Source organism: Tropicimonas sediminicola (assembly GCF_900188335.1).
In the GTDB taxonomy this organism is placed as follows: Bacteria; Pseudomonadota; Alphaproteobacteria; order Rhodobacterales; family Rhodobacteraceae; genus Tropicimonas; species Tropicimonas sediminicola.
On record NZ_FZOY01000011.1, the window covers coordinates 55,933 to 111,299 of the forward strand.

Genomic DNA, 55,367 nt, shown 5'->3' on the forward strand with positions numbered 1-55,367 from the left:
GCTGCTGCTGGTCTACGTCGCCGAGCAGTTGCTGGCGGCGATGGCGCTCGGGCCGCTGCGCAATCCGGAGGCCTCGGGCTTCCCCGGCTCCCGCAACCTCCAGCAATACCCCTCCGCCGCCAACACCGAGATCATTCCGGGCACCGGCATGCACTGGGGCGTCGCCGCGGCGCTGATCGCTGTGGTCTTCGCCTATGTCCTGCTGTCGCGGCACCTGACCGGGTTTCACATCCGGCTCGCCGGACAGAGCCCGCGCGCGGCCCGTTTCGGCGGCGTCAATCCGACCGCGCTGGTGGTGTTCTGCATGGGCGTGTCGGGCGCGCTGGCCGGCATGGCCGGCATGTTCGAGGTCTCCGGTCCGGCCGGCCAGATCTCGATCGACTTCAACTCCGGCTACGGCTTCACGGCGATCATCGTGGCGTTCCTCGGCCGCCTGCACCCGATCGGCATCCTGATGGCCGGCCTGCTGATGGCGCTGACCTATATCGGCGGCGAGGCCGCACAGGCGACGATGCAGATCCCGGCCGCCGCGATCCAGGCCTTCCAGGGAATGCTGCTGTTCTTTCTTCTGGGGCTCGACGTGCTCTCCAACTATCGTTTCCGACTGCCCCGGGAGGGCGTGGCCTGATGGACCTGTCTTCGATCAACTGGGTGCTGCTGCTGGCCTCGCTCATGGTGGCGGCGACGCCGATCCTGCTGGCGGGCATCGGCGAGCTGGTGGTGGAGCGCGCGGGCGTGCTGAACCTCGGCGTCGAGGGGATGATGATCACCGGCGCAATCAGCGGTTTCGCCATCGCGATCAACACCGGCAGCGTGACGCTGGGTTTCATCGCCGCCGCCGCGGCCGGCGCCCTGCTGTCCCTGCTCTTCGGCTTCCTGACCCAGTACCTGCTGTCGAACCAGGTCGCCACGGGCCTCGCGCTGACGCTCTTCGGGCTGGGGCTGTCGTCGCTGATGGGCCAGGGCTATGTCGGCATCAAGGGGCTGAGCGTGCCCGACATCCACCTGCCGATCCTCTCCGATATCCCGGTGCTGGGCCCGATCCTGTTCCGCCACGACGCCATGGTCTATGTCTCGATCCTGATCGTGGCAGGTGTCTGGGCCTTCCTGAAATTCACCCGCGGCGGGCTGATCCTGCGCGCGGTGGGCGAAAGCCACGACGCCGCCCATGCGCTCGGCTACAAGGTCGTGCGGATCCGGCTCATGGCCATCGCCTTCGGCGGCGCCTGCGCCGGTCTCGGCGGCGCCTACCTGAGCCTCGTGCGCGTCCCGCAGTGGACCGAGGGCATGACCGCCGGTGCCGGCTGGATCGCCCTCGCGCTGGTCGTCTTCGCCTCGTGGAAGCCCTGGCGCGTGCTGATCGGCGCCTACCTCTTCGGCGGGCTGACGGTGCTGCAGCTCAACCTGCAGGCCGCGGGCATGAAGATCCCGGTCGAGTACCTCGCCATGTCGCCCTACATTATCACCATCCTCGTTCTGGTCGTCATGTCCTCCCGTGGCGGGCGCGCCGCGCTCAACGCCCCGGCGGAGCTCGGCCGGTCCTTCCACGCCTCGTCGTGACCCTGCCGATGACCGCCGATGCGCCGCGAAGAATACATACAGATCCTCGACGGAACACACCCCGACCACGGTCGGGGGGTGGCGCTGGTGCACCAGGGGCTGATCGTGCTGTCGGGGCTGGCGATCTCGCTGGAGACGATACCCGACCTGCCCGGCTGGGCACACACGGCGCTCTTCGCCTTCGAAGCCTTCGTGGTCGCCACCTTCGTCGTCGAATACCTCGCCCGGATCATCTGCGCCAAGCGCCCGTTCCGCTATATCTTCAGCTTCTGGGGCATCATCGACCTGCTGGCCTGCCTCCCGGCCCTCCTGATCGTGCAGCAGCAATGGGCCGCCATCCGGTCGCTGCGGCTGCTGCGCCTGATCCGGCTGCTCAAGCTGCTGCACGCCAACCGCGCGCTCATCCGGCTGGAGCAGGCCCTGGCGAAGAGCCGCGGGGAGTTGCTGGTGTTCAGCTTCCTTGCCGCGATCATCCTTTACATCGCCGGCGTGGGTATCTTCATCTTCGAGAACGAGGCCCAGCCGGAGGTGTTCTCGTCGATCCCAAAGGGCCTCTGGTGGGCCATTGTCAGCTTCACCACGGTCGGCTACGGCGACATGTATCCGATCACGCCGGAGGGGAGATTCTTCACCACGGTGATCCTGTTCCTCGGCCTCGGCGTGATCGCCGTGCCGACAGCGATCATCACCACCGCCCTGATCAACACCGACCTCAAGGAGACCATCGAGAGAGAGGTCGAGGAAGAGGTCGGTGAAATCGAACGCGAGGTCCGCAAGGACCTGGCACCTTTCAAGCGAAAACCAACAAGGAGATCCTGAACATGAACATAAAGGCATTGCTCGCCGGCACCGCGCTGGCGCTCGGCCTCGCCGGGGCGGCCGTTGCCCAGGACAAGACGAAGGTGGGCTTCATCTTCGTCGGCCCGATCGGTGACGGCGGCTGGACCTACGAGCACAACGAGGGCCGCCTGGCTGTGGAGGAGCACTTCGGCGATGCGGTCGAGACCGTCTACCAGGAGAGCGTGCCCGAGGGCGCCGATGCCGAACGCGCGATGACCCAGATGGCGCTCGGCGGGGCCGACATCATCTTCACCACCTCCTTTGGCTACATGGACCCGACGATCAACGTCGCCGCCAAGTTCCCGGACGTGAAGTTCGAGCACGCCACCGGCTTCAAGCGCGCCGACAACGTCTCCACCTACTCGGCCCGCTTCTACGAAGGCCGCGCGGTGCAGGGCCACATCGCCGGCAAGATGACCAAGACCAACAAGATCGGCTACATCGGCTCCTACCCGATCCCCGAGGTCATCCGCGGCATCAACTCCGCCTATATCCACGCCAAGAAGGTGAACCCCGATGTCGAGTTCTCGGTGATCTGGGCCTACACCTGGTTCGATCCGGCTAAGGAAGCCGACGCTGCCAAGGCGCTGATCGAACAGGGCGCCGACGTGATCCTGCAGCACACCGACTCCACCGCGCCGCAGGCCGCCGCGCAGGAAGCCGGTGACGTGATCACCTTCGGCCAGGCCTCCGATATGGCCGAATACGCACCGATGCCGCGCGTCTCCTCGATCATCGACAACTGGGCGCCTTACTACATCGACCGCGTGCAGGCAGTGATCGACGGCACCTGGGAGAGCATGGACACCTGGGACGGTATCGGCCCGGGCATGGTCGAGATCGGCGAGATCACCGACGCCGTTCCCGCCGAGGTGAAGGCCGAGGCCGAGGCGCTGCGCGACGCCATCGCCGCTGGCGAGTACCACCCCTTCACCGGCCCGCTGAACAAGCAAGACGGCTCCGCCTGGCTGGCCGAGGGCGAAGTGGCCGACGACGGCACGCTCGCGGGCATGAACTTCTACGTCGAGGGCCTGACGGGCGAGATCCCGCAATAAGCCTCCGGCAGAACGATCCGAGAAAGGCCCGCCCCCGGCGGGCCTTTTTTTTGCCCCCAAGAGGGCGGAATCGCCAGAACGGGCGGTTTCTGCTATTCTACCTGCGGTTGATCATTGCTTCAGATCATTTTCCGATTTCGCACGAGTTACTTGGGAGGGGAAATCATGGCGATTGCGAGATACTACGGAAGCAAGAATACCCTGACGCGCCTGCAGGTCACCGACGGCGAGCCGACGGTCCAGACGGCCAAGCGCTTCGTCCTCGAGGACGGCAACGTCACCGCCACGTTTCTCGGGCAGTTCACCTACGGTATCTTCGGCAGCCCGTTCGGCACGCTCGACACCTATACCTACAAGGTCGGCGGAAACCTTCGGCTCAAGATCACCGATATCGGCGCCGACATGTACCAGGTCTTCACCCGTCTGGATTTCCTCAGCAGCGCGCGGGAGGCGGAGAAGATCATCTTCGCGCTGAACGACAAGATCTACGGCAATGACGGGCGCAACCTGATCGAGGGTTACGACGGCAACGACCGAATCTTCGGCAAGGACGGCAGCGACCAGCTCTACGGCGGCCTGGGCAAGGACGTGCTGAACGGCGGCCTCGGGGCCGACGAGATCTATGGCAACGACCAGTCCGACAGGCTGCTCGGCGGCAAGGGCGACGACCGGCTGTTCGGAGGCACCGGCAGCGATGTGCTGAAGGGCGGCGACGGCAACGACACGCTCTCCGGCTGGGAAGGCAAGGACACGCTCGACGGTGGCAAGGGCGACGATGCGCTGCGCGGCGAAGACGGCCGTGACGTCTTCCTGTTCCGGAAGCGCTACGGCGAGGACGTGATCGAGGATTTCGAGGACGACCTCGACACGATCAAGCTCGACGACGCGCTCTGGGACGGCGACCTCGTCCGCAAGCAGGTGGTGAACCGCTTCGCCGAGGTGGTGAACGGCGACGTCGTGTTCGACTTCGGCAAGGACAGGCTCGTCATCGAGAACTTCACCGACCTCGGCGAGTTGGCCGACGACCTGGCAATCGTCTGAAGGGATAACCTGCCGCGGGTCGCCGCCGTCGAGATTGTAGACACAATGCGCGCGCCCATGTTCCAATCCCGGCCATTCCACGAGCCGAGTCTGGAGCACACCATGCGGACCTATCTCACGACGCTTGCACTGCCCTGCGTGCTGCTGGCCTGTCCTGCCATGACAGCCGCGCAGGAGATTGCCGACACGATCTACGAAGGCGGCCCGATCCTGACGATGGACGACGCGGCCCCCCGCGCCGAGGCGCTCGCCGTGAAGGACGGGCGCATCCTGGCGGTCGGCCCGTTGCTTGAGGTGATGAAACACCAGGGCGAGGCGACGGTGCTGCGCGATCTCGACGGCAAGGCGCTGCTGCCGGGCTTCGTCGACGCCCATGGCCACGTGATGATGATCGGCCTCCAGGCGCTCGCGGCCAACCTGCTGCCTGCCCCCGACGGCGAGGGCAATTCCGTGGCCGCGCTGCAGGGCATCCTGAGCGACTACATGGCAGCCAATCCCGAGCGCATCGAGGCGGTCGATGCAATCATCGGCTTCGGCTACGACGATTCCCAACTCGCCGAGCTGCGCCATCCGACCCGGGAGGAACTGGATGCGATCTCGACCGACGTGCCCGTCTACATCGTCCACCAATCCGGCCATATCGGCGTCGCCAACTCCAAGGCGCTGGAACTCGCCGGTTTCGACGAGAGCAGCCCCGAGGTCCAAGGCGGGGTGATCCGGCGCGAGCCCGGCGGCACCCGCCCCAACGGCGTGCTTGAAGAGACGCCGCATTTCATGGCGATGATGGCCGTGCTCCGGCATCTCGATGCCGAGGGCGCGATGACGATGTTCAGCGCCGGCACCGAACTCATCGCCTCCTACGGCTACACCACCGCGCAGGAAGGGCGCGCCACCACCGGTCAGGCGCAGCTCATGGCAGCCGTGGCCGAGCACGATGGGCTCGACATCGACGTGGTGGCCTATCCCGACGTGCTCGTCGACCGCGACTACATCGCCGAGACCCATTCCCGCGACTACGCCAACCGCTTTCGCGTCGCCGGCGCGAAGCTCACCATCGACGGCTCACCGCAGGGCTTCACCGCCTGGCGCGACAGGCCCTATTACAACCCGCCGGAAAACTTCCGCGCCGATTACCGCGGCTATGCGGCGGCCACCTCCGACCAGGTGTTCGACGCCATCGACTGGGCTTTCGCCAACGACATCCAGATCCTGACCCATTCCAACGGCGAGGCCGCCAGCGACCTGCTGCTGGCCGCCATCGAGACCGCCGAGGCGGCCCATGGCATGGCCGATCGCCGTCCGGTCCTGATCCATGGCCAGTTCCTGCGCGAGGACCAGGTGGACCGCATCAACCAGCTCGAGGTCTTCCCGTCGCTCTTCCCGATGCACACGTTCTACTGGGGCGACTGGCACCGCGAGCGCACGGTGGGCCCGGTCAACGCCGACAACATCTCCCCCACGGGCTGGCTGATGGCGCGCGGCATGCGGTTCTCCACCCACCACGACGCGCCGGTGGCCTTCCCGGATTCGATGCGCGTGCTCGACGCCACCGTCACCCGCCGTTCGCGGTCCGGCGACATCATCGGCGCCGACCATCGCGTCGACGTCATGACCGCGCTCAAGGCCATGACCATCTGGCCCGCCTGGCAGCATTTCGAGGAAGACAGGAAGGGCTCGCTGGAGGTCGGCAAGCTGGCCGATCTGGTGATCCTCTCCGACGACCCCACGGCCATCGACCCGGAAACGCTCGACACGCTCGTCGTCGTGCAGACGATCAAGGAGGACGAGGTGGTCTACGACGCGGCGATGCAGAAGGACGGCGGCCTGCACTGGCGCCCGCGTCCGGGCGGCATCGACACCGCCGGCGAGTTCTTTCGCAAGGCCGCGCTCGCCGCGGAGATGCCATCCGGCCTGACGGGCGCCCGCCGGCTCCTGGCCGAACGGGTGGCCGCCCTTTCACCCCATGGCGGCGCCTGCGTGTCGGGATTTCTCCATGCGGAGCTTGCGCCGGTCTACGAGCGCGCCGCATCCGAGTTGCTCAGGAAGTAAGGCATGGCATCGGGCGGCAAGTGCGCCGCCCGATCTCTTCATTGGGCTGCAACCGGTTCCCTGGGCGGAGCGCTCGTCAGGTACTCTTCGTAGCGTTCCACCATCAGGCGATACTCGGTGGGAATGTCGCGCATGGACAACATGGCGACCACCCGTCCCTCGTCGATGACGGGCAAATGGCGGAACTTCCCCTTGATCATGAGACGCATCGCATCCGACAGCGAAACCGAGAGATCCACGGTCGTGGGCTCCCTCGTCATGATCTCCTCGACCCGGGTCTCCGCCGTGGGCCGCCGCCGCCCGATCGCCCGGCGGATCACGTCGCGCTCCGAGATGATACCGACAAGCCTGTCGCCATCCAGTACCGGCAAGGCACCGACATTGGCTTCATTCAACCGATCACAGGCAACACGTACTGTCTCGGTCGGCCCTATCGACACGAGAACCCTACCTTTCAAAACCTCTGAAATGGACCTGATAATCACATTGGCCTCCCATACTGAAAATGAACTTTACGTAAGGGAATGTAGCAAGAATCCGTCGTACCGGATAGTAGCCTCAATCGCCGCGATGCAGAGCCATGGGCGCTTCCCTTGCCCGGCCCGCCCTGCCAAAAGGACTCCATGATCGATTTCCTCGTGATAGGCGGCGGTATCGCCGGCACATCCACCGCGGCGGCGCTTTCCACCCTCGGCTCCGCGATCCTGCTCGAGGCCGAACCCGCCCTTGGCTACCACGCCAGCGGCCGCTCTGCCGCGATGTTCCTCGAAACCTACGGCAATGGCCCGGTTCGCGCGCTGAACGCCGCCAGCGCGGCGACCCACCGCGAAACCGGCGTGCTCAGCCCGCGCGGCCTGCTGATCGTGGCGGGCCCGGGCGAGGAGGAGCGCTTCGCGCGGACCCATGCCGAGTTCGGCGCCACGCCCGTCACGCCGCACGAAGCTGCGGCGCTCTGGCCGATCCTCGACACCGCCGCCTGCACGCGCGCGGCCTATCTCGGCGAGGTCTTCGACCTCGACACCGACCGCCTGCTCCAGCACTTCGCCCGCACCGCCCGCGAGAACGGCGCCGTCATCCGGACGGGCCACACCGCGTCCGCCGTCACCCGATTCGACGGCGGCTGGGCCGTTGAGGCCCGGTCCGGCGGCGAGACCACGACGATCGAGGCGCGCATGCTGGTCAACGCCGCCGGCGCCTGGGCAGACCAGGTCGCCGCGATGGCCGGCGTGCCGAGCCCGGGGATTCAGCCCTACCGCCGCTCCATGGCCCGCCTGCCTGCGCCCGGTGGCCTCGACACCCGCAGCTGGCCCTTCGTCGACGAGGTCGCCGAACGCTGGTACGCCAAGCCCGACGCCGGTGCCTGGCTGGTCTCCCCGGCCGAGGAAGACCCGATGGACCCGCACGATGCCTGGGCCGACGACATGGTGATCGCCGAGGGCCTCGCGCGTTACGAGGCATTCGTCACCGAGCCGGTCACGCGAGTCGAAACCACCTGGGCCGGCCTGCGCAGCTTCGCCCCGGACCGGGCGCTGGTGATTGGACCCGCCCCCTCGGACCCTGCCTTCCTCTGGTGCGCTGGCCAGGGCGGCTACGGTTTCCAGACCGCCCCGGCCGCGAGCCGCCTGCTGGCAGACCTCGTCGCAGGGCGCCCGCCGGAACTCGCTCCCGACCAGTGCGCAGCCCTGTCGCCCGCGCGCTTCCCGGCATGATCCCCGCGCAACTGCGACCGACGATCATATTGCGAATGCTGCATTCGTAGCGCAGACGGGAAGTGGACCGCCCGCAATACCGCCTGCTCCCTCCCCCAGCAGCCGGCGCCGGGCCCTCCGGATGGGCGTGATCGGCACGTGCCACGGCAGCATTGGATGGGAACGACGATTATGGACTGGAACAGCTACCTCGACGACATGAAGGGCAACCTGCGCGAGATGCACAAGAGCGCCCCGGAGACCATGAAGGGCTTCGGCGCCCTAGAGAAAGGCGTCACCTCCGGCACCGCCACCGACCACAAGACCAAGGAACTGGTCGCGCTCGGCATCGCCATCGGCCTGCGCTGCGAGCCCTGCATCGGCTTTCACGTCAAGGCGCTGGCCAAGGCCGGCGGCACCCGCGAGGAGCTCTGCGACATCCTCGGCGTCGCCGTGCAGATGGGCGGCGGCCCGGCCCTGATGTATGCTTCCAAGACGCTGGCCGCCTGGGACCAGCTCGTCACCGAGCAGGCCTGACCACAAGACGCAAGGGACGGTCCGACGGGCGGCCCCGCCCGATGACCTGATCGGAAGGGACCCCGCCGGAGGCGCCGCGCATGAAATGCGCGGCCCGGCCCAACCGGGGCAATGCATCTTCGATGCAGCCGCCCCGGGCGGGAGCCCCCGCGCTCAGCCGTCCTTGCGGATCGTCAGGTTCGCGGGATCATAGGGGCTGTCCTCGACGACCACGGCCTCCCACATCCGGTCAAACATCTTCACCGTGAGCCGCGTCCCCTCCACCGCGAGATCCGGCCGGACATAGCCCATGCCGATGGACTTGCCGAAGGCCACGGAATAGCCGCCCGAGGTCAGGCGGCCGACCTTCTCGCCCCCTGCGTACAAAGCTTCGCGCCCCCAGGGATCGGCATCTTCCGGCCCGTCGACCAGCACCGTCACGCAGAGACTCCGGATGCCCTTGGCCTCCATCTCCGCCTTGCCGTGGAATTCCTTTCCCAGGTCCACGAACCGGTCCAGCCCCGCCTCCAGCGGCGTCGCGTCCCGCCCGAGCTCGGTGCCGAAGGCGCGGTAGGACTTCTCCTGCCTGAGCCAGTTCTGCGCCCGCGCCCCCACCAGTTTCAGCCCGTGCGGCGCGCCCGCCTCCATGAGCCGGTCCCAGAGGTGGTTTTGCATCTCGATCGGATGGTGCAGCTCCCATCCCAGTTCGCCGGTATAGGCCACCCGCACGGCCATGGTCGGCACCATGCCCAGCTCGATCTGCCGCATCGAAAGCCAGGGGAACCGCTTGTTCGACAGAACTGTCTCCGGTTCCGCGTCCCGCACCAGCGCATTCAGAACATCCCGCGACTTCGGCCCCGCGATGGCGAAAACACCCCATTGCGTGGTGACGTCCTGCAGCTCGATCCGGCCGAAATCGGCCTCCTTGTCCTCGATGGCCTTGCGCAGGTAATCCTGGTCATAGGCGGACCAGGCGCCCGCCGAGACGAGGTAATATTCGTCCTCGGAAAGGCGGACGATGGTGAATTCCGTCCGCGTCGTCCCGGCCGCAGTCAGGGCATAGGTCAGGTTGATCCGCCCCACCTTCGGCAGCTTGTTGGTGGTGAACCAGTCGAGGAAGGCCGTCGCGCCCGGCCCCTTGACGATATGCTTGGTAAAGGCCGTCGCGTCGATCAGGCCCACACCCTCGCGGATCGCCTTCGCCTCCTCGACGGCATATTGCCACCAGCCACCGCGCCGGAAACTGCGGGCGGCGTGATCGTCGAACCCGTCCGGGGCGTAATAGTTCGGCCGCTCCCAGCCATTGACCTGCCCGAACTGCGCTCCCGCCGCCTTCTGGCGGTCATAGGCCGGCGAGGTCCGCAAGGGGCGCGCGGCCTCCCGCTCCTCGTCCGGGTGATGCAGGATGTAGACGTGGGAGTAGCATTCCTCGTTCTTCTGCACCGCGTATTCGGTCGTCATCCAAGGCCCGTAGCGCTTGGGATCGAGCGCGGCCATGTCGATCTCGGCCTCCCCCTCGACCATCATCTGGGCGAGGTAATGCCCGGTGCCGCCCGCCGCCGTGATCCCGAAGGAGAAGCCCTCCGCCAGCCACATGTTGCGCAGCCCCGGCGCCGGCCCCACCAGCGGGTTGCCGTCCGGCGTGTAGCAGATCGGCCCGTTGAAATCGTCCTTCAGCCCCACCGTCTCCGAGGTCGGAATCCGGTGGATCATCGACATGTATTCTTCCTCGATCCGCTCGAGGTCGAGCTGGAACAGGTCGGCGCGGAAGCTCTCCGGCACGGCATACCTGAACCGCGCCGGCGCGCCTTCCTCGTAAGGGCCGAGGATCCAGCCGCCCCGCTCCTCCCGGACGTACCATTTCGCGTCGGCGTCGCGCAGCACCGGGTGCTCGCCATGGGTCTTGCGGTATTCCACCAGCGCCGGGTCGGGCTCGGTGACGATGAATTGGTGCTCCACCGGGATCGCCGGGATCTTGATCCCCAGCAGCCGCGCCGAGCGCTGCGCGTGGTTGCCCGTGGCGGTGACGACATGCTCGGCGGTGATCACCACCTGCTCCTCGGTCGGAACCAGGTTGCCGCCCTTCTCCGCCATCTTGGTGCAGGTAACGCGCCACTCGGAGCCGGTCCATTCGTACCCGTCGACCTGCCACTTGCGCTCGATCGACACCCCGTGCTGCCGGGCGCCCTTGGCCATCGCCATCGTGACGTCGGCAGGGTTGATGTAGCCGTCGGTCGGGTGGAACAACGCGCCGACCAGGTCCTCGGTGCGCACCAGCGGCCAGCGCTCCCCGATCTCGGCGGGGCTCAGCCATTCGTAGGGAATGCCCACCGTCTCCGCGGTCGTGGCATAAAGCATGTATTCGTCCATCCGGGCCCGGGTCTGCGCCATCCGCAGGTTGCCCACCACGGAGAAGCCGGGATTGAGGCCGGTTTCCGCCTCCAGCGTCTTGTAGAACTTCACCGAGTAATCGTGGATGTGGCTCGTCGCGAAGGACATGTTGAAGAGCGGCAGCAGCCCCGCCGCGTGCCATGTCGACCCGCAGGTCAGCTCGTCGCGCTCCAGCAGCATGGTATCCCAGCCCGCCTTGCCGAGATGATAGGCAATGGCGGTTCCGACCGCGCCACCACCGACGACGAGCGCTTTCACCTGAGTCTTCATGGCTCCGATCCCTCTGCCAGCATGCTGTGGCGAGTTAAGCGCAGCCACCCTGCCCCGCGCCATACCCCGCCGACCCTTGATTGGCGGAAAGCGACCTGCCCTCGTGCACCCCTCGCCCCGCCGAAGCCCCTCCCAGCCGGCAGGGACGTTCCGTCAGACCGCGCGCAGCCGATGCCGCATCCGCTTTCCGCGTTTGATTTGATCCGCGCCTTCGGCTACCCAACCGCACCATGGAAACCTTCTCGCATCCCGGCGACCTGCGCCGCCACCTCGACGGTCTGCGCCGGCAGGGCCAGAGCATCGGCTTCGTACCGACGATGGGCTTCCTGCATGCCGGCCACATGGCGCTGGTCGACCGCGCCGCGCAGGAGACCGACCGGGTCGTCGTCTCGATCTTCGTGAACCCGACCCAGTTCGGCGACCCGAAGGATCTCGAGACCTACCCGCGCGACACCGAACGCGACCTCGCCATGCTGCGAGAGGCCGGGGTCGCAGCCGTCTTCCTGCCCGGGGTCGAGGACATCTACCCCGAGGGCTCCGAAACGATCGTCGAGACGATGCGCCTGGCCAACGTGCTGCACGGCGAGGTGCGCGAAGGCCACTTCCGCGGCGTGGCGACAGTGGTGGCCAAGCTCTTCAACATCGTCCAGCCCGATTGCGCCTGTTTCGGCGAGAAGGATTACCAACAGCTCCAGGTGATCCGCACCATGGTGCGCGACCTGCATTTCCCGCTGCGCATCATCGGCTGCCCGACCGTGCGGGAAGCCGACGGGCTCGCCCTCTCTTCCCGAAATGTCCGGCTTGGCCCGGAGGACCGCACCGCGGCGCTGGTGCTGAACCGCGCGCTCGACCGGGCGCAGGAGCTGGCCGCGACAGGCGCGACCGTGGAAGAGATCCAGGCCGGGATCACCGCGCTTGTCCAGGCAGAGCCGCGTGCGCACCTGCGGGCGGTCGACGTGACCGAGGCCGTTACCCTGAGGCCAGCCACCGGCCGCCCCGGCGGACAGCTCGCGGTGATGCTCTCGGCCGAATTCGGCGGCGTCCTGCTGATCGACCAGAGGGAGATCCTTCCGTGAGTGTCCAGAAATCCGTCCGGCGCGTGAGCGTCCCGCAAATCATGGCCCGCAAGGGCGGCGATCCCATAGTCTCGCTCACCTCCTACCACGCCCACACCGCCGCCATCGTCGACCGCCACGCCGATTTCATCCTGGTGGGCGACAGCCTCGGCATGGTGATGCACGGTATGGACAGCACCCTGGGCGTGACGGTCGACATGATGATCACCCACGGACGCGCCGTAGTGCGCGGCAGCCAGCGCGCGCTGGTGGTCGTCGACATGCCCTTCGGCTCCTACGAGGAAAGCCCCTCGGCCGCCTTTCGCAACGCCGCGCGGATCATGCAGGAAACCGGCTGCGGTGCGGTCAAGCTGGAGGGCGGCGCCCGCATGGCCGAGACCATCCGCTTCCTGACCGAGCGCGGCATCCCGGTGATGGGCCACATCGGCCTCACCCCGCAATCGAGCAACGTGATGGGCGGCTTCAGGACGCAAGGACGCGACAGCGAGAGCTGGCCGCGCCACGAGGCCGATGCGGTGGCGGTGGCCGAGGCCGGCGCCTTTGCCGTGGTGCTCGAAGGCATGGTCGAGCCGCTCGCCGCCCGGATCACCGGCATGATCCCGATCCCCACCATCGGGATCGGCGCCAGCGCCCGATGCGACGGCCAGATCCTGGTGCTGGAAGACATGCTCGGCCTCAACCCGCGTCCGCCGAAATTCGTCAAGGTTTACGGCGACCTCGGCGACCGGATCGAAACGGCGGTCCGAAACTACGCCGAGGATGTCCGCAGCCGCAGCTTCCCCGGCGACGACGAGGTCTATCGCTGACCGCAGAGGCCTAGGCTTCCGTCTTCTTGGTCGAAATACCCAATGGCGCGGCCGGGCCACCCGCCACGCCTTCCGGGTGACCGAACTGCCTCGGCCGCATCACGCCCCTTGCCAAATCGCAGCGGACACGGCAGGAACACAGCATGAACATGCACGCGCTCGATTTCGTCGGAACACGCCTTTGCGCCCTCTCCTCGGGAGCGCTCTGGTGGCCGGAAAGGCAGCTGCTCTGCGTCTCCGACCTTCATTTGGGGAAATCGGAGCGTATGGCGCGGCGCGGCGGCGGCCTCCTGCCCCCCTACGACAGCCGGGACACGCTCCAGCGACTGGATACAGAAGTTGCGCGGCTCGACCCGGCAACGGTGGTCTGCCTCGGCGACAGTTTCGACGACCTCGCGGCGGCCGGTGCCCTTGAGGAAGACGCCCGCCTCTGGCTGACAAGGCTTGCGTCGGGCCGGGACTGGATCTGGATCGAGGGCAACCACGACCCGGGCCCGCCGGGCCTGGCCGGTCGCCACGTCCCTGACCTGCACCTCGGCCCTCTCCGGTTCCGCCACATCGCCAGGACCACGGCGGAGGCAGGCGAGATCTCGGGGCATTACCACCCCAAGGCCGCGCTTGCCGCGCGGGGAAGGCGCGTGCGGCGGGCCTGTTTCCTGACCGACGGCGCAAGGCTGATCCTCCCCGCCTTCGGAACCTACACCGGCGGGCTCGACGTCACCGCGCCGGAACTGCGCGCGCTGCTGGGCCCGAACGCCCGCGCCATCCTGACCGGCCCGACCCAGGTCTCCGTCCCGGTCGCCTGATCCCGGAGGCTCCCGCCCGGGAGGCGTCACATCGATAGATGTGCCGCTCCCGGTTGGGCCGGGCCGCGCATTGCATGCGCGGCGCCTCCTGCGGGGATATGTGTGGACAGAGGCCGGCCGGCGCGGAACAGTTCAGCCATTGGAAGGAATGGAGAAGAAGTCGCCATGAGCGAAGTCGCCCCCGCACTCGAAAGTAAACTGCGCCGGAGCTTCGAGGCGCAAAGCCTCATGGCGACCTTCGGAGCGGAAATGCGTCGCATCGCACGGGGCGAGGTCGAAATCGCTGCGCCCATCCTCGCGGGCGCACGGCAGCAGCATGGGTTCGGCCACGCCGGTCTGACTTTCGCACTCGGCGATACGGCGGCGGGCTATGCTGCGCTCTCCCTCATGCCGGACGATGCCGAGGTGCTCACCGTCGAGATGAAGATCAACCTGTTGTCTCCCGCCAAGGGAGAGCGCCTTCTGGCGATCGGGCGCGTGGTCAAACCCGGTCGACGGCTCCACGTGGTCTCGGCGGAGGTGCTGGTGGAAGGCGACGGCGCCCGCCGTCCCGTCGCGCTGCTGCAAGGCACGATGATCCCGGCCTGAGCTGGCGGCGCACGCGTCAGCGTGCGCCCGGCCCAACGGTTTCGGGCGCCCGCACGGGCGCCGACGCCGGCGGGAGCCCTCCGATCAGGCGGTCAGACCCTCGGGTTCCGGCAGGCCGTTCGCGCGGCAGCAGGCGGTGACGGTGTTGGCCAGAAGGCAGGCGATGGTCATCGGGCCGACCCCGCCCGGCACCGGCGTGATCGCGCCCGCCACCTCGACCGCGCTGTCGAAATCCACGTCCCCGACGAGGCGCGACTTGCCGTCATCCTTCGGGACGCGGTTGATGCCAACGTCGATCACCGTGGCACCCGGCTTGATCCAGTCGCCGGGGATCATCTGCGGCCGTCCCACGGCGGCCACGACGATGTCGGCCCGGCGCACCACCTCCGGCAGGTCCCTGGTGCGGCTGTGGGCGATGGTCACGGTGCAGCTCTCGCCGAGCAGCAATTGCGCCATCGGCTTGCCGACAATGTTGGAGCGCCCGACCACCACGGCGTCCATGCCGGAAAGCGAGCCGTGATGGGCGCGGAGCATCATCAGGCATCCGAGCGGCGTGCAGGGCACCATCGATTTCTGCCCGGTTCCCAGCAGCCCGACGTTCGAGATGTGGAAGCCGTCCACGTCCTTCGCCGGATCGATGGCGTTGATCACCAACTCGGCGTTCACATGCTCCGGCAGCGGCAACTGCACGAGAATGCCGTGGATCGACGGGTCGGCGTTGAGGGTCTCGACCAGGGCGAGGATCTCCGCCTCGGAGGTCGTGTCGGGCAGCCGGTGCTCGACCGAGAGCATCCCAGCCTCCTTGGTCTGCTTGCCCTTGTTGCGGACATAGACCTGGCTGGCCGGATCCTCCCCGACGAGAACGACGGCAAGGCCCGGGGTCAGCCCGTGATCCTGCTTCAGGCGCGCCACATGGCCTGCCACCTTCTCGCGTACGCTGGCGGCAAACGCCTTGCCGTCGATGATCTGTGCCGTCATGTGTCTTGCTCCGTCTTGCTCATCTTTCCGGTCGTTCCGGGCCTTCAAACGACCGAAACGCTGTCTTCGCCGTCGCATCCCTGGCCGGGACGGCATACCGCAGGACACATACTGGAAGCGGCCCGTCGCACAAGCCCGCCCGGGCGGCGAGTTGCCCCTGCCGCCCGCGGAATGCCGGTCACGGGTGCCGTGGCGTTCCGATCCGCTCCAGTGTGCCTATCAAAAGCGAAGGCCCGGAGCGTGGCCTGGCTCCGCGGGACAGAGCGGTCGGCTCAGAACAGGCCCTCGACGTCACCGGCCGCGTTCAGACCGATCTCCTCGGCCGACGGCACGCGCGGCAGTCCGGGCATGGTCATGATCTCCCCGCAGATGACCACCACGAAGCCGGCGCCGGCCGACAGGCGCACCTCCCGGACCGGCACGCCGTGCCCCGTGGGGGCGCCGCGCCGGGTCGGGTCGGTGGAGAAGCTGTACTGCGTCTTGGCCATGCAGATCGGCAGGTGCCCGTAGCCCGCCGCCTCCCACTGGCGGAGCTGGTCGCGGATCTTCTGGTCGGCGAGCACTTCGCTGGCGTGGTAGATCCGCTTGGCGATGGTCTCGATCTTCGCGAACAGCGGCATCTCGTCGGGATAGAGCGGCGCGAACTGCGCCCGCCCGGAATCGGCGATCTCCGCCACCCGCGTCGCCAGCGCCTCGGTTCCGGCCGAGCCATCGGCCCAGTGCGTGCAGAGGATCGCCTCGGAGCCCTGCGCCTCCACATAGGCACGCACCGCCGCGATCTCCGCCTCTGTGTCGGAGGTGAAATGGTTGATCGCGACCACCACCGGCACGCCGAAGGATTTCACGTTGGCGATGTGGCGGCCGAGGTTGGGGCAGCCGGCCTCCACCGCGGCGACGTTCTCCGCCCCAAGGTCGGCCCGCGCCACGCCGCCGTTCATCTTGAGCGCGCGGATCGTGGCGACAATCACCACGGCGTCGGGCGCGATCCCGGCCTTGCGGCACTTGATGTTCATGAACTTCTCCGCCCCGAGGTCGGCCCCGAAGCCGGCCTCCGTCACGACGTAATCTGCGAGTTTCAGGGCGGTGCGCGTTGCGATCACGGAGTTGCAGCCATGGGCGATGTTGGCGAAGGGACCGCCATGGACGAAGGCCGGGTTGTTCTCCAGCGTCTGCACGAGGTTGGGCTGCATCGCGTCCTTGAGCAGGACGGTCATGGCGCCGTCGGCCTTCAGGTCGCGGCAGTAGATCGGGCTGCGGTCGCGGCGATAGGCGACGATGATGTTGCCCAGCCTCTCCTGCAGGTCCTCAAGGTCCGCCGCGAGGCAGAGGCAGGCCATGACCTCGGAGGCCACGGTGATGTCGAATCCAGTCTGCCGTGGGAAGCCGTTCGAGACGCCGCCGAGCGAGGTGACGATATCCCGCAGGGCCCGGTCGTTCATGTCGAGCACCCGGCGCCAGGTGACCCGGCGCTCGTCGATCTCCAGCGCATTGCCCCAGTAGATATGATTGTCGATCATCGCCGCCAGCAGGTTGTGGGCGCTGGTGATGGCGTGGAAATCGCCGGTGAAATGAAGGTTCATGTCCTCCATCGGCACCACCTGCGCGTGCCCGCCGCCGGCCGCGCCGCCCTTCATGCCGAAGCACGGTCCGAGGCTCGCCTCGCGGATGCAGATCGCGGCCTTGCGGCCGATCCGGTTCAGCCCGTCGCCCAGGCCGACGGTCGTGGTCGTCTTGCCCTCGCCCGCCGGGGTCGGGTTGATCGCGGTAACGAGGATCAGCTTGCCGTCGGGGCGCTCTCCAAGCGAACGGATGAACGCCTGTCCGACCTTGGCCTTGTCGTGGCCATATGGAATCAGCGCCTCGGTCGGAATGCCCAGGCGGTCCCCGACCTCCTGAATCGGCTTCTTGCGGGCCGCGCGCGCGATCTCGATGTCGGATTTCTGGTTCATGTTCGTCCTCCCTACCGGCGGAAACCGCCGCTCCTCCCTTCGCTGATAGCCCCGGAACACGGCGAAAGGGCGAACCATTCCGACATTTCGCCTCCCGCCAGCGGCGAAGGCGCTGCGGCACGGGACTCAAAAGAAGAAGCCCCGGGGCGCAGACGCTCCGGGGCTTCGGGATTCATCGGGCTGTGCCGTCCTCCACGGATCAGACCGTGGGATCGGGCTCCAGGTCCGGATCGGGATCCGATTTCGGCGCCTTGGGCTTGGTCTTCGGAATGGCGGTGAGCGACGGCGTGCTGCCGCTGTCGGCGTGGCTGTCGTCGTCGTCGCCGCGATTGAGCGGCTCGCCATTGATGACCTTCTGGATCTCGGGCCCGGTCAGGGTCTCGTACTCCAGCAGGCCCTGCGCGAGGTTCTCGAGGTCCTGATGCTTCTCGGTCAGGATCTGCTTGGCCCGCTCGTAGCCTTCGTCGACCAGCCGGCGCACTTCCTCGTCGATCCGCTCCTGCGTCTCGGGCGAGGCATTGGCCGCGGCCTGGTAGTTGCCGAGATACGACTGCTGTTCGTTGGCATAGTCGATGTAGCCGAGGTCGTCCGACATGCCGAACTGGGTCACCATCGCGCGGGCGATCTTGGTGACCTGCTGGATGTCCGATGCGGCGCCGGAGGTCACGTTCTCCTTGCCGAAGATCAGCTCCTCGGCGACGCGCCCGCCCATCGCCATGGCGATCTTGGACTTGTACTTGGTGTAGCTCACGGACAGCTGGTCGCGTTCGGGCAGAGACAGGACCAGGCCGAGCGCACGGCCGCGCGGGATGATCGTCGCCTTGTGGATCGGATCATGCTGCGGGACGTTTAGGCCGACGACCGCGTGACCGGCTTCGTGATAGGCGGTCAGCTTCTTCTCGTCCTCGGTCATGACCATGGAGCGGCGTTCCGCGCCCATCATGACCTTGTCCTTGGCGTTCTCGAAATCCTCCATCGTGACGAACCGGCGGCCGACACGGGCGGCCATCAGCGCGGCCTCGTTCACGAGGTTCGCAAGGTCCGCACCGGAGAAACCGGGCGTGCCGCGGGCGATGATGCGCAGGTCCACGTCGGGGCCGAGCGGCACCTTGCGGGCATGGACGCCGAGGATCTTCTCGCGGCCCTTGATGTCCGGGTTCGGCACCTGCACCTGGCGGTCGAAACGGCCGGGACGCAGCAGCGCGGGGTCGAGCACGTCGGGGCGGTTGGTGGCCGCGACGATGATGATGCCCTCGTTGGCCTCGAAACCGTCCATCTCGACGAGGAGCTGGTTCAGCGTCTGCTCGCGCTCGTCGTTGCCGCCGCCATAGCCGACGCCACGGGAGCGACCGACGGCGTCGATCTCGTCGATGAACACGATGCAGGGCGCGTTCTTCTTGGCCTGCTCGAACATGTCACGCACGCGGGAGGCACCGACACCCACGAACATCTCGACGAAGTCGGAGCCGGAGATGGTGAAGAAGGGCACGCCCGCCTCGCCGGCGATCGCACGCGCCAGCAGGGTTTTACCGGTGCCCGGAGGGCCGACGAGCAGCGCACCTTTCGGGATCTTGCCGCCGAGGCGCGAGAATTTCTGCGGGTTGCGCAGGAACTCGACGATCTCCTCGAGCTCTTCCTTGGCCTCGTCGATGCCGGCGACATCGTCAAAGGTCACGCGGCCGGACTTCTCGGTCAGCAGCTTGGCCTTGGACTTGCCGAAGCCCATCGCGCCGCCACGGCCACCGCCCTGCATGCGATTCATCAGGAAGATCCAGATGCCGATCAGGATGATGAAGGGCAGCAGCGTGCCGATATAGGCCAGCAGACCGTTCTGCTGCTGCGGCTCGGCGGTGACGTCCACGCCCTCTTCGATCAGGCGGTCGGCCAGGTCGGTTCCTTCGGGGATCACCGAGGAATAGACGTTGCCATCGGTGCTGCGGATGCGGACCCGCTCGCCGTCGATGGTGACGGACGAAACCGTGCCGTCGTCAACCTGCTGAATGAATTCGGAATAGCTCAACGTGCGGGTCGCCATGGTGCTCTGGCCACCGCTGAAGAGGTTGAAAAGCGCCAGGATCAGCAGAAACAGAACGACCCAGAAGGCGATATTACGGGCATTTCCCACGGGGGTGCGACTCCTCAATCAGGCCTGCAGCGCGTGCAGACCGGGTTCTCCCTAAGATAGTGGATCGGCGCTGAGGTTCAACGCGATAACCGACGTGTGGAGAAATCGGTTGCCGGTCCCGGATCAGAGGCTGTCGGCGAACCCTGTCGCGACCTCGGCGGCAAAGGCGCAATCCGGTTCGATCAGCGGCGCGGCGACAAGCCGCTCACCGCTCCAGACGGCCGGACCGGAAAGGCATGTGACCCGCGGAAGCCGGGCCTCGCGCCAGTCCGGGCGTTGCAGGATCCCATGGGGGCCGAGGCAGCGCACCTCCATCCCCGGCTCGAATGGGCCGGACACCATCCAGCGACCGTCCCACCGCGCCCCCGGGGCGACGGGCGCGGCGCGGGCGGCGGCTTCAGGCTCGCGGGAGATCCGGAGCCCGTGGCCCCCGGTGCGAAGGATGCAGCCGTGCAGCGTGAGCCCGGCGCGAAGCGCGCCGTCGTCGGAGAGAACATTGGCAAGCTTGCCCGCGCGCGGGGTGTATTCCGCGCCCGAGACCCATCGAAGCGCGGCGTTCAGGAAACGGCGGGCAAGGTCGTCGGGAAGGGAGGCGAAGGCGTCCGGCGCGACAAGGACGTCGCCGGCGGCAATGCGGCAATGGTCGCGGATGAAGGCCCGCAGCAAAGCGTCGAGCCCCTCCCGGGTGCTGCGGAGATTCTCGACACTCCGCGCCAACGCCTCCGGCGTGACGCCTAGCGGCGCCAGCAGTTCCAGCGCCTGCCGCACCCGCACCCGCGCGAAGCGGGGATCCTCGTTCGACGGGTCCTCGACCCAGTCGATCCCGCGGCCGGTGAGCCAGTCGCGCAGATCCGCGCGGCTCTCCTCCAGCAGCGGTCGCAGGAAACGCGCGCCGTCGCGGCGGAACGCGGGGCGCATCCCCGACAACCCGTCCAGCCCCGCCCCACGGGCGAGTCCCAGCACAAGGCATTCCACGTTGTCGTCCCGTGTGTGGCCCAGCAGCACGGTGTCGAGCCGGCGTCGCGCCGCCCATGCGGCCAGCAATCCGTAACGGGCACGTCGCGCGGCATCCTGCAGGTTTCCCTGCGCCTCGCTGCCGCGCCATCGCAGGGTTTCGTGCAGCAGGCCGAGTCCGCGGGCCGCCCAAGCGACCATCGCCGCCTCCTCCGCCGCGGCCGCGCGCAGGCCGTGGTCGACGCTCGCCACCTCGGCATGCAGCCCGGCGGCACCAGCCCAGTGGGCGGCAAGATGCATCAGCGCCATGGAATCGCCGCCGCCTGACACCGCCACCCCGATCCGGGGTGGCAGGGGCGCCGGCATCAGCGCCTTCATGCGCGCGTCGAAGCGTTGGGAGAGGGTCATAGGCCCGTCAGCGATGGGAGATCGGGCAACGGGCCGGCGGATCGGATGCCTCGGCTCAGGGGCATCCCAGGCCGGAGCGCGATGCCAGGGCTTCGGTCGCTTCGGTACTGCCCGGGAATCGGGTATCGACCTCGCCCAGCGTGATGCAGGCCTCGTTGGTCTGGCCAAGCCGCCCGAGGCTCTGACCCAGCCGCAACAGCGCCTGCGGCGCCTGCGCCCCCTGCGGGTCGGCCGAGAAGGAGTTGAGATAGGCCCGGGCCGCCGGGGCGATCTCGCCCAGCTCGGTCAGCGCATCCCCGTGGTGGAAATGCGCCGAGGCGGTCAGCGGACCGGTGGGGTAGGCCTCGGTAAAGGCCGCAAAGAGATCTGCGGCGCTGCGAAAGCTACGGTCATCGAGCGCCGCCTTCGCTCGATCGAATTCCGCCTGTTCGGCCATGGCGAGCTGTGCGCCGCCGTTGTTTTCAGATGGCAACGCCGTGGCCGGCGCCTCGGGCAACGCACCGCCGCCGAGGGTTGGCGTGTCTCCGAGCGCACCGATGTCGCAGCCCTCTTCCAGTTCGCAGAGACGGAACTCGAGATCGCCGATGCGGTTGGTGCCGTCGGTGACGATCCGGTCGATGCGGAACTCCAGCTCTTCGGACTTGGCGGTCAGCCGCTGCAGCTCGCTCTCGATCACGTTGACCCGGTCCAGCACGGTCGTGGAGGGCGCCAGCGCGCCGACCGGGCCCGTGGTGGAAAGCTCACGCTTGAGCCCCTGCAGTTCCACGTAGAGCACGGAAAGCTCCTGGCGGATGTCCGCGAGGGTCTGCGAACGGTCCTGGGCAAAACCGGTTACAGGAATGGCCGCCGCGAACACGGCGGCCAGAACGGTCAGGCGCATGCCAGCCTCCTCAGCTTCCCAGCCCGGCCTGCAGCACGGTCACCGCGCGGCGGTTCTGGGCATAGCAGGCCTCTTCGGAGCAGATCTCGATCGGACGCTCCTTGCCGTAGCTCACGGTCTTGAGCCGGGTGCCGGCGACGCCGCGCGACATCAGGTATTCCTGCACGGCGTTGGCGCGACGGGCGCCGAGAGCGAGGTTGTACTCGCGCGTGCCCTGTTCGTCGGCATGGCCTTCGATGGTCGCGTTGTAGGCGGTGTTGGTCGACAGCCAGTTGGCCTGCCCGTCCAGCGTCGAGCGGGCCTCCGGGGTCAGGCTCGACTGGTCGACCGGGAACAGGATGCGGTCCCCGACGGCGGCCTGGAAATAGGCCGGCGAGGAGGGATCGGAGGCGCTGCCGGGCGTGATGCCGGCCCCCGCCCCCGCGCCGCCCGCGCCGTAGCTGTCCGAGCCGGAGCCGAACCGATCGGGATTGGTGCAGGCGGTCAGGCCGACCGCACCGATGAGAAGAACTGCCGTGATGACGGGGTGGGCCATGATCTTATTCTCCATGACTGCCTGCTGCCTCTGACCTCTCCTAGCACCCTGCCAGCGGGTTGGGAACGCCCTGCTGCGTGTGCACGGCAGCGAGACGTGCATTTTTTGACGTGAATCCGGCCCGAAAACCGGGCCGGAAGGGGTGATGGGCACCGATCAAGGCAGAAGCGGCGACCAGGCCGGGTCCGAAGCGGCGCCGGGCGTCGGCACCCGCTTGAGGTTGCGCCCGGAGATGTCGACCGACCACAGCGAGGGTTGCCCGCCGGCGCCGGCGCTCTCGCGCGTGAACATGATCACCCGGCCGTTCGGCGCCCAGGTCGGGCCCTCGTCGAGGAAGGCGCCGGTGAGCAGGCGCTCCTCCGATCCGTCGGTGCGCATCACGCCGATGTGGAACCGGCCCTGGTTCTGCTTGGTGAAGGCGATCAGGTCGCCGCGCGGGGACCAGACCGGCGTGCCGTAGCGGCCCTGCCCGAAGGAGATCCGCCGCGGCTCGCCGCCGCTCGCCGGCATGATGTAAAGCTGCTGGGTGCCGGAGCGGTCGCTTTCGAAGACGATCTGGCTGCCGTCCGGCGAGAAGCTCGGCGCGGTCTCGATCGCCGGGGTGTTGGTCAGCTGAACCGGCTGGCCGCCGATCCGGGTGGCGAAGATGTCGGTGTTGCCGCCGACCGAGCGCGAATAGACCACCGTCTGCCCGTCCGGACCGAAGCGCGGCGCAAAGGTCATCGCCCCCTGCCCGGTGTTCAGCGCCTGCTGCCGCACGTCGCCGACCTGCATCAGGTAGATCTCCGGCTGGCCAGTGGCATAGGAGGTGTAGAGCACCCGGTCCCCGGTGGGCGAGAAACGCGGCGCCAGCACGATCGAGGAGCTGTCGGTCAGGTACTGCACGTTGGCGCCGTCGTAATCCATCACCGCCAGCCGCTTCTCGCGGTTGTCCTTCGGGCCGCTCTCGGAGACGAAGACGACGCGGCTGTCGAAATAGCCGCCCTCGCCGGTGATCCGGGAATAGACCTGGTCGGCCACCTTGTGCGCCAGCCGCCGCCAGGAGGTGGCGGAGCCGCCAAGCCGCAGCCCCTCGCCCAGTTCGCCGCCGGAAAAGACGTCGTAGAGCCGGAACTTCACGCTGACAGAGCCGTTGGCATCCGCCGAAACCGCACCGGTGATCAGCGCCTGGGCGTTGATCGCCTTCCAGTCCGCATAGGCCACCGGCGCATCGAAGCTGGTGACCCGGCTGATGTGCGCCTCCGCCGGGATCCGGCGGAACAGCCCGGTTCCCTCGAGGTCGGCGGCGATCAGGTTGGAGATGTCGGCGGCCAGCTGGGTCGCGGCCGGCGTCTCGGCCACGAAGGCCGGGAGCGCGAACGGCAGGGGCTCGATCACCCCCTCGGTGATCTCGATCCGCAGCGGACCCGATTGCGCCGTAACCGGCGTCGCGGGCAGCCCGCCTGCGGAAAGCAGGGCGAGGACAAAGGCAATGGAGCGCAGGAACATCGGTTGGAACCCTTTCTGTCGGGGCTGGAATGCGGGGACCTTGGCGACAAGGCTGCGATGCCCTGGCCGTCGCGGCCGTGTCTCTGGGACGGCGAGCCGGGGCATCAGCGTATCCTCATCTGCTCGGGGTTGAAGGTCATCTCGATCTCCCGCCACTGGCCGAATTTCTCCGGCGGCAGATCATAGCCGCTGCTGCCGCACCGTATGATCGCGCGGCGCGCGGCCTCGAATGCGGTTGCGGCGGCGGCGTCGCTGCCGCCCTCGGCGCTGATCATGCGGATCGAGCCGGTGTCGGGCGTGGCGTTCTCGTTCATCCGGACGAAGACGGTGACGGTAACCCGCTGCGCCTCGGAGCTCAGCGAGCCAATGTTCCAGCATTGCTGGACCCCGATCCGCAGCGCGTCCTTCTCGCCGGAGGTGAGCGGCGGACCGGTCGGCGCGGTGCCGGTGCCGGCCTCCGCCTCGCCCGCGCCGGAGCCGCCGGAGGGGGCGGCCTCCGCAACGGCGGCGGCGATGGCATCGGCCATGGCATCCTCGGCCGGAGGCTCGCGCGGCGTCTCGGCCGCCGGCTTCGGCGGCGTCGGGCGCTCGGGCTGCGCCGGCTGGGCGGCGGGCGTGGGTTCAGGCTGCGGACGGCGCGGACGGCTCTGCGGGCGCGGCGTGCCGGACGGCGCAAGCGCGACCTGCGCGCCGCCGGATTCCTCTACGGCCTCCGGCACGATCCGCGTCGCGGCCTCCTCGGGCGCGGCGGCGTCCTGCGGCTCGGCCGGGGTCTCGGTGGCGGCGCTCTCGTCGGGGCGCACGGCCTCCTGAACCTGCTCGGCGACCTCGGTGTCGGGCTCGGGCGCGGGAGCGGCTTCGGGCGCGATCCGTGGCGCGACGCGCGGCACCGGCGCCACCTCCGGCGCAAGCTCTACCGCCGCCCCTTCGGGCGTTTCGGGCGAAACCGGCGCGGGCGGCGCCTCGGGGGCCACCTCGGCCTGCGGGGTCTCGAAGGTCTCGTCGAATTCCGGCGCCGGTTCCGGCGCTTCGGTCGCGGCGGGCTCTGGGGCCTCCGCCGCTTCGGGCGCCGGGTCCTCCGCGGGAGGCTCGGGCGCGACCTCCTCCGGGCTCGGCGCTTCGGGCGCACTCGGCGCGTCAAGGTTCTCCGGAACCTCCGGCGCGGCACTCCCCGCCGCCAGCATGGCGGCGAACTGCTCTCCGGAGACCAGCGTGACCTCGGAGAATTCCATCGGCTCGGGCCGGTCGAACGCAAAAAGGCCGCCGAAAGCCGCCCAGAGGATCAGCCCGACATGCGCAGCGCCCGAGATCTTCACCCCGGTATTCATGAAAGCCGTCTCAGCCATCCTCGCCATCGAAGGTCGGACCGCCGGTGTCTGTCACCAGGCCGATGTTCGAAAAGCCGCCGGCATTGAGCGCACCCATCACCTGGACGACCCGCTCATAGGGGATCGCCCCGTCGGCGCGCAGGAACACCTTGTCGTCGGCCCGCTCGGCCGCGACCGCCCGCAGGCGCGAGACCAGCTCGTCCTCGGCGATCTCGGTGGTCATGATCGACAGCTGACCCTCCGCGGTGAGCGTGACGACGAGCGGCTCCTCCTGCTCGTGCGGCAGCGCCTGCGCCGCGGTCTTGGGAAGCTCCACCGGCACGCCGACCGTCAGCAGCGGTGCCGCGACCATGAAGATGATCAGCAGCACCAGCATGACGTCCACGAAGGGCGTGACGTTGATCTCGGACATCGCGGCCGGATGCCGCCCCGCCCGGCGGCGCCGGCGCGTGCCGCCACCGCCCTGGGATTTGATGACCCCCGCACCCATGGTTCAGGAGTCCAGCTGGCGCGACAGGATGGTGGCGAATTCGTCGGCAAAGCTCTCGTAGCCGCCGATGATCCGGTCACTGTCGGAGCTCAGCTTGTTGTAGAAGATCACCGCCGGAATCGCCGCTAGCAGGCCGAGCGCGGTGGCCACGAGCGCCTCCGAGATACCCGGCGCGACGACCGCGAGGTTGGTGTTCTGGGCGATCGCGATCTCTTCGAAGGCGTGCTTGATCCCCCAGACGGTGCCGAAAAGCCCGATGAAGGGCGCCGTCGAGCCAGTGGTTGCCAGGAAGCCGAGACCACGGTTCAGGCCCTCCGCCTCCTTGGCGATGGCCACGTCCATCGACCGGTCGATCCGCGCTTGCGCGCCGGCAATCAGGCCGCCGTCCTCGCGATGCGAGCGGCGCCATTCGATCATGCCGGCGGCGAAGATGCGTTGCGACGCGCTGGTCGGATCGGCCCCGATCTCGTCGAACAACTCGTCGAGCGGCTCGCCCGACCAGAACTGCGCGTCGAAAGCGTCGGATTCGCGGCGGGCGAGGCGATACATGATGTGCTTCTGGATAATGATCGCCCAGCCCCAGAACGAGGCGACGATCAGCATCAGCATCACCAGTTTGACCGTGAATGTCGCGCGGGCAAAAAGCGCCCACATGGAGAAATCCATCTCCGTTGCAAGGGGAAGGGTCGAGGGATCCATACTGCCTGCTCGTGTTACCTGCCGCTCTCTCGGCGGCCGTTCTTGCGCCCGAATCTACCCGGTTTACAGGGGAAACGCCAACACGAAGGCGTGACGGCGACAATATTCCGACACGGATCCGGCGCACCGGGGCCGGAGTGCGCGGATATCCGCCATGGGAGGGGCCAAAAACCGGGGGGCTCCCGCCCACGCGACGGCGCGCTGACGCGCTTGCGCGTGGTTGGGGGTAGCAGGCCTTCGGCCTGCGAATGGCCGTTCCGGCCGCTACATCCGCGCCCTGATATAGGCCGGAATCCGGGCAGGACGGCCGTCGGTGGTCATCGTGGCCACGACGACCCGCGCCGCAAAGAGGACCCGCTCCCCCCGCATCACCCGCTGCTCCATGACAAAACTCGCGCCCTTCACCTGCACCAGACGGGTTTCGACATCCAGCAGGTCGTCCAGTCGCGCGGGCGCGAGGTAGTCCGCCTCCACCCGGCGAACCGCGAAGACGATGCCCTGCTCGTCCTTCAGCGCATTCTGATCGACGCCGAGGTCACGCACCCATTCGGACCGGCCGCGCTCGATGAACTTGAGGTAATTGGCGTAGTAGACGATCCCCGCCATGTCGGTGTCTTCGTAATAGACGCGCAGGGAATGGATATGAGGCATGGGTGGTTCCCGGGATCTGACGGGTTGGGGCTACGCCGATGCCGCGCCGCCCGCAAGCCTCCAGGCGCGGAGCGGCCGTCACTCGGCGGCCGGCCCGATCCTCGCGAACAGGCGCAGCGCGTGGCTCGGATCGTTGGCGACTTCCGGCATCATGGGGTCATAGACGGCGCGTATCACGCCGGCGATCTCCGGCCGCAGCACCGCGTTCCCCTCCGGCGTCACGGCCAGCGGGGAGCGGTCACGGAAGGCGCTATCCGACCATAGCAGGATCGACCGCGCCATCTGTGCCAACGCGAGGTCCTCCGCCGGCACCTCGGACATCTCCGCATCCATCCGCAGAAAGACGAAGCAGGCGCGGATCGCGCCGCTCTCCTCGAAACGGTACATGCGGTATTGGTTGGCCCCCGCGGCAACGAGACGAGCGACCATCTCGTCCAGCCCAGGCACCAGCCCACCCAGGTCGGGCACTTCCAGCAACTCCTCCCAGTCCCGGAAGAAGAAGACCATGAGATTTGCGCCCATTTCCGGGTCCGTCTCGGCCATCCTGTGGCCCGCCAGCGCCACCACCGCCTCGCAGGCCCCCTTGACCACTGCAAGGGTCGCGTCCTCGACCCCGAAGACGATCGGCACGATCGGCCGTCCCCAGCGGGCGCAGAGGTACTGGCCATCCGACCGGGTGAACAGATCCTCGATATCCTGTGGCGTCATCCTTCAGCCCCTTTCCAACCCGATCACGCCCCCTCACCAAGGCTGCGCGCGTCCCGCTTCTTCTGTCCGAAAATATCCTCAGTGGGGAGCGCCGCAAGGCACGGAAGGGGGGCAGAATGCCCCCTTCCGTGCGTCGTCGCAGGCACCTTCAGTCGAACAGCGCCCCCTGCCCCGGCGGTTGCGGCGCGGCAAGACCCAGATGCGTCCAGGCCTTCTGAGCCAGCATCCGCCCGCGCGGCGTCCTCTGTATCAGCCCCTGCTGAAGCAGGTAAGGCTCGATGACCTCTTCCAGCGCGTCCCGGCTCTCGCTCAGCGCGGCCGACAGCGTCTCGACCCCCACCGGCCCGCCACCGTAGTTCTCCGCGATCAGGGAGAGATACCGGCGATCCGCGCCGTCCAGCCCGAGGCCGTCGACGCCGAGCCGGGTGAGCGCCTCGTCGGCCAGGCTGCGGGTGAGCCGGCCGTCGCCCACGACCAGCGCGAAATCCAGCACCCGGCGCAGCAGGCGTCCGGCGATACGGGGCGTGCCGCGGGAGCGCGCGGCGATCTCGCGGGTACCGTCGCGGTCGGCGGGCAGGTCCAGCAGCCGGGCGTTCCGGCTGACGATCTCGTGGAGCTCGTCCACAGTGTAGAATTGCAGCCGGGTCGGGATGCCGAAACGATCCCGCAGCGGCGTTGTCAGCAGGCCGAGCCGCGTGGTGGCGCCGACCAGGGTGAAGGGTTGCAACTCGATCCGCACCGTGCGCGCCGCAGGCCCCTCCCCGATCACCAGATCGAGTTCGAAATCCTCCATCGCCGGGTAGAGGACTTCCTCCACCACCGGGTTGAGGCGGTGGATCTCGTCGATGAACAGGACGTCACGGGCCTCGAGATTGGTCAGGATCGCGGCGAGATCGCCGGGCCGGGCGAGGACCGGGCCGGAGGTCATCCGGAAGTTCACCCCGAGCTCCCGGGCGACGATCTGGGCGAGGGTCGTCTTGCCGAGGCCCGGGGGGCCGTGAAACAGCGTGTGATCCATCGCTTCGCCCCGGCGGCGGGCGCTTTCGACGAAGACCGAGAGGTTGGCGCGGGCTTCTGCCTGACCGATGAACTCCGTCAGAGCCTGCGGGCGCAGGGCGCGGTCTTCGCTGGCATCTCCGGGCTGCTGGTCCGGGCGCAGGATCGGGTCGGGATCGGTCATGCGATGCCCTCGCGAAGCGACGGATGGCGTCGACGGAAGGGGGGTGTCTGCCCTCCGCGCGCCCGGGGTGCGCTCCCCCCGAGGATATTTCCGAACAGGTGAAGGGAATGTCCGGTCATGGGCTTATCCCTTCGGAGCAAGCAGTTTGAGGCTGGCGCGGATCAGATCCGAGGCACCGGCCTCCGGGCTCTCGCCGAGCGCCTGCGCGACGGCGGCTGCGGCCTCGCCCTGCTGGTAACCCAGGTTGATCAGGGCCGAGAGGGCGTCAGACTGGGCCGCGGGCGACCGGGCCGGCGCGGGCCTCGGCGCGGCAGTCGGGCGGGATGCTGGCGCGGTCGGTTCGGGCTCGATGACCTCGGACAGGGACCCGGCCATGGCCATCACGGCGGGGGCCTTGTCCTTGAGCTCGTTCACCACCCGCTGCGCGAGCTTGGGCCCGACACCGGGGGCCGCCCGGATCGCCGTCCAGTCGCCGAGCGCAATGGCGCGGCTCGTGCCATCGGCGCCGAGCGCGCCGAGGATCGCCATGCTGGCCTTGGCGCCGATCCCCTGGACCGAGGTCAGGAGGCGATGCCATTCCTTTTCCTGCAGGCTGGGGAAGCCGAAGAGCTGGAGGAGGTCCTCGCGCACCACGAGGTCGGTGTAGAGCGCGGCGAATTCACCGGTCGCGGGGAGCGCCATGAGCGTGCGATCGGAAACGTAGACGATGTAGCCCACCCCGCCGACGTCGAGCAGGACGTGGTCGCTTCCGCGGTAGTCGATGCGCCCGGCCAGCCGCCCGATCATGTCGCCCTCGCGATGGCGGCCTGCAGCCGTCCGGCGGATTGCAGATGGTGCGCGTGGCAGACCGCGATGGCGAGCGCGTCGGCCGCATCCGGTCCGGCAAGCTTCACACCAGGGAAATGCACCCCCATCATGTGGGCGATCTGTTTCTTGTCGGCATGGCCCACGCCCACGATCGCCTTTTTCACCGCGTTGGGGGCGTATTCGCCGATCGGCAAACCGGCCTTCGCAGGCACCAGCATGGCGATGCCGCGGGCCTGGCCGAGCTTGAGCGTGCCGGCGCCATCGCGGTTGACGAAGGTCTGCTCCACCGCGGCCGCCGAGGGAGCGAAGCGGGCGATGATGTCGGTGAGTTGCTCGAATAGCGAGAGCAGCCTGGCACCCAGGTCGGTTCCCGCGGAACAGCACAGCCCGTTGGCGACGTGGGTGAGTCGCGATCCGTCGACCTGGATCACGCCCCAGCCGAGCGTCCGCAGCCCCGGATCGATTCCGATGACACGCATTTTGTTGCCCTTTTGCCTCGTTCGCTCGTTGTTTTTCTCCGATTAGCACGAATGGAGAACATCGGCCAGCACCCATCGCGGTTTCGGGGTTCGAATGTCCCGCCTCCGGCGTTCGATCTCCGGGCTTTCGCCGCACGGGAGCGACACCGGATACGCCCTTTGCGACATCCCGAGGGGGATCCGCGAAACCTTTTGAAAAAAGGGCCGGAATCCGCCTCCGAGCTATGCGATCCGTGCATGAAAGCTGCGCGAAACTGGCATTTGTGCGCGTCCCCGAGAGTCGCTAGCTGCCGTGGACGGGGTGGCGGTTTCACCTCGGTTGCCAGCCCACGAATGGAGGAGCGCATGGCCTATTACGACACCAGCCGAACCGGCGCCCACACCAGTCTTCGCCGCGCGTTCCGGATTCTGCTCGGCCAGATCATGGCCTGGCGCGAGGATGCGGACTCCCGCCATACGCTTGGGCGGCTCTCGGACCGCGAATTGAGCGACATCGGGCTGAACCGGTCCGATCTCGAGCTGTCGCGCCGGGACGATCTGCGCGGCGCCTGATCGCTGTTGGGGCGAGGCGTCCAGCGCCCGCTTCTTGCTCACTCGGATCTACCAACGACCTTCGGCCGGCCCATGACTGGACCGGCCCAATTGCGTTTGCTCAGGATGCCGCTGGCGCGTGCAGCCTTAGCCGAAGAGCGGCGAAACCCAGGTGGCGATTGCCCGGCTCAGCGGGTCCACGGCCATCACGAAGCCGCCGAACTGCTCGACAATGCTGCCATCCTTCAGGGCCACGACCTTCGCGGCATAGGCTTCGGCGCCGAGCGCGGCGAGCAGGAAGCCCTTGAAGACGACCATGACCAGCAGGACCACCAGGGCCGGCCGAAGGGCGGACCGACGCTCGCGTCGTTCCTTTTCGCGCGTGTAATGGGACTGACCGAGAGTGCCGGCGGCTTCGAAACCGCCGCCCCGCCGGTGGATCTTGTGGATCCTCCGAAGGCGCCCGGAAAATTCTTTCATCTGGGGAGTACTCATGACAACCCGGAATCCTTCTAATGGCGCCCCCACCACAGATCAGACTAGGGCCGGAATATGGCCTTATTATGGACGGTTAAGCCACTTTTCGGAGACAGAGCGTCGTCCAGTCTCCGATTTCCTCGGCCTCGTGGACAATCATCCCCTCGGCAACGTAAGCCTCCACCACCTCGGCGGCCTGTTCGTTCAGCAAGCCGCTGAGAATCGCGTAGCCGCCCGGGCGCAGCGCGCCGGCGATTCCGGGCGCGAGCGCGATCAGCGGCGCCTTGAGGATGTTGGCGAAGATCAGCCCGAAGGGCGCAGCCTCGGCCAGCACCGGGTGATCGAGTCCGGTGGCCTCGATGCACTGCAGCCGGTCGGACAGGCCGTTCGCCTTCGCATTGGCCTCGGCGACCTCGACCGCGACGGGATCGATGTCGGAGGCCAGCATGGTTCCCGGCCAGACGCGGGCGGCCGCCATGGCGAGCACGGCCGTGCCGCATCCGATGTCCGCCACCGGCAGCGGCTCTTCGCCGGCCTCCACCAGCCGGTCCAGCGCCCGCAGGCACCCGAGCGTGGTGCCGTGGTGCCCGGTTCCGAAGGCCATCGCGGCCTCGATCAGGAGCGGCGCGGCATCTTCCGGCACCTGGTCGGAATCATGGCTGCCGTAGACGAAGAAGCGGCCGGCACGAACCGGCGACAGCTCGCGCTTCACCTTGGCGACCCAGTCCACGTCGGGCAATTCGGACACCGCGAAGTCGCGCGCGCCGAAAGCCGCGGCGAGCAGCGCGAGCCCGGCCGCGTCGGGCGTCTCGATGAAGTAGCCGCCGACCTCCCAGAGCCCGGAGCCGTCCTCGATCTCGAAGACGCCGACGCCGGTGGGAACCGGGTCGAGACGCTCCATCGCTTCGCCAAGCGCCTCGGCCTGCTCCCGGCCCGGCAGGGTCGTCAGGGCGGTGTATGTGGGCATGGCAGGCTCCTCGTGCAGGGGGCGGGTCCGGCGCGGCGCGCCTTTGGAAAAGTGATGGGCTGCGGCTAGGGCAGCCGGTGCTCCGGGTCAAGGGCCGCTTCGGAGCAGCGCCGACCTTCCGCGCCGAGAAACGCCAGGATGCGGGAGACCAGGTCCGCGACAGGCGGTGTGGAATTCAGCGTCAGCACCGGGCAGGAGAGCTCGCTGGCCCATGTCGTGTGGCGCGCCCGGTTCCGGCCCGGCAGCAGCCCGTCGTCATAGGCCGCCGCCCATTCGAGGAAGGCCTCGACCTCCTCCGCCTCGTCCGGGGTGTGCACCCGCGCCCGCTCGCGGGCACCCAGCCGCGCGAGCCGGGTTTCGGTATCAAGGTCGAGAAAGACGGCAAGCGTGAAGCGATGGTCGATGCCCTCGCTCCAGCTGTCCATGGACCCCGAAAGCACCCAGTCCCGCCGAGGCAGGAAGATCGTCTCCATCAACCGGCGGCGTTCGGGGATCGGGCGCTTGTCACGGAAGGGCGGGTCGGTCGGATACCAGTAGAAATCGTCTGTATCGAAGTGCTGCGACGCGAGAGCCGTCGCCAGCGCGCGGCCGAGCGTCGAGGTGCCAGACCCGCTGGCTCCGAATATGTGTATGCGATGCCCCGTCGCCGCCCCCGTGACTTCAGCTGCCGGACGTCACGCCCGTACCCATGGGGCAAGTGACCCCGGTGCCGCCGATTCCGCAATACCCTCCGGGATTCTTCGCCAGATACTGTTGGTGATAATCCTCGGCGAAGTAAAAGACCGGCGCCTCGGCGATCTCGGTGGTGATTGCGCCGCGACCGGAGGCGGACAGCGCGCCCTGGTAGGCATCCCGGCTCGCCCGCGCGCGGTCCAGCTGTTCGGGGGACGTCGCGTAGATGGTGGAGCGATACTGGGTGCCGATGTCGCCGCCCTGCCGCATGCCCTGCGTCGGATCGTGGCTCTCCCAGAACAGGCGCAGGAGGCTGTCGTAGCTCACCACCTTCGGGTCGAACACCACGCGGACGACCTCGGCATGGCCAGTCTTGGCGGTGCAGGTCTCCTCGTAGGTCGGGTTGGGCGTGGTGCCGCCGGCATAGCCGACCATGGTCGACCAGACGCCCTCGGTCTGCCAGAACAGCCGCTCGGCGCCCCAGAAACAGCCCATGCCGAAGATCGCCGCTTCCATGCCCTCGGGCACGTCCAGCGTGAGCGGGCGGTCGAAAACGAAGTGCTTGGGGGCGGTCGGGATCGGCTCGGCGCGGCCGGGAAGCGCATCCTCGGGCCGGACCATCTCCATCTTGTCGCGCTTGAACAGGAACATGCAGCGTCTCCTTCTGCGGGTTTCCCGGAATATGGGGACGCACGATGTCCGCGTCCACCTGCATCCCGGGAGCGTGAAGCCTATTCCGCGGGGGCCGCGGCGGGCCGAAGGCGGGACAGGATCGTCTCGTTGCCCGGGCGCGGGTGGCGCGGGATCAGCAGCGACAGGCCGAGCGAGACGCAGGCCATCGTCGCGGCCAGCACAAACACCGCCTCGGGCGCCTTGAGCCAGAGATAGCCGAGCGCCGCCGGCAGGAAGACCGCGGCAATATGGTTGATCGTGAAGGCGACTGCGGCGGTGGGGGCGATGTCGGCGGGGTGGCTGATCTTCTGGAAATAGGTCTTCAGCGCCAGGGCGAGGCCAAAGAAGATATGGTCGAGCACATAGAGCGTTGCCGCCAGTGCCACCCCCCAGCCAAACATATAGATGCCGCCGTAAGCGGCAAAGATCAGCGCCAGCCCGGTGTATTCGAACGCCAGCGCCCGCCGCTCGCCGAACCGCGAGACGACCCAGCCGAACACAGGTGCAAGGCACATGTTGGCCAGCAGGGTGATCATGAACAGACCGGTCACCTGGTGGACGTCGAAGCCGAAGCGCTCCACCATCATGAACCCCGCGAAGACGACGAAGATCTGCCGCCGTGCCCCGGCCATGAACTGCAGCGCATAGTACAGCCAGTAACGGCGGCGCAGGACGAACTTCTTGACCTGCGGTGTGGGCGACTCGAACTGCGGGTAGAGCGCGAGGCAGAGCAGCGCCACCGTGGCCGTGATCAGGCCGGCGGTCATGTAGACGGTATTGTAGTCCAGGTCGAAGGCGCGCCAGGTCATCACGATCAGCCCGTAGGCCACGAGCGTTGCCGCCGATCCGGTGGCCATCAGCCAGCCGAGCACCTTGGGCGCGCGCTCCTTGTCGAGCCACTGGAGTTGCAGCGACTGGTTGACCGTCTCGTAATAGTGGAAGCCGATCGAGCTGAGCATGGTGATCGTCAGGATCCCGCCCAGCGTCGGAAACCACGCGGTCAAGGCGGTGGCAACCCCGAGGAGCAGCAGCGACACCAGGCCGAGCACCTGCTCACGCATCACCCGGATCAGCGCGATCACCCCGATGGCGAGAAAGCCGGGGATCTCCCGCACCGTGTGCAGCCAGCCGATATCGGAGCCGTCGAAATTGGCGACCTCGATGACGAAATTGTTCAGCAGCGCCGACCAGGTCGCAAAGGCGATGGGCATCGCCGCGGCCATCACGAAGAGCAACGTCATGGGACGTCGCCAGAACGGCAGGCTCTGCACCTCGATGAGCGATGTGGTTTGCATGCTTTGCCTGTATCCCTCGCCCCCGGCCTTGGGAAGAAAAATCACCCAGCAGAACTGCACATGCCCCACGCTCGCACGCAGCGGTCGCGTGAGCGCAGGCAGCCGGCGGCTTCGCCGGGGTCCGCCGCCTGATCTGGATCAAGGCGCAGCGGCTTCCCCTGAGGCAGGTATCATGCACGTATATGAATAGGACGCGCACAGGGGACACGCATGGACTTTCTGGCAATCGTCGAACGGATCGGGGAGGCGCCGACCGCGGCGCTCTTCGGTCTCGTGACCGGCATGATCTTCGGCATCGCCGCGCAACGCTCCGACTTCTGCCTCCGGGCCGCCACGGTGGAATTCGCCCGCGGCCGGCTGGGGCCGCGGATGTCGATCTGGCTGCTGACCTTCTCGACCGCGATGGTCTGGGTCCAGGCGGCGCAGATGGCGGGGCTGATGCGGGCGGAGGACGCGCGCATGATGGCGGTGCCCGGCACCTGGTCCGGCGCGATCATCGGCGGCCTTCTGTTCGGCATGGGCATGGTGCTGGCGCGCGGCTGTTCGGGGCGGCTGCTGGTGCTGGCGGCGACGGGCAACCTTCGGGCGCTTGTCTCCGGGCTGGTCTTTGCCGTCGTAGCGCAGATGACCCTGCATGGCGCGCTGTCGCCGGTCCGGGACGGGCTCTCCTCGCTCTGGATCACCGAAGGCGGGCGCAATGTCGATCTTCTGGCGGCGCTGCACCTGCCGGACACCGGCGGGCTCGTGCTCGGGCTTGTCCTCGCGGCGCTCGCGATCGTGCTGTCGGTCCGAAACCAGCTCGGGATCACCAAGCTCTTCATGGCCTCCGGCGTCGGCTTTGCGGTGGCGGTGGGATGGGTGCTGACCTTCGGGCTGAGCCAGGTGGCCTTCGAGCCGATCCAGATCGAGAGCGCCACCTTCACCGGCCCCTCGGCGAACACGCTGATGTTCTTCCTGCTGCCGGACACAGTGCTGCAATTCGACATCGGGCTGGTGCCCGGAGTGTTCCTGGGAGCGTTCATCGCCGCCTCGCTGGCGCGGGAAGTGAAGTTCCAGGGCTTCGAGGGCGCCGGCAACATGCAGCGCGCCATGATCGGCGCCGCGGCCATGGGATTTGGCGGCATGCTCGCCGGCGGCTGCGCCATCGGGGCGGGCGTCACCGGCACGTCGATCTTTGTGGGAACTGCCTGGCTGGCGCTCACCTTCATGTGGGTCGGCGCAGTGGCAACCGACTACCTGGTCGACCAGAAGGGCGGCGCGGCCGTCCCGGCCTGAGGCAGAATGGGGAAGTCGGTAACGGGGGGCTTTCTGCCGCCCGCGCCTTCCGGGCGATCCCGGAAGGCTCCCCCCGAGGAGATTTCGAAACAGGAGAAATGACCGGGTCGGTCAGAGGAAGCTTTGCGGATCGATATCGACCGCGATGCGCATGTTGTTTGGCGGCTTGAACTGCGCCAGCCAGCGCGCGAGCGCAGCCTGCAGCGGGGCCTCCTTTCGAGCCTTGACCAGCAGGCGAACCCGGTGGCGGCCGCGGATCCGGGCGATGGGCGCCGGGGCCGGGCCGAAGAGCTGTGCCCCGATCTCGCGCAACGGGCCGTCGCGGCGGGCCATCTCGCCGCCGAGATCGAAGACCTGCGCCACGTCGGGCGAGGACAGCACGATCCCCGCCATGCGGCCGAAGGGCGGCACCCCGGCCGCCCGCCGTTCCTCGCACTCGGCCCGCCAGAATGTTTCCTCGTCGCCGGCGAGGATGGCGCGGATCACCGGGTGCTCGGGCTGGTAGGTCTGCAGCATGGCCACGCCGCGACGGTCGGCCGTGCGCCCGGCCCGGCCGGCGACCTGGCGGACCAGCTGGAAGGTGCGTTCGGCGGCTCGCAGATCGGAGCCCTGCAGGCCGAGATCAGCATCGATCACGCCGACCAGGGTGAGCAGCGGGAAGTTGTGGCCCTTGGCCACGAGCTGCGTGCCGATGACGATATCGGCGGCGCCCGAGGCGATCTCCTCGATCTTTGCCTTCAAAGCACGGGCGGACCCGAAGAGATCCGACGAGAGCACCGCGATCCGGGCCTCCGGGAACAGGCTCACCACTTCCTCCGCGAGCCTCTCAACCCCCGGCCCGACAGGCGCAAGCCGCCCTTCGACCTCGCAGGAGGGGCAGACCTCCGGCAGCGGCCGTGTCTCGCCGCACTGGTGGCAGACCAGCCGCTTCTGGAAGCGGTGCTCGACCATGCGGGCGTCGCATTGCGTGCAACCGATCTGGTGGCCGCAGGCCCGGCAGATCGTCACCGGGGCATAGCCGCGGCGGTTTAGGAACAGCAGCGACTGCTCGCCCTCGGCGATCCGGGCCTCCACGGCCTGCGCCAGGCGCGGCGAGATCCAGCGGCCGGCGGGCAGCTTGTCGAACCGCATGTCGATCGCCTTCATCTCGGGCAGCTCCGCCGCGCCGAAACGGGAGCCGAGCTCCAACCGATTGTACTTCCCGGCCTCGGCATTGGCCCAGCTTTCAAGCGAGGGGGTGGCGGAGGCCAGCACCACCTGCGCAGAGCAGATCGAGGCCCGCAGAACCGCCATGTCGCGGGCATTGTAGAGCACGCCATCCTCCTGCTTGTAGGAGGTGTCGTGTTCCTCGTCGACGACGATCAGGCCGAGGTCCTGGAACGGCAGGAACAGGGCGGAGCGCGCGCCGACGACGAGCTGCGCGCCGCCGCGGGCGATCATGCGCCAGGTCCGCCGCCGCTCGGTCATGGTGACGCCGGAATGCCATTCGGCGGGGCGGGCGCCGAAGCGGGCGTCGACGCGGGCGAGAAACTCGCCGGTCAGCGCGATCTCCGGCAGCAGCACCAGCGCCTGCCGCCCCTGGGCCAGGCATTCGGCGACGGCCTCGAGATAGACCTCGGTCTTGCCGGAGCCGGTCACGCCCTTGAGCAACGTCGTGCCGTAGCGCCCGGTGCGGACGGAGGCGCGCAGGGCGCCGGCAACCTCGGACTGCGCCTCGCTCAGCGCCAGGCCCTGCCGGTCGGGGTCGAGACGCGGGAACGGCAGGTCGCGTGGCGTATCCTCCTCGGACACCACACCCTGTTTGACCAGCCCCTTGATCACGCTGGACGTCACCCCGGCCTGGGCCGAAAGCTCGGTCATGGTGAAGGCAAGCCCGCCGTATTCCTCGAGCACCTCCAGCACCCGGCGTCGGGCATCGGTCATCCGGTCGGGCTGGCCCTCGCCGCGCCGATAGATCCGCCGCATCGAAGGCGGATCGCTCAGGCCCGGCGCTCGGGTCGCGAGACGCAGCATCGCGGGCATCGGGGTCAGGGTGTAATCGGCGACACGGCCCAGGAACTCGCGCATTTCCTCGCGCATCGGGGGCACGTCGAGCACCCTGTCGATGGCCCGCAGGCGGGACCGATCGAAGCCCCCCTGCCCCGGCCCCCAGACCACGCCGGGCACCTTGCGCGGGCCCAGCGGAACCTCGACGAAACTGCCGGTGACACAGCCGCCTTCGGGCGCGGCATAGTCGAGCAGCCGATCGATCGGCTGGGTTGTCAGAACGGCAACCGGCTGGCCCTCCGCATACCCGGGCTCGACTTCCATTCCATCATGCTCCCGACTGCATCTGGCGCGAACGGGCACCGGACCGGCCCGTTCCGCGGCCCGACCGGGGTAGCCCAGATGATCGAGGGTCGGCAAGGGCGGCTGGCGTGAGGTCGCTCGGCCTGATACCCTCAGGGCGGGACTCCCGCGCGCCCGGTGATTGGGATAACAGGGGCGCGACTCGCATGCGAAGCCCCAGAGGAGACACAGCATGAAATTCTTCGTTGATACCGCGGAAGTCGAAGCCATCGCCGAACTGAACGATCTCGGCATGGTCGACGGCGTGACCACCAACCCCTCGCTGATCATGAAATCCGGCCGGGACATCAAGGAAGTCACGAAAGAGATCTGCGACATGATCGACGGCCCCGTGTCGGCCGAGACCGTTGCGCTGGACGCAGAGGGCATGATCGCCGAGGGCCGCGAGCTGGCCAAGATCGCCGACAACATCGCGATCAAGGTGCCGCTGACCTGGGACGGCCTGAAGGCCTGCAAGGTCCTGTCCGACGAGGGCCGTATGGTCAATGTGACGCTCTGCTTCTCGGCGAACCAGGCGCTGCTGGCGGCCAAGGCCGGCGCGACCTTCATCTCTCCCTTCATCGGACGGCTGGATGATCTCGCCATCGACGGCATGGAGCTGATCGCCGAGATCCGCGCCATCTATGACAACTACGACTTCTCGACCGAAATCCTCGCGGCCTCGATCCGCTCGATCAACCACATGAAGGAAGCCGCCCTGATCGGCGCCGACGTGGCGACGGCCCCGCCGGGCGTGATCAAGGCGATGGCCGGCCACGCGCTCACCGACAAGGGGCTCGACGCCTTCATGAAGGACTGGGCGAAGACCGGTCAGAAGATCCTCTGATCACCTGCGCACCGGCGGCTCCGGCCGCCGGATCTGCCCGATAGACCACCTGAGAGCGGGGCATCCACGCCCCGCCTCGCCTCCCACGACATGGCCCGAAGGGACAGGCGCGCGTGCCTCCGATGTGTGGCGATCGGGCCGCGCCCGAAAGGCGATCGCGCCAGATCCGGCGCAGCAGGCTGGACCGGCGCCGGATCACCGGTGCAGAAAGATGTCGGAGAATTCTGATGGCTCGTGTAGATTTGCCGGGCGAAGTTGAAGTGAACGGGACAGGCATGAACGAAGTGGCGGTGGACCTGGACGAGATGCGCGAGAAGATTCTTTCCGAGCCGGACGTGATCCTGGACGATCGCGACATCATGCGGGCTCTGATCGCGGCCAACGAGAAATCCCTTGGCACCAACATCGTCGACCTGCGCGGAATCGCCATGGAACGGCTCGAAAGCCGGCTGGACCGGCTCGAGGATACACACCGGTCTGTCATCGCCGCCGCCTACGACAATCTGGCCGGCACCAACCAGATCCACCGTGCGATCCTGACCATGCTGGACCCGGTGACCTTCGAGGGGTTCCTCAAGGGTCTGGGCAGCGACGTGGCCGCGATCCTGCGGGTCGACTGCATTCGCCTGGTGCTCGAATCGCCGGCCAATGCCGAGGGCGATGTCGCCATCCGCAAGCTCGGCGACGTGCTGAACGTGGTGAAGCCCGGCTATATCCAGGACTACGTTACCCATGGCCGCGAAGGCGCGCCCGTGCGCCCCGTGACCCTGCGCCAGCTGCGCCCGGAATCCGAAGGGCTCTATGGCGAGGCGGCGAACTGGATCAATTCCGAGGCGCTGCTGCTGCTCGACTTCGGCGAGGGTCGCCAGCCCGGGATGCTGGCGCTCGGCGCCGAGGACCCGCACCAGTTCCGCCCCAACCAGGCGACCGACCTGCTGGCCTTCTTCGCCGGGGTCTTCGAACGCCAGATGCGGCGTTGGCTGAGCTGATCCGGATTTCCCAAGGCCTTGCCGACGCCCTCGCGCGCTGGCTGGAGCATCTGCGGGCGATCGACGGCGCGGCCGGCGCGACGCTCACCGCCTACCAGCGGGACGTTCAGGGCTTTCTTGCCTTCATGACTGAACACCAGGGCGAGAGCCTTGGCGAGGCGGCGCTGGCGCGCCTTCGGGTTACCGACATGCGGGCCTGGATGGCGCATGAGCGGGCGCGCGGCGTCTCGGCCCGGTCGCTGGCCCGCGCGCTCTCGGCGGTCAAGAACTTCGCCGGCTGGATGGCGGAGCGGGACGGGTTCGACGCCACCGCGATCCTCGCCGCGCGCGCCCCGAAGTACCGCCGCCGCCTGCCCCGCCCGCTGAGCGAGGACGCCGCGAAGGCGGTGATCGGCACCGTGGAGCTCCAGTCGGACGAGCCCTGGATCGCCGCCCGCGACACCGCCGTCATCACCCTCCTCTACGGCTGCGGCCTGCGGATCTCCGAAGCGCTCGGGCTGACCGCGGATGTCCTGCCGATGGGCGACAGCCTGCGCATTCGCGGCAAGGGCGGCAAGGAGCGGATGGTGCCCGTTCTGCCCGCGGCACGCGAGGCGGTTCGGGCCTATGTCGATCTCTGCCCGATCCAGCTGGCGCCCGGCGCGCCGCTGTTTCGCGGCAAACGCGGCGGCGCGCTGAACCCGCGACTGATCGCCAAGGCCATGGAACGGACGCGGATGCAGCTCGGCCTGCCCGCCTCGGCCACGCCCCATGCGCTGCGCCACAGCTTCGCCACCCATCTGCTGAGCGCCGGCGGCGACCTGCGGGCGATCCAGGAGCTGCTCGGCCACGCCTCGCTCGCCACGACCCAGGCCTATACCGCCGTCGACACCGCGCGCCTCATGGAAGTCTACCAGAGCGCCCACCCCAGGGCCTGAATCCGGCAGAATGACGAGACAGGTGCGCGGAGGCATTTCATCCTGCGGGGAATTGTCTAGAGTGCAGGAAAGCCACGGCCCAGCCCATTCCGAAAGAGCCCGATGAAGCCAGAGCACCGCGCCTATTCCGTCCACCTCCTGACCGCGACCGGCGCCGTCCTCGCGATGCTCGCGCTGCTGTCGGCGGTGAGCTACGACTGGCCGATGATGTTCCTCTGGCTGGTCGTCGCCTTTGCCGTGGACGGCATCGACGGCCCGCTGGCGCGCAAGTACGACGTGCTGAACCTTGCTCCGCGGGTCGACGGCGCGCTGCTCGACCTCATCATCGACTATCTCACCTACGTCTTCATCCCGGCCTTCGCGCTGCATGCCTCCGGGCTGATGCCGGGCTGGCCGGGCTGGGTGGCGCTGGTGATCATCACCTTCGCCAGCGCGCTCTATTTCGCGGACACCCGGATGAAGACCGAGGACAAGTCCTTCTCCGGCTTTCCGGGCTGCTGGAACATGGTGGTCATCGTGATCTTCGCCATCTCGCCGCCGGCCTGGGCGGTGCTGCCCGCGGTGGTGCTACTGGCCGGGGCGATGTTCGTCGACATCCGGTTCATCCACCCCGTCCGAACCCGCCGCTGGCGGATGATCTCGCTGCCGGTGGTGCTGGTCTGGACTGTCTGCGCGGCCTGGGCGGCCTGGGTCGCCTTCGACCCGCAGAGCTGGGCAAAGGTCGGACTCGTGCTGTCCAGCCTCTACCTGCTCCTGGCCGGCATCGTGCAGCAGATGTTCCCCGAGCGGGAGCTGTCGGACGCCTGACCGCGCCGACCGGCATCCCGGATGCCGGCCGGCCTTGGTGAAGCACCGAACCTCCGCCCCGGCCTATTCCGCCGCTTCGGCGTAGGCGTCGACCGGCGGGCAGGTGCAGATGAGGTGCCGGTCGCCGTGCACGTTGTCGACCCGCCCGACCGGGGGCCAGTACTTGTCGACCCGGAAGGAGCCCGGCGGGAAGCAGCCGCGTTCGCGCGGGTACTTGCGGTCCCACTCGGCCACGAGGTCCTCGACGGTGTGCGGGGCGTGGCGCAGCGGGCTGTCTTCCACCGCGATCTCGCCCGCCTCGACCTCGGCGATCTCGGCACGGATCGAGAGCATCGCCTCGATGAAGCGATCCAGCTCCGCCTTGGTCTCGCTCTCGGTCGGCTCCACCATCAGCGTCCCCGCCACCGGCCAGGACATGGTCGGCGCGTGGAAGCCGGAGTCCATCAGCCGCTTGGCGATGTCATCGACGGTCACGCCGGCTTCGGCGAAGGGACGGGTGTCGAGGATGCACTCGTGGGCGACGCGGTCCATCTTGCCCTTGAAGAGGACATCGTAGGAGCCCGAGAGCCGCGCGGCGATGTAGTTGGCGCTGAGGATCGCCACCTTGGTGGCCTGGGTCAGACCGGCCCCACCCATCAGCAGGCAATAGGCCCAGGAGATCGGCAGGATCGACGCCGAGCCATAGGGCGCGGCGGACACCGGCCCCTCGCTGCCGCCGGTTTCCGGATGCCCGGGCAGGAAGGGCGCAAGATGCGCCTTCACCCCGATCGGGCCCATGCCGGGGCCACCGCCGCCGTGCGGGATGCAGAAGGTCTTGTGCAGGTTGAGGTGGCTCACGTCGGAGCCGATCTCGCCCGGCTTCACCAGCCCGACCATGGCGTTGAGGTTCGCGCCGTCGAGATAGACCTGCCCGCCGTGTTCGTGGGTGATCGCGCAGACCTCGCGCACCGTGTCCTCGAACACGCCGTGGGTGGAGGGATAGGTGATCATGCAGGCCGCGAGGCGGTCGCCCGCAGCCGCCGCCTTGGCACGGAAATCCTCCAGGTCGATGTCGCCGTTCCCGGCCGACTTGACCACCACGACCTTCATGCCGGCCATCGTCGCGGAGGCCGGGTTGGTGCCGTGGGCGGAGACCGGGATCAGGCAGATGTCGCGATCCTCGTCGTTGGCCCGGTGGTAGGCGGCGATGGTCATGAGGCCGGCGTATTCGCCCTGCGCTCCGGAGTTCGGCTGCAGCGACATCGCGTCATAGCCGGTGATCTCGCACAGCCGCTCCGACAGGTCGGTCAGCATCTCGGCGTAGCCCTGCGCCTGGTCGAGCGGAACAAAGGGGTGAAGCTGGCCGAATTCCGGCCAGGTGATCGGCATCATCTCCACCGCCGCGTTGAGCTTCATCGTGCAGGAGCCGAGCGGGATCATAGCGCGGTCGAGCGCCAGGTCGCGGTCGGCCAGCCGGCGCATGTAGCGCATCATCTCTGCCTCGGCCCGGTTGAGATGGAAGATCGGGTGGGTGAGATACTCGCTCTCCCGCAACAGCGCCTCGGGCAGCGCCACGCCCTCGGGCGCGCCGAAGGCCGTGTTGACGCCGAAGGCGCGCCAGACCGCCTCGATGGTGCCGGGAACGCAGGTCTCGTCCACCGAGATGCCGATGCGGGTGTCGCCCAGCTTGCGCAGGTTGATCCCCTCGGCCACCGCGGCGCGCAGGATCGCGCCCTGAAGCGGGCCGACCTCGACGGTGACGGTGTCGAAGATCTCCTCGGGATCGACGGTGAACCCGGCCTCCCGCAGCCCCTCGGCCAGCCGGACGGCCATGACATGGACGCGCTCGGCGATCGCACGAAGGCCCTTGGGTCCGTGGAACACGGCATAGAACGAGGCCATGACCGCCAGCAGCGCCTGCGCGGTACAGACGTTGGAAGTGGCCTTCTCGCGGCGGATGTGCTGCTCGCGGGTCTGCAGGCTCAGCCGGTAGGCCTTGTTGCCGCGGGCATCGACCGAGACGCCGACGATCCGCCCCGGCATCGACCGCTTGAAGGCGTCGCGGCAGGACATGTAGGCCGCGTGCGGCCCGCCGTAGCCCATGGGAACGCCGAAGCGCTGCGCGGAGCCGACCGCGATGTCAGCCCCCATCGCGCCGGGCTCCTTCAGCAGGAGGAGCGCCAGGAGATCGGCGGCAACGATGCCAACGGCCTTGTGCTCGTGCAGCGCCTCCATCTCGGGCGTGAAGTCACGCAGCTTGCCATCGGTGCCGGGGTACTGGAACAGCGCGCCGAACACCTTGTCGGCCTCGAGCGCATCGGCCGGGCCGGTGATCACTTCGATGCCGAGCGGCTGGGCGCGGGTCTCGACCACGGCGATGGTCTGGGGATGGCAGTTCTCGTCGACGAAGAAGGCGGTGGCCTTCGACTTCGCCACCCGCTGCGCCATCACCATCGCCTCGGCGGCGGCGGTGGATTCGTCCAGCAGGGACGCGTTGGCGACCTCGAGGCCGGTCAGGTCCGAGATCATGGTCTGGAAGTTCAGCAGCGCCTCGAGTCGGCCCTGCGCGATCTCCGGCTGATAGGGCGTGTAGGCCGTGTACCAGGCGGGGTTCTCCAGGATGTTGCGCTGGATCGCCGGCGGCGTGACCGTGCCGTAATAGCCCTGCCCGATCAGCGAGTGCAGCACCTTGTTGCGGCCTGCGACCGCACGCATCTTCACCAGCAGATCGCCTTCGGCCAGCGGCGCCCAGGTCAACGGCTTGTCCTGACGAAGGCCGGCCGGCACGGTCTGTTCGATCAGCTGGTCGAGGCTGTCGGCGCCGACGGCCTGCAGCATCGCGGCCATCTCTTCAGGCGAGGGGCCGATGTGGCGGCGGTTGGCGAAATCATAGGGGTCGTAGGCGGTTGGCTGGAAAGGCATGGGCGGGTTTCCCGGTCAGTCGTTCTTGTTGTTTGATGCGGCGTCCCGTGGCCGGGACCATCCGCGAACTTGGCGGCTGCGCCGCGGGACGGGGCCGTCAAGGCCCCTGTCGGTCGGGCCTCGCGGGCCGGTGCGGGGCGGGGGCACGCGGCCCCCTGCCCAGTCAGCCGATCAGATCCTTGTAGGCGTCCTCGTCAAGGTAGTCGTCGAGCTGCGCGGTGCCCTCGACCTTGACCTTAAAGAACCAGGCGCTCCCCTCGGCGTCCTCGTTGACGGACGCGGGGTTCTCCACGATCGCCTCGTTGACCTCGACGATCTCGCCGTCGAGCGGCGCGGTGATGTCGGAGGCGGCCTTGACCGACTCGATCACCACGATCTCGTCGCCCTTCGACACCTGCGTGCCGACCTCGGGCAGCTCGATGAAGACGATATCGCCCAGCTGTTCCTGCGCGTGGTCGGTGATCCCGACGGTGACGACGTCGCCGTCGAGGCTGAGCCATTCGTGGTCTTCGGTATACTTCATCGCTGGCATGCTCCTCAGCGTTTGTAGGTTGCGGGACGGAAAGGAAGGGCGGCGACGCGGACGGGCAGGCGCTTGCCGCGCACCTCGCCCCAGAGCCGCGTGTCGACGGCCGAAAGACGGGCCGGGACATATCCCATGGAGATCGGGTGGCCCACCGTCGGGCCGAAGGCGCCGGAAGTCACGCGCCCCACCGGGAGCGCCGCATCCTCGGCCTCGAACAGGATCACGCCCTCGCGCATCGGGGCGCGCCCCTCGGGGATCAGCCCGACGCGGCGGGCGTCGTCCAGATCCACCTCGGCGGCCGAGAGCTTGCGACCGATCACGCCGTCGCCCGGGTATCCGCCGGAACGCGACCCGCTGGGCCGGCGCACCTTCTGGATCGCCCAGGTCAGGTTGGCCTGCACCGGGTCGGTCGTTGTGTCGATGTCGTGACCATAGAGGCAGAGCCCGGCCTCCAGCCGCAGGCTGTCGCGCGCGCCAAGCCCGATCGGTTCGACCTCTTCCATCTCCAGCAGCGCCCGGGCGAAGGCCTCGGCCTGCCCCTCCTGAACGGAGATCTCGAAGCCGTCCTCGCCGGTGTAGCCGGAGCGCGAGATCCAGAGCCCGCCGAACGGGCTCGGCAGGGTCGCCACCGACATGAAGCCCATGTCTGTCACCGGCACGATCCGTGACAGCGCCGCTTCGGCGGCCGGCCCCTGCAGAGCGATCAGCGCCCGGTCCGTGACCTCGGTCACCTCAGTCAGCGTCAGCCCGCTGCGCAGGTGGGCGATGTCGTCTTCCTTGCAGGCGGCGTTCACCACCACGAAGAAATCGTCGCCCCGGTTCGCCACCATCAAGTCATCGAGGATCCCGCCGTTGCTGTCGGTGAAGAAGGCATAGCGCTGCCGCCCCTCGTCCAGCCCGAGGATCGATTGCGGCACCAGCGATTCCAGCTCCGCCGCCGCCTGCGAACCGGTGAGCAGGACCTGCCCCATGTGGCTCACGTCGAACAGCCCGGCCGCGGCGCGGGTGTGCTGGTGCTCCTTCATCACCCCAATGGCGTATTGCACAGGCATCTCGTACCCGGCGAAGGGCACCATCCGCGCCCCCAGCTCAAGGTGCAGGGCATGCAGCGGTGTCGTTTTCAGATCAGCCACCGGCTCTCCTCTCCTTCGCGTCTGCGGCCGTCGGGAAAACCGTCCGGCACCGATTGTGGCACGTCCCGTGCCAGTCACCCGATGCCCCCTCTGTCCTTTCGCCTGAGATCGTTATCCCTTCGGCGGGGGCTCATGCCCCTCTCTCCAGAGTTTTGTCCCCGTGCGGTCCTTGAGCCTGAGAGTTTACCGGGGCGGTTGCTCCTTCGGCACCGGTCAGTGACCGGATTCTCCCGACGCGGGGTTTCTCTTCGCATAGCGAATGGAACGGGCTCCGGCAAGCCTTGCCTTCAGCGGCGCAAGGCACGACATGGGTTGCATGGATGACAGGCAGTTCTTCGGCTACGGATCGCTCGTGAACCGGGCAACGCACACCTATCCGCGCACCCGGGCGGCGCGGATCGAAGGCTGGCGGAGGGTCTGGGTCCATACGGTCCTGCGGCCTTGGGCCTTCCTGTCGGTGGAGCCTGCAGAGGGCGCGATCGAGGGGCTGCTGGCGGATGTGCCGGGCGGCGACTGGAGCGCGCTCGATCTCCGCGAGGGTGCCTACCGCCGGCAGGCGGTCGCCGCGGTCTTGCAAGAATGCGGCTCCGGGGAGGCCGCACAGGTCTACTCGGTTCCGGAAGAGCACGCCGATGCGCCCGATGTGCGCCACCCGTTGCGACTGAGCTATATCGACGTCGTGGTGCAGGGCTATCTCGAGGTCTTCGGGGAGTCCGGTGCGACGGGGTTCTTCGCCAGCACGGCCGGGTGGGACGCGCCGGTTCTCGATGACCGCGCCGCACCGATCTACCCCCGCCACCAGCGGCTGACGGCCCGGCAGCGCGGTTTCGTCGACGAGCAGCTCGACGCCGTTGGCGCCCGCCGCATTCCGATCCGCACGTCCTGAGCCCGACGCTCGGCCTCGCCCACGCGCCGAAGGCGCGCCCGGCCCCAATGGGGTGAGACGCGGCAGCGTCGATCCCCGAGGGGAGGCGCCCGGCCCGGTGGCGCGACCGCCGAAATGGAACGCGCCGGACCCGCGATGGATCCGGCGCGCATGATCAGGTCCGGGGGGGAAGCTCCCCGGCCCCGAAACTCCGTCTGTCTCAGCGCAGGCGCAGGTCTGTCTCGGCGTCGAACAGATAGGCCTTCTCGACCGGAAAGCGGACGCCCACACGGGCCCCGGCCTCGGTGCGGAAATCGCCCCGCTCCTCGACGATCAGCCGTTCGCCCGAGGGCGAGACCAGATAGGCGTAGGAAACGCCTCCGAGCGCCTCGGTCAGTTCGACATGATGGCTCTCGCCCTCCGGATCGAGCTCGAGATGCTCCGGCCGCAGCCCGAGGCTCACCTTGCGCCCGTCTTCCGGCATGTTCACCGGAAGCCCGAGATCGGCCTTAAGGCCGGGCACGGACACCTTGCCGCCCGAGATCTGCGCGTCGAGGAAGTTCATCGCCGGCGAACCGATGAACCCGGCCACGAAGCGGTTGTCGGGGTCGCGATAGAGATCCATCGGCCGGCCGACCTGCTCGATCCGGCCGTCGCGCAGCACGACGATCTTCTTGGCCAGCGTCATCGCCTCGGTCTGGTCGTGGGTGACGTAGATCATCGTCGCCCCGATCTCCTTGTGCAGGCGCGCGATCTCGACCCGCATCTCCACACGCAGCTCGGCATCGAGGTTCGACAGCGGCTCGTCGAACAGGAACACCTCCGGCCCCCGAACGATCGCCCGCCCGATCGCGACCCGCTGCCGCTGGCCGCCCGAGAGCGCCTTGGGCCGCCGGTCGAGATAGGGGCCGAGCTTCAGGATGTCGGCGGCATGCCCGACCTTCTCGGAGATCACCTCCTTCGGATGGCCGGTCATCTTCAGGCCGAAGCCCATGTTCTCGGCCACCGTCATGTGCGGGTAGAGCGCGTAGGTCTGGAACACCATCGCCACGCCGCGTTCGGACGGGTCCATCCGGGTCACGTCGCGCGCACCGATGTGGATCGAACCCTCGGTCGTCTCTTCGAGCCCCGCCACCATTCGCAGCAGCGTGGACTTGCCGCAGCCCGACGGCCCGACGAAGACGCAGAACTCGCCGTCCTCGATCTCCAGGTCGACACCGTGGATCACCTCCACCTGTCCGAACCTCTTGATCACGTTTCTCAGTACAACTCCGGTCATACGGCCCTGCCCTCCCGTTCCGTTTCGCCCTCCACCGGGAATTCCCAGTGGGACGCCTCCCTTGACACCCGATCGACGGTCTGTCGGAGCCGAGGCACGAGGCCTTCGAGTCGCCGGATATCCGTCTGTACCGTGGTGCCGCTGATACTGACCGCCCCGAGCACCCGCCCGTCGGCGGCACGCACCGGCATCGCCACGGCAATGGCGCCCGGTTCGTGCTCCTCCCGCTCCCGCGCATAGCCGCGGGCCCGGGTTCGCTCCAGCGCCTGCCGCAGCACCGCGGCGCTGCCGAGCGTTGTCGGCGTGAAGCGATAGTAACTCTGCTGACCCAGCGCCTGTTCGAGTTCGTCCTCGGGCAGGTACGCCAGCATGGCCTTGCCAAGCGCCGTGCAATAGGCCGGCCCGACCTTGCCCGCGTCCGAAAAGGTCGCCGCGGCATCCCGAGCGTTCCGACGGTCTAGATAGAGAACGTATCCGTAGTCCATCTGCGCCAGGAACACCGTGAGCCCGGTCTCGGCGGAAAGCTGGTCGAGGAAGGGCCGCGCGACGGGCGCCAGCGAGGCCTGGCGCCAGGCGGCATGGGCCAGCCGCACCAGCCGGACGCCGAGCGAATAGGCCCCCGTCTCCGGGTCCTGCACCAGCATGTTCTGACTCACCAGGGTCTGGGCGAGGCGATAGAGCGTCGCCTTCGGCAGGGCGCTCATCCGGTGCAGCTCCGCAAAACGGATCGGCCGCTCCTGCGCCGCGACAAGGTCGAGGACGCTCAGGGCTTTTCCGACCGTACCGTCGCCGCCGTCAGACATGACATTTCCTCCCTGCCGAATTGCCGCGGACAAGCGCCCTGCAGGCGTTCGACTGTTGACAACTCTAGGCGATTCGCGGTTAGAGTTTCAATATTCAAAATGCAGTTTCATATAATGGAACTGCGTTGAGAAGCGCAAACGGGAGGAAACCAAATGCGTTCCATCTTTACCGTGTCGGTCTCGGCGATTGCCGTGATCGCGGGATCGGCTGCCTTCGCGCAGGAACGGACGGTCAAGTACTACGGCGACTTCGACCCGGCCCCTCTGGCCGCCATGCAGGAAGTCATCGCCGACTTCGAAGCAGCGAACCCGGACATCAAGATCGAGTTCCAGAACTTCGACCACGAAGGCTACAAGACCTCGATCCGCAACTTCCTGACCGCGGAAGCGCCGGATCTCGCCAACTGGTACGCCGGCAACCGCATGGCCCCCTTCGTCAATTCGGGCCAGTTCATGGATGTCTCGGATGTCTGGGAAGAGCACGGCCTGAAAGAGTCGTTGGCCTCCGCCCTGCCCTCGATGACCATCGACGGCAAGCAGTGGGGCGTGCCCTATACCTACTACCAGTGGGGCATCTATTATAACAAGGAAGCCTATGCCGCCGCCGGCGTCGAGGTTCCGGAGACATGGGACCAGTTCATCGAGAACTGCGCCGCCTTCAAGGAAGCCGGCATCGACTGCGTGACCACGGGCACCAAGGCGCTGTGGCCCGGAGCCGGCATCTTCGACTATCTGAACATGCGGACCAACGGCTACGAGTTCCACATGGCGCTCGCCAACGGCGAAGTCGAATGGACCGACGACCGCGTGAAGGCGACCTTCGCCGAATGGGCCAAGCTGGTGGAACCGGGCTACATCACCCAGAACCACGCCGCGCTCGACTGGCAGGACGCCGCCGCGCTTCTCGTGCAGGGCAAGGCCGCGAACTACGTCATGGGCAACTTCGCCGTCGCCGTCTTCAAGGAAGGCGGGATGACCGACGAGACCCTGGGCTTCCTGCCCTTCCCGACGATCAACCCCGACGTGCCGCGCGCCGAAGAAGCGCCGACCGATACCGTGCACATCCCGTCGGGCGCCTCGAACGTGGAAGACGCCAAGAAGTTCCTGGCCTATCTCGCCGGCCCCGACGCCCAGACCAAGATCAACGCGGCCATGGGCCAGCTGCCGATCAACAAGGACGCCTCCGTCAACGAGGACGACCCGTTCATCAAGGCCGGCTTCGAGCTTCTGTCGACCACCCCGGGCGGCATCGCGCAGTTCTTCGACCGCGACGCGCCGGCCGAGATGGCCAAGATGGGCATGGAAGGCTTCCAGCAGTACATGGTGCAGCCGGATCAGCTCGACAACATCCTCGAGCGGCTCGAGAAAGCGCGTCAGCGCATCTACAAATAGGCCTCGAGCCTGATCCCGTGTGGCCGGTCCATCCGGCCACACGATTCCCGTCGGCCCCGCGCCGACCATCGGTCCATCCAACAATCGAAGGGGTGCGCGCATGACCCATGCAGGCACGCAATCGCGTCCGCAGCATCGCTCCTGGTGGCGCGAGAACCAGCAGAAGCTGACGCCCTACATCTTCCTGATCCCCGGCGTCATCTTCTTCCTCGTCTACGTCATCATCCCGATTTTCGAGAGCTTCTGGCTCTCAGGTTTCGACTGGGATGGGCTGGGCGAGAAGGAATGGATCGGCTTCTCGAACTACCAGGAACTGTTCGACGACGACGCCTTCTACACCTCGCTCAAGAACAACGTGATCTGGCTGGTGCTCTACATGCTCGCCGTGCCGGCGGGCCTCGGAATCGCGATCTTCCTGAACCAGAAGGTCCGCGGCATCCGCGCCTACAAATCCCTGTTCTTCTTCCCCTTCGTGATTTCGCAGGTTGTCGTGGGCCTGATCTTCGCCTGGTTCTATGCGCCCAACTTCGGTCTCTTCTACAAGCTGATCGAATGGGCGACCGGCTCCGGTATCGCGGTGCTCGCCGACCCGGACCTGGTGACCTACGGCATCATCGCAGCCGGTCTCTGGCCGCAGATCGCCTATTGCATGATCCTCTACCTCACCGGCCTGAACGCCGTGGATCCCGAGCAGATCGAGGCCGCACGTCTCGACGCCGCCAAGGGCTTCAAGATGCTCTGGTACGTGATCCTGCCACAGCTGCGCCCAGCCACCTTCATGGCCGTGGTCGTGACGGTCATCGGTGCGCTGCGCTCCTTCGACCTTGTGTCGATCATGACCGACGGCGGCCCGTTCGGCTCCAGCCGCGTGCTCAGCTTCTACATGTACGAGCAGGCGCTCTCCGAATACGGCTACCGCATGGGCTACGGCGCTGCCATCGCGGTTGTTCTCTTCCTCATCATGATGGTCTTCATCTCCGGCTTCATCTGGAAGATGGTCGACGACGAACGGAAAGGGCTCTGACATGTTCCCCCGTCCCATCGAACAGCAATCCCGCGCGGTCCAGATCGGCTACCAGATCGCCCTCCCGCTGGCGCTGATCCTGTGGCTGCTGCCGCTGATCGGCGTGGCGATCACCAGCGTGAAGCCCGCATCCGACCTGGCGGCCGGCAACTACTTCGGCCTGCCCTCCGCGCTGGCATTTTCCAACTACGGCGACGTGTTCACCAACTCGCCGATCGGCCAGTACATCTGGAACTCGTTCAAGGTGACGATCCCCACCGTCATCGGCACACTGATCCTGAGTTGCCTCACCGGCTTCGCGCTCGGCATCTACAGGTTCCGCGGCAACATCTGGATCTTCTTCATGTTCGTCGCGGGCAACTTTGTGCCGTTCCAGATCCTGATGGTCCCGGTCCGTGACATGACCGTGAACCTCGGCCTCTACAACACCACCACCGGCTTGGTTCTGTTCCACGTCGCCTTCCAGACCGGCTTCTGCACGCTCTTCATGCGCAACTTCATCCGTGCCCTGCCGAAGGAGCTGATCGAAGCGGCGCGGGTCGAGGGGGTCAGCGAATTCCAGATCTTCTGGTACGTCGTGCTGCCGCTGATGAAGCCTGCCATCGCGGCGCTTGCGGTGCTGATCTTCACCTTCATCTGGAACGACTATTTCTGGGCGACGGTTCTGACCACCTCGAAGGAAACCCAGCCTGTCACCGCCGGTCTCTACTCGCTCAACGGCCAGTGGATCGCGCAATGGCAGCTGGTTTCGGCCGGCGCCATCATCGCCGCCCTGCCGCCGGTGGCCATGTTCTTCCTGATGCAGCGGCACTTCATCGCCGGCCTGACCCTCGGAGCCGTGAAATGACACGAACCTGGCGGCTCGACACGCCGCGACAGACGCTGGTGCTCGGAGCCCGATCCGACAGGCTGGCGGAAGTGATCTACTGGGGGGCAAACCTGCCCGAGAACGAGGACCTCGCGGTCCTCGTTTCCGCCTGCGAGCTCGACGTGACTGGCGGGATGATCGACCGCAACCCGGATCTCTCGATCTGCCCGGAGACCTCGCGCACCTTTCCCGGCCAGCCCGGCATGGAGATCGCCGAGGCCGACGGCACGCCGCTCGCCCCCGCGTTCCGTTTCGTCTCCGCGGAGGAAGCCCCGGGCCGGCTGACGCTCAGCTACGCAGACGCCGCCCTCGGACTGCGTTACAGCGCGCAATTCGAGACCACTGCGGACAGCGACATGATCGCGGCCCGCGCCGCCGTCGAGGCCGACCGGCCGCTGCGCCTGAACTGGCTTGCCGCCCCGGTGCTGCCGGCGCCGCAGAACGCGACGGAGATGATCGATTTCGCCGGCCGCTGGATCGGCGAGTTCCGCCCCGTCCGCACGCCCTGGGACGCGGGGATCCGGATGCGCGACAACCGCACCGGGCGTACCGACCACGCGCATTTCCCGGGCCTGATCCTGCCCTGCCGCGGCGCGACCAACACCCGCGGAGCGGCCTATGCGCTGCATTACGGCTGGTCCGGCGGGCACAGGATGCTCGCCGAAGAGCTGCCGGACGGCCGCCGCCAGGTCCAGTTCGGCCACGCCGCCCATTCCGAGCTGGCGCCTGCCTCCCGCTTCGAGACGGCGACGCTCTATGCCACCTTCTCGGACACCGGCCTCAACGGCTGCGCCACCAGCTTCCAGCGCCACCTGCGCGATCACCTCGTCACCTGGCCGCATCCCGATCGGCCGCGGCCGGTGCACTACAATTGCTGGGAGGCGATCTATTTCGACCACGACATCCCGACCCTCCGGCAGATCGCCGACAGGGCGGCCGCGCTCGGCGCCGAGCGGTTCGTGCTGGACGACGGCTGGTTCGGGCTCCGCGACGACGACACGTCCTCCCTGGGCGACTGGGACATCGACCCGCGGAAGTACCCCGAGGGTCTCGGAGCGCTGATCGATCACATCCACGGCCTCGGCATGACCTTCGGGATCTGGTTCGAGCCGGAGATGGTCAACGAGGACAGCGACCTTTTCCGCGCCCATCCCGACTGGCGGCTCGGCCCGGCGGACCAGATCCCCGGCCGGCAGCAGATGGTGCTCGACATGGCCCGGGCGGATGTGCGCGACCACCTCTTCGGCAAGATCTCGGCCGTGCTCGGCGGCTGCGCGATCGACTACGTGAAATGGGACCACAACCGCGTCCTGCCAGCCCCCGATGGCGCACAGGCACGCGGTTTCTACGCCCTGCTCGACCGGCTGCGCGCCGCGCATCCCGACGTCGAGTTCGAAAGCTGCTCCTCTGGCGGCGGGCGGATCGATTTCGGCGTCATGCGGCGCGCGCAGCGGGTCTGGCTGTCGGACAGCAACGACGCGCTGGAGCGGATGCGCATCCAGCACGAGGCCGCGCTGTTCCTGCCGCTCGCCGTCACCGGCTCGCATGTCGGGCCACGGCATTGCCACACCTCGGGGCGCAACCTCGACATCCGCTGCCGCGCCTGGGTGGCGGCGCAGCGGCACATGGGCTTCGAGATGGACCCGCGGGAGCTCTCCGAGGAGGAGGCCGCCGTGCTGAAGCAGGTCACCAGCTGGTGGAAGGCCAACCGCGACTGGATGCGCGGGGCGGATATCCTGCGGCTCGATCACGCCGACCCCACGTTGATCGCCGAGGAGCAGCTCGCACGCGACGGCAGCCGATTTGTCGTCTTTGCCGGCCGCGCGGCGAGCCCGGCACAGATCGCCCCTCGCCCGCTGCAACTGACCGGGCTCGAGCCTGCCGCCCGCTACCGGGTGGACCTGGCGAACCGGGCGGAAGTGGTCGGCCTCTCGCGCGGCACCCCGGCGCTCAAGGCCGGTCCGCTCGAGATGAGCGGCGCCGCGCTGATGCAGGCCGGGTTGGCCCTGCCGTGGAGCTTCCCCGAAACCATCTGGGTCATCGAGGGCCGGAGGCTCTGAAATGTCCCGCGCGACCGTCCGTCTCGTTGCATTTTCCGGGCATTGGAGCAGGCATGTAGCGCATGGAGCATTGCCGAGGAGACTCGCATGAGCGACCACCCGATCTTTCCCGATCTCGCAGGCGCATCGGTGTTCATCACCGGCGGCGGCTCCGGCATCGGGGCGGCCCTGACCGAGGGCTTCCTGCAGCAGGGCAGCCGCGTGGCCTTCGTCCAGCGATCGGACGCCGGCGCTTTCTGCGACGAGATGGAGCGCCGGACGGGCAACCGTCCGCTGTTCCTGCCCTGCGACATAACCGACACCGCCGGCCTCAAGTCCGCCATCGAGGCGGCCGCGCAGGCGCATGGCCCGGTGCGGGTGCTGGTGAACAACGCCGCCAATGACCAGCGGCACG

At 67.9% G+C, this 55,367-nt stretch carries 52 protein-coding genes and 2 riboswitches (2 of these 54 only partly in view); of the genes, 24 read left to right on the forward strand and 28 right to left on the reverse strand.

The genetic code is table 11. The annotated features are described in order from the left end of the window. From CHB86_RS21415 to CHB86_RS21440, 6 genes are all read left to right on the forward strand, one after another. Positions 1-628 carry the 3' portion of an ABC transporter permease gene (locus CHB86_RS21415; protein WP_089235163.1) on the forward strand. The gene continues 455 nt to the left of window position 1, outside the view, so only the last 628 of its 1,083 coding nucleotides appear in the window; its start codon lies off the left edge, out of view; the stop codon is at positions 626-628. Next, a complete protein-coding gene (locus tag CHB86_RS21420) occupies positions 628-1,560 on the forward strand; it encodes an ABC transporter permease (RefSeq protein WP_089235164.1) in 933 nt (310 codons plus the stop codon). Before CHB86_RS21415 ends, CHB86_RS21420 begins: the two co-directional genes overlap by 1 nt. 18 nt (positions 1,561-1,578) lie before the next feature. Then, on the forward strand, positions 1,579-2,379 hold the full coding sequence (locus CHB86_RS21425; protein WP_089235165.1) for an ion transporter: 801 nt from the start codon (positions 1,579-1,581) through the stop codon (positions 2,377-2,379). 2 nt (positions 2,380-2,381) lie between these two features. Continuing rightward, positions 2,382-3,455 (forward strand): BMP family ABC transporter substrate-binding protein, encoded by a 1,074-nt coding sequence (locus CHB86_RS21430; RefSeq protein WP_089235166.1) that lies wholly within the window; start codon positions 2,382-2,384, stop codon positions 3,453-3,455. A 165-nt stretch (positions 3,456-3,620) separates the two neighbouring features. Next, the gene (locus tag CHB86_RS21435) at positions 3,621-4,496 is read left to right on the forward strand and encodes a calcium-binding protein (RefSeq protein ID WP_089235167.1); all 876 of its coding nucleotides are present in this window, start codon (positions 3,621-3,623) and stop codon (positions 4,494-4,496) included. Between the two features lie 102 nt (positions 4,497-4,598). Next, entirely contained in the window at positions 4,599-6,545 is a 1,947-nt protein-coding gene (locus CHB86_RS21440) for an amidohydrolase (protein ID WP_089235168.1), read from the forward strand. Positions 6,546-6,583: 38 nt separating this feature from the next. Here CHB86_RS21440 and CHB86_RS21445 read toward each other — a convergent pair whose 3' ends face one another. Next, positions 6,584-7,030 (reverse strand): CBS domain-containing protein, encoded by a 447-nt coding sequence (locus tag CHB86_RS21445; protein WP_089235169.1) that lies wholly within the window; start codon positions 7,028-7,030, stop codon positions 6,584-6,586. 138 nt (positions 7,031-7,168) lie between these two features. Between CHB86_RS21445 and CHB86_RS21450 the strand changes: the two genes are divergently transcribed. Then, positions 7,169-8,254, forward strand: coding sequence for an NAD(P)/FAD-dependent oxidoreductase (locus tag CHB86_RS21450; RefSeq protein ID WP_089235170.1), 1,086 nt, complete (start codon positions 7,169-7,171; stop codon positions 8,252-8,254). 156 nt (positions 8,255-8,410) lie between these two features. Continuing rightward, positions 8,411-8,770: a carboxymuconolactone decarboxylase family protein gene (locus CHB86_RS21455; RefSeq protein WP_342747495.1), complete on the forward strand. Its 360-nt coding sequence runs from the start codon at positions 8,411-8,413 to the stop codon at positions 8,768-8,770. Positions 8,771-8,923: 153 nt separating this feature from the next. Here CHB86_RS21455 and CHB86_RS21460 read toward each other — a convergent pair whose 3' ends face one another. Continuing rightward, positions 8,924-11,410: a GcvT family protein gene (locus CHB86_RS21460; protein ID WP_089235172.1), complete on the reverse strand. Its 2,487-nt coding sequence runs from the start codon at positions 11,408-11,410 to the stop codon at positions 8,924-8,926. A gap of 230 nt (positions 11,411-11,640) precedes the next feature. Between CHB86_RS21460 and panC the strand changes: the two genes are divergently transcribed. The 4 genes from panC to CHB86_RS21480 all read left to right on the forward strand — a co-directional run bounded on the left by panC (position 11,641) and on the right by CHB86_RS21480 (position 14,686). After that, entirely contained in the window at positions 11,641-12,486 is an 846-nt protein-coding gene (gene panC / locus CHB86_RS21465; RefSeq protein WP_089235173.1) for a pantoate--beta-alanine ligase, read from the forward strand. Continuing rightward, positions 12,483-13,292: a 3-methyl-2-oxobutanoate hydroxymethyltransferase gene (gene panB, locus CHB86_RS21470; protein WP_089235174.1), complete on the forward strand. Its 810-nt coding sequence runs from the start codon at positions 12,483-12,485 to the stop codon at positions 13,290-13,292. Before panC ends, panB begins: the two co-directional genes overlap by 4 nt. A 149-nt stretch (positions 13,293-13,441) precedes the next feature. Continuing rightward, positions 13,442-14,098 (forward strand): ligase-associated DNA damage response endonuclease PdeM, encoded by a 657-nt coding sequence (pdeM, locus tag CHB86_RS21475; RefSeq protein WP_425445436.1) that lies wholly within the window; start codon positions 13,442-13,444, stop codon positions 14,096-14,098. 165 nt (positions 14,099-14,263) lie between these two features. Further along, entirely contained in the window at positions 14,264-14,686 is a 423-nt protein-coding gene (locus CHB86_RS21480) for a PaaI family thioesterase (RefSeq protein ID WP_089235176.1), read from the forward strand. An 84-nt stretch (positions 14,687-14,770) separates the two neighbouring features. On the opposite strand, the gene folD is transcribed toward CHB86_RS21480, so the two are convergent. From folD to ruvC, 15 genes are all read right to left on the reverse strand, one after another. Continuing rightward, entirely contained in the window at positions 14,771-15,664 is an 894-nt protein-coding gene (gene folD, locus CHB86_RS21485; RefSeq protein ID WP_089235177.1) for a bifunctional methylenetetrahydrofolate dehydrogenase/methenyltetrahydrofolate cyclohydrolase FolD, read from the reverse strand. A 272-nt stretch (positions 15,665-15,936) separates the two neighbouring features. Continuing rightward, the gene (locus CHB86_RS21490) at positions 15,937-17,613 is read right to left on the reverse strand and encodes a formate--tetrahydrofolate ligase (protein WP_089235178.1); all 1,677 of its coding nucleotides are present in this window, start codon (positions 17,611-17,613) and stop codon (positions 15,937-15,939) included. Between the two features lie 199 nt (positions 17,614-17,812). Beyond that, positions 17,813-19,738 carry an ATP-dependent zinc metalloprotease FtsH gene (gene ftsH / locus CHB86_RS21495; RefSeq protein ID WP_089235179.1) on the reverse strand — a complete coding sequence of 642 codons (1,926 nt, stop codon included), beginning with the start codon at positions 19,736-19,738 and terminating at the stop codon, positions 17,813-17,815. A 123-nt stretch (positions 19,739-19,861) separates the two neighbouring features. Further along, on the reverse strand, positions 19,862-21,100 hold the full coding sequence (gene tilS, locus CHB86_RS21500; protein ID WP_089235180.1) for a tRNA lysidine(34) synthetase TilS: 1,239 nt from the start codon (positions 21,098-21,100) through the stop codon (positions 19,862-19,864). 55 nt (positions 21,101-21,155) lie between these two features. After that, positions 21,156-21,980, reverse strand: a complete 825-nt coding sequence (gene ybgF / locus CHB86_RS21505) for a tol-pal system protein YbgF (protein ID WP_089235181.1) — start codon at positions 21,978-21,980, stop codon at positions 21,156-21,158. A 10-nt stretch (positions 21,981-21,990) separates the two neighbouring features. After that, entirely contained in the window at positions 21,991-22,530 is a 540-nt protein-coding gene (gene pal / locus CHB86_RS21510) for a peptidoglycan-associated lipoprotein Pal (protein WP_245838266.1), read from the reverse strand. A gap of 141 nt (positions 22,531-22,671) precedes the next feature. Continuing rightward, entirely contained in the window at positions 22,672-24,003 is a 1,332-nt protein-coding gene (gene tolB, locus CHB86_RS21515) for a Tol-Pal system beta propeller repeat protein TolB (RefSeq protein WP_089235182.1), read from the reverse strand. A 104-nt stretch (positions 24,004-24,107) separates the two neighbouring features. Next, positions 24,108-25,349 carry an energy transducer TonB gene (locus CHB86_RS21520; RefSeq protein ID WP_141134953.1) on the reverse strand — a complete coding sequence of 414 codons (1,242 nt, stop codon included), beginning with the start codon at positions 25,347-25,349 and terminating at the stop codon, positions 24,108-24,110. After that, positions 25,342-25,821 (reverse strand): protein TolR, encoded by a 480-nt coding sequence (gene tolR / locus CHB86_RS21525; protein ID WP_089235184.1) that lies wholly within the window; start codon positions 25,819-25,821, stop codon positions 25,342-25,344. The genes CHB86_RS21520 and tolR overlap by 8 nt, the downstream gene beginning before the upstream one ends. A gap of 3 nt (positions 25,822-25,824) precedes the next feature. Beyond that, positions 25,825-26,520 carry a protein TolQ gene (gene tolQ / locus CHB86_RS21530; protein ID WP_089235185.1) on the reverse strand — a complete coding sequence of 232 codons (696 nt, stop codon included), beginning with the start codon at positions 26,518-26,520 and terminating at the stop codon, positions 25,825-25,827. Positions 26,521-26,784: 264 nt separating this feature from the next. After that, positions 26,785-27,171 carry a tol-pal system-associated acyl-CoA thioesterase gene (gene ybgC / locus CHB86_RS21535; protein ID WP_089235186.1) on the reverse strand — a complete coding sequence of 129 codons (387 nt, stop codon included), beginning with the start codon at positions 27,169-27,171 and terminating at the stop codon, positions 26,785-26,787. Between the two features lie 78 nt (positions 27,172-27,249). Continuing rightward, positions 27,250-27,879, reverse strand: coding sequence for a hypothetical protein (locus CHB86_RS21540; RefSeq protein WP_089235187.1), 630 nt, complete (start codon positions 27,877-27,879; stop codon positions 27,250-27,252). A 148-nt stretch (positions 27,880-28,027) separates the two neighbouring features. Then, positions 28,028-29,059, reverse strand: coding sequence for a Holliday junction branch migration DNA helicase RuvB (ruvB, locus tag CHB86_RS21545; protein ID WP_089235188.1), 1,032 nt, complete (start codon positions 29,057-29,059; stop codon positions 28,028-28,030). A 123-nt stretch (positions 29,060-29,182) separates the two neighbouring features. Next, on the reverse strand, positions 29,183-29,845 hold the full coding sequence (ruvA, locus tag CHB86_RS21550; protein ID WP_089235189.1) for a Holliday junction branch migration protein RuvA: 663 nt from the start codon (positions 29,843-29,845) through the stop codon (positions 29,183-29,185). After that, positions 29,842-30,345: a crossover junction endodeoxyribonuclease RuvC gene (gene ruvC / locus CHB86_RS21555; protein WP_089235190.1), complete on the reverse strand. Its 504-nt coding sequence runs from the start codon at positions 30,343-30,345 to the stop codon at positions 29,842-29,844. The genes ruvA and ruvC overlap by 4 nt, the downstream gene beginning before the upstream one ends. Before the next feature lie 345 nt (positions 30,346-30,690). Between ruvC and CHB86_RS24320 the strand changes: the two genes are divergently transcribed. After that, positions 30,691-30,897, forward strand: coding sequence for a DUF1127 domain-containing protein (locus CHB86_RS24320; protein ID WP_141134954.1), 207 nt, complete (start codon positions 30,691-30,693; stop codon positions 30,895-30,897). A gap of 126 nt (positions 30,898-31,023) precedes the next feature. On the opposite strand, the gene CHB86_RS21565 is transcribed toward CHB86_RS24320, so the two are convergent. The 5 genes from CHB86_RS21565 to CHB86_RS21585 form a co-directional block, all read right to left on the reverse strand. After that, entirely contained in the window at positions 31,024-31,356 is a 333-nt protein-coding gene (locus CHB86_RS21565; RefSeq protein WP_089235192.1) for a hypothetical protein, read from the reverse strand. Positions 31,357-31,447: 91 nt separating this feature from the next. Next, the gene (locus tag CHB86_RS21570; RefSeq protein ID WP_089235193.1) at positions 31,448-32,320 is read right to left on the reverse strand and encodes a 50S ribosomal protein L11 methyltransferase; all 873 of its coding nucleotides are present in this window, start codon (positions 32,318-32,320) and stop codon (positions 31,448-31,450) included. Between the two features lie 65 nt (positions 32,321-32,385). Beyond that, on the reverse strand, positions 32,386-32,793 hold the full coding sequence (locus CHB86_RS21575; protein WP_425445435.1) for a P-loop NTPase family protein: 408 nt from the start codon (positions 32,791-32,793) through the stop codon (positions 32,386-32,388). A gap of 187 nt (positions 32,794-32,980) precedes the next feature. Further along, entirely contained in the window at positions 32,981-33,643 is a 663-nt protein-coding gene (gene msrA / locus CHB86_RS21580) for a peptide-methionine (S)-S-oxide reductase MsrA (protein WP_089235195.1), read from the reverse strand. Between the two features lie 80 nt (positions 33,644-33,723). Continuing rightward, positions 33,724-34,959 carry an MFS transporter gene (locus CHB86_RS21585; protein ID WP_089235196.1) on the reverse strand — a complete coding sequence of 412 codons (1,236 nt, stop codon included), beginning with the start codon at positions 34,957-34,959 and terminating at the stop codon, positions 33,724-33,726. 210 nt (positions 34,960-35,169) lie between these two features. Between CHB86_RS21585 and CHB86_RS21590 the strand changes: the two genes are divergently transcribed. Beyond that, complete coding sequence (locus CHB86_RS21590; protein WP_089235197.1) at positions 35,170-36,234, forward strand: YeeE/YedE family protein; 1,065 nt, start codon at positions 35,170-35,172, stop codon at positions 36,232-36,234. A gap of 111 nt (positions 36,235-36,345) precedes the next feature. Here the strand turns inward: CHB86_RS21590 and CHB86_RS21595 are convergent, their stop codons facing one another. After that, positions 36,346-38,544 carry a primosomal protein N' gene (locus CHB86_RS21595; RefSeq protein ID WP_089235198.1) on the reverse strand — a complete coding sequence of 733 codons (2,199 nt, stop codon included), beginning with the start codon at positions 38,542-38,544 and terminating at the stop codon, positions 36,346-36,348. A gap of 211 nt (positions 38,545-38,755) precedes the next feature. On the opposite strand from CHB86_RS21595, the gene fsa reads away from it, so the two are divergent. From fsa to CHB86_RS21615, 4 genes are all read left to right on the forward strand, one after another. Beyond that, positions 38,756-39,409, forward strand: a complete 654-nt coding sequence (gene fsa / locus CHB86_RS21600; RefSeq protein ID WP_089235199.1) for a fructose-6-phosphate aldolase — start codon at positions 38,756-38,758, stop codon at positions 39,407-39,409. 275 nt (positions 39,410-39,684) lie between these two features. Then, the gene (locus tag CHB86_RS21605) at positions 39,685-40,398 is read left to right on the forward strand and encodes a DUF484 family protein (RefSeq protein WP_089235280.1); all 714 of its coding nucleotides are present in this window, start codon (positions 39,685-39,687) and stop codon (positions 40,396-40,398) included. After that, positions 40,386-41,315: a tyrosine recombinase XerC gene (locus CHB86_RS21610; RefSeq protein WP_089235200.1), complete on the forward strand. Its 930-nt coding sequence runs from the start codon at positions 40,386-40,388 to the stop codon at positions 41,313-41,315. The genes CHB86_RS21605 and CHB86_RS21610 overlap by 13 nt, the downstream gene beginning before the upstream one ends. A 102-nt stretch (positions 41,316-41,417) precedes the next feature. Then, on the forward strand, positions 41,418-42,122 hold the full coding sequence (locus tag CHB86_RS21615; protein WP_089235201.1) for a CDP-alcohol phosphatidyltransferase family protein: 705 nt from the start codon (positions 41,418-41,420) through the stop codon (positions 42,120-42,122). Between the two features lie 63 nt (positions 42,123-42,185). Here CHB86_RS21615 and gcvP read toward each other — a convergent pair whose 3' ends face one another. From gcvP to gcvT, 3 genes are all read right to left on the reverse strand, one after another. Next, positions 42,186-45,023 carry an aminomethyl-transferring glycine dehydrogenase gene (gcvP, locus tag CHB86_RS21620; RefSeq protein ID WP_089235202.1) on the reverse strand — a complete coding sequence of 946 codons (2,838 nt, stop codon included), beginning with the start codon at positions 45,021-45,023 and terminating at the stop codon, positions 42,186-42,188. 163 nt (positions 45,024-45,186) lie between these two features. Then, positions 45,187-45,546: a glycine cleavage system protein GcvH gene (gcvH, locus tag CHB86_RS21625; protein ID WP_089235203.1), complete on the reverse strand. Its 360-nt coding sequence runs from the start codon at positions 45,544-45,546 to the stop codon at positions 45,187-45,189. A gap of 14 nt (positions 45,547-45,560) precedes the next feature. Further along, entirely contained in the window at positions 45,561-46,682 is a 1,122-nt protein-coding gene (gene gcvT / locus CHB86_RS21630) for a glycine cleavage system aminomethyltransferase GcvT (RefSeq protein ID WP_089235204.1), read from the reverse strand. 88 nt (positions 46,683-46,770) lie between these two features. Further along, positions 46,771-46,832: riboswitch (glycine riboswitch) on the reverse strand. 3 nt (positions 46,833-46,835) lie between these two features. Beyond that, positions 46,836-46,926: riboswitch (glycine riboswitch) on the reverse strand. 72 nt (positions 46,927-46,998) lie between these two features. On the opposite strand from gcvT, the gene CHB86_RS21635 reads away from it, so the two are divergent. Next, positions 46,999-47,568 carry a gamma-glutamylcyclotransferase family protein gene (locus tag CHB86_RS21635; RefSeq protein WP_089235205.1) on the forward strand — a complete coding sequence of 190 codons (570 nt, stop codon included), beginning with the start codon at positions 46,999-47,001 and terminating at the stop codon, positions 47,566-47,568. A 199-nt stretch (positions 47,569-47,767) separates the two neighbouring features. Here CHB86_RS21635 and CHB86_RS21640 read toward each other — a convergent pair whose 3' ends face one another. Together CHB86_RS21640 and CHB86_RS21645 are read right to left on the reverse strand one after the other, a co-directional pair. Continuing rightward, positions 47,768-48,826 (reverse strand): ABC transporter ATP-binding protein, encoded by a 1,059-nt coding sequence (locus CHB86_RS21640; protein WP_089235206.1) that lies wholly within the window; start codon positions 48,824-48,826, stop codon positions 47,768-47,770. After that, positions 48,823-49,629, reverse strand: coding sequence for an IclR family transcriptional regulator (locus CHB86_RS21645; protein WP_089235207.1), 807 nt, complete (start codon positions 49,627-49,629; stop codon positions 48,823-48,825). The genes CHB86_RS21640 and CHB86_RS21645 overlap by 4 nt, the downstream gene beginning before the upstream one ends. A 153-nt stretch (positions 49,630-49,782) precedes the next feature. Between CHB86_RS21645 and CHB86_RS21650 the strand changes: the two genes are divergently transcribed. The 5 genes from CHB86_RS21650 to CHB86_RS21670 all read left to right on the forward strand — a co-directional run. Beyond that, complete coding sequence (locus CHB86_RS21650) at positions 49,783-51,021, forward strand: ABC transporter substrate-binding protein (protein ID WP_089235208.1); 1,239 nt, start codon at positions 49,783-49,785, stop codon at positions 51,019-51,021. Between the two features lie 100 nt (positions 51,022-51,121). After that, complete coding sequence (locus tag CHB86_RS21655) at positions 51,122-52,045, forward strand: carbohydrate ABC transporter permease (RefSeq protein WP_089235209.1); 924 nt, start codon at positions 51,122-51,124, stop codon at positions 52,043-52,045. 1 nt (position 52,046) lies between these two features. Further along, positions 52,047-52,892: a carbohydrate ABC transporter permease gene (locus CHB86_RS21660; RefSeq protein WP_089235210.1), complete on the forward strand. Its 846-nt coding sequence runs from the start codon at positions 52,047-52,049 to the stop codon at positions 52,890-52,892. Beyond that, a complete protein-coding gene (locus CHB86_RS21665; RefSeq protein WP_089235211.1) occupies positions 52,889-54,973 on the forward strand; it encodes an alpha-galactosidase in 2,085 nt (694 codons plus the stop codon). Before CHB86_RS21660 ends, CHB86_RS21665 begins: the two co-directional genes overlap by 4 nt. Before the next feature lie 87 nt (positions 54,974-55,060). Continuing rightward, on the forward strand, positions 55,061-55,367 hold the 5' end (the start) of the coding sequence (locus CHB86_RS21670; protein WP_089235212.1) for an SDR family NAD(P)-dependent oxidoreductase. It continues 464 nt past the right edge of the window; the window shows 307 of its 771 coding nt (coding positions 1-307); its start codon is at positions 55,061-55,063; the stop codon falls past the right edge of the window.

What these genes read in the sequence shown, in the direction of transcription:
- CHB86_RS21665 (WP_089235211.1), top strand. Translation starts at nt 52,889, where the DNA reads ATGACACGAACCTGGCGGCTCGACACGCCGCGACAGACGCTGGTGCTC.
- CHB86_RS21585 (WP_089235196.1), bottom strand. Translation starts at nt 34,959, where the DNA reads ATGCAAACCACATCGCTCATCGAGGTGCAGAGCCTGCCGTTCTGGCGA.
- tolB (WP_089235182.1), bottom strand. Translation starts at nt 24,003, where the DNA reads ATGTTCCTGCGCTCCATTGCCTTTGTCCTCGCCCTGCTTTCCGCAGGC.
- CHB86_RS21640 (WP_089235206.1), bottom strand. Translation starts at nt 48,826, where the DNA reads ATGACCGGAGTTGTACTGAGAAACGTGATCAAGAGGTTCGGACAGGTG.
- tolR (WP_089235184.1), bottom strand. Translation starts at nt 25,821, where the DNA reads ATGGGTGCGGGGGTCATCAAATCCCAGGGCGGTGGCGGCACGCGCCGG.
- CHB86_RS21570 (WP_089235193.1), bottom strand. Translation starts at nt 32,320, where the DNA reads ATGCCCACATACACCGCCCTGACGACCCTGCCGGGCCGGGAGCAGGCC.
- tolQ (WP_089235185.1), bottom strand. Translation starts at nt 26,520, where the DNA reads ATGGATCCCTCGACCCTTCCCCTTGCAACGGAGATGGATTTCTCCATG.
- CHB86_RS21455 (WP_342747495.1), top strand. Translation starts at nt 8,411, where the DNA reads ATGGGAACGACGATTATGGACTGGAACAGCTACCTCGACGACATGAAG.
- ybgF (WP_089235181.1), bottom strand. Translation starts at nt 21,980, where the DNA reads ATGCGCCTGACCGTTCTGGCCGCCGTGTTCGCGGCGGCCATTCCTGTA.
- gcvP (WP_089235202.1), bottom strand. Translation starts at nt 45,023, where the DNA reads ATGCCTTTCCAGCCAACCGCCTACGACCCCTATGATTTCGCCAACCGC.
- fsa (WP_089235199.1), top strand. Translation starts at nt 38,756, where the DNA reads ATGAAATTCTTCGTTGATACCGCGGAAGTCGAAGCCATCGCCGAACTG.
- CHB86_RS21520 (WP_141134953.1), bottom strand. Translation starts at nt 25,349, where the DNA reads ATGGCTGAGACGGCTTTCATGAATACCGGGGTGAAGATCTCGGGCGCT.
- ybgC (WP_089235186.1), bottom strand. Translation starts at nt 27,171, where the DNA reads ATGCCTCATATCCATTCCCTGCGCGTCTATTACGAAGACACCGACATG.
- CHB86_RS21460 (WP_089235172.1), bottom strand. Translation starts at nt 11,410, where the DNA reads ATGAAGACTCAGGTGAAAGCGCTCGTCGTCGGTGGTGGCGCGGTCGGA.
- CHB86_RS21420 (WP_089235164.1), top strand. Translation starts at nt 628, where the DNA reads ATGGACCTGTCTTCGATCAACTGGGTGCTGCTGCTGGCCTCGCTCATG.
- CHB86_RS21435 (WP_089235167.1), top strand. Translation starts at nt 3,621, where the DNA reads ATGGCGATTGCGAGATACTACGGAAGCAAGAATACCCTGACGCGCCTG.
- pal (WP_245838266.1), bottom strand. Translation starts at nt 22,530, where the DNA reads ATGGAGAATAAGATCATGGCCCACCCCGTCATCACGGCAGTTCTTCTC.
- CHB86_RS21635 (WP_089235205.1), top strand. Translation starts at nt 46,999, where the DNA reads ATGGATGACAGGCAGTTCTTCGGCTACGGATCGCTCGTGAACCGGGCA.
- ruvA (WP_089235189.1), bottom strand. Translation starts at nt 29,845, where the DNA reads ATGATCGGGCGGCTGGCCGGGCGCATCGACTACCGCGGAAGCGACCAC.
- CHB86_RS21650 (WP_089235208.1), top strand. Translation starts at nt 49,783, where the DNA reads ATGCGTTCCATCTTTACCGTGTCGGTCTCGGCGATTGCCGTGATCGCG.
- CHB86_RS24320 (WP_141134954.1), top strand. Translation starts at nt 30,691, where the DNA reads ATGGCCTATTACGACACCAGCCGAACCGGCGCCCACACCAGTCTTCGC.
- CHB86_RS21595 (WP_089235198.1), bottom strand. Translation starts at nt 38,544, where the DNA reads ATGGAAGTCGAGCCCGGGTATGCGGAGGGCCAGCCGGTTGCCGTTCTG.
- CHB86_RS21615 (WP_089235201.1), top strand. Translation starts at nt 41,418, where the DNA reads ATGAAGCCAGAGCACCGCGCCTATTCCGTCCACCTCCTGACCGCGACC.
- ruvB (WP_089235188.1), bottom strand. Translation starts at nt 29,059, where the DNA reads ATGACCGATCCCGACCCGATCCTGCGCCCGGACCAGCAGCCCGGAGAT.
- CHB86_RS21655 (WP_089235209.1), top strand. Translation starts at nt 51,122, where the DNA reads ATGACCCATGCAGGCACGCAATCGCGTCCGCAGCATCGCTCCTGGTGG.
- pdeM (WP_425445436.1), top strand. Translation starts at nt 13,442, where the DNA reads ATGCACGCGCTCGATTTCGTCGGAACACGCCTTTGCGCCCTCTCCTCG.
- CHB86_RS21480 (WP_089235176.1), top strand. Translation starts at nt 14,264, where the DNA reads ATGAGCGAAGTCGCCCCCGCACTCGAAAGTAAACTGCGCCGGAGCTTC.
- CHB86_RS21590 (WP_089235197.1), top strand. Translation starts at nt 35,170, where the DNA reads ATGGACTTTCTGGCAATCGTCGAACGGATCGGGGAGGCGCCGACCGCG.
- ruvC (WP_089235190.1), bottom strand. Translation starts at nt 30,345, where the DNA reads ATGCGTGTCATCGGAATCGATCCGGGGCTGCGGACGCTCGGCTGGGGC.
- gcvH (WP_089235203.1), bottom strand. Translation starts at nt 45,546, where the DNA reads ATGAAGTATACCGAAGACCACGAATGGCTCAGCCTCGACGGCGACGTC.
- CHB86_RS21605 (WP_089235280.1), top strand. Translation starts at nt 39,685, where the DNA reads ATGAACGAAGTGGCGGTGGACCTGGACGAGATGCGCGAGAAGATTCTT.
- CHB86_RS21490 (WP_089235178.1), bottom strand. Translation starts at nt 17,613, where the DNA reads ATGAACCAGAAATCCGACATCGAGATCGCGCGCGCGGCCCGCAAGAAG.
- CHB86_RS21450 (WP_089235170.1), top strand. Translation starts at nt 7,169, where the DNA reads ATGATCGATTTCCTCGTGATAGGCGGCGGTATCGCCGGCACATCCACC.
- CHB86_RS21660 (WP_089235210.1), top strand. Translation starts at nt 52,047, where the DNA reads ATGTTCCCCCGTCCCATCGAACAGCAATCCCGCGCGGTCCAGATCGGC.
- folD (WP_089235177.1), bottom strand. Translation starts at nt 15,664, where the DNA reads ATGACGGCACAGATCATCGACGGCAAGGCGTTTGCCGCCAGCGTACGC.
- CHB86_RS21430 (WP_089235166.1), top strand. Translation starts at nt 2,382, where the DNA reads ATGAACATAAAGGCATTGCTCGCCGGCACCGCGCTGGCGCTCGGCCTC.
- CHB86_RS21540 (WP_089235187.1), bottom strand. Translation starts at nt 27,879, where the DNA reads ATGACGCCACAGGATATCGAGGATCTGTTCACCCGGTCGGATGGCCAG.
- tilS (WP_089235180.1), bottom strand. Translation starts at nt 21,100, where the DNA reads ATGACCCTCTCCCAACGCTTCGACGCGCGCATGAAGGCGCTGATGCCG.
- CHB86_RS21575 (WP_425445435.1), bottom strand. Translation starts at nt 32,793, where the DNA reads ATGGAGACGATCTTCCTGCCTCGGCGGGACTGGGTGCTTTCGGGGTCC.
- msrA (WP_089235195.1), bottom strand. Translation starts at nt 33,643, where the DNA reads ATGTTCCTGTTCAAGCGCGACAAGATGGAGATGGTCCGGCCCGAGGAT.
- CHB86_RS21645 (WP_089235207.1), bottom strand. Translation starts at nt 49,629, where the DNA reads ATGTCTGACGGCGGCGACGGTACGGTCGGAAAAGCCCTGAGCGTCCTC.
- CHB86_RS21425 (WP_089235165.1), top strand. Translation starts at nt 1,579, where the DNA reads ATGCGCCGCGAAGAATACATACAGATCCTCGACGGAACACACCCCGAC.
- panC (WP_089235173.1), top strand. Translation starts at nt 11,641, where the DNA reads ATGGAAACCTTCTCGCATCCCGGCGACCTGCGCCGCCACCTCGACGGT.
- CHB86_RS21440 (WP_089235168.1), top strand. Translation starts at nt 4,599, where the DNA reads ATGCGGACCTATCTCACGACGCTTGCACTGCCCTGCGTGCTGCTGGCC.
- CHB86_RS21565 (WP_089235192.1), bottom strand. Translation starts at nt 31,356, where the DNA reads ATGAAAGAATTTTCCGGGCGCCTTCGGAGGATCCACAAGATCCACCGG.